We start from the raw sequence: 57671 nt of genomic DNA, 5'->3' as shown, positions 1-57671 counted from the left end.
ACTAGCGATTCCGGCTTCATGTAGGCGAGTTGCAGCCTACAATCCGAACTGAGAACGACTTTATCGGATTAGCTCCCTCTCGCGAGTTGGCAACCGTTTGTATCGTCCATTGTAGCACGTGTGTAGCCCAGGTCATAAGGGGCATGATGATTTGACGTCATCCCCACCTTCCTCCGGTTTGTCACCGGCAGTCACCTTAGAGTGCCCAACTAAATGATGGCAACTAAGATCAAGGGTTGCGCTCGTTGCGGGACTTAACCCAACATCTCACGACACGAGCTGACGACAACCATGCACCACCTGTCACCGTTGCCCCCGAAGGGGAAACCATATCTCTACAGTGGTCAACGGGATGTCAAGACCTGGTAAGGTTCTTCGCGTTGCTTCGAATTAAACCACATGCTCCACCGCTTGTGCGGGCCCCCGTCAATTCCTTTGAGTTTCAGTCTTGCGACCGTACTCCCCAGGCGGAGTGCTTAATGCGTTAGCTGCAGCACTAAGGGGCGGAAACCCCCTAACACTTAGCACTCATCGTTTACGGCGTGGACTACCAGGGTATCTAATCCTGTTTGCTCCCCACGCTTTCGCGCCTCAGTGTCAGTTACAGACCAGATAGTCGCCTTCGCCACTGGTGTTCCTCCAAATCTCTACGCATTTCACCGCTACACTTGGAATTCCACTATCCTCTTCTGCACTCAAGTCTCCCAGTTTCCAATGACCCTCCACGGTTGAGCCGTGGGCTTTCACATCAGACTTAAGAAACCACCTGCGCGCGCTTTACGCCCAATAATTCCGGACAACGCTTGCCACCTACGTATTACCGCGGCTGCTGGCACGTAGTTAGCCGTGGCTTTCTAATAAGGTACCGTCAAGGTACAGCCAGTTACTACTGTACTTGTTCTTCCCTTACAACAGAGTTTTACGAACCGAAATCCTTCTTCACTCACGCGGCGTTGCTCCATCAGGCTTTCGCCCATTGTGGAAGATTCCCTACTGCTGCCTCCCGTAGGAGTCTGGGCCGTGTCTCAGTCCCAGTGTGGCCGATCACCCTCTCAGGTCGGCTACGCATCGTCGCCTTGGTGAGCCGTTACCTCACCAACTAGCTAATGCGCCGCGGGCCCATCCTATAGCGACAGCCGAAACCGTCTTTCAATATTTCACCATGAGGTGAAACAGATTATTCGGTATTAGCCCCGGTTTCCCGGAGTTATCCCAAACTATAAGGTAGGTTGCCCACGTGTTACTCACCCGTCCGCCGCTAACGTCAAAGGAGCAAGCTCCTTCTCTGTTCGCTCGACTTGCATGTATTAGGCACGCCGCCAGCGTTCGTCCTGAGCCAGGATCAAACTCTCCATAAAAGAAATTTGATTAGCTCAAATTGTTTTGCTGGCATCATTTTGATGTCCAAAATTTTGTTTCGTTCACTAGTAAATCTAGCTACTTAAAACTTTATTGATTACGTTTTGCTTGTTCAGTTTTCAAGGTTCATGTTTTGCTTTGTTTTAGCGTGTCACCGTGGCGACTTGTATAATACTACACCCATATTTTTAAAAGGTCAACACTTTTTCAAAAAAAACTTTAAGTTTTTTCTCGACATTGCATTACTTCCTATATTAATAATCAAAATAAAACTTTGACTACAAATAATATTTTCACCCTTAACGTCTATGTTATACCACTAATTAAAATATAATTTTATCATATCTTTCTAGAAAAATTTAATAGATTTTTTGTAAGAAGGAAAAAATATATAACCAATCCTTCATTGTATAATTGAAATGAGCGGATGCTTTCAGTGCGAAAGCAAGACAGTAGCAACAAACCAAAGGAAGCAGCGACCACATTCAAAGCTTAACGCTTAATAGAAACAACGGCTGTACTTGATTTCATTGTAAAAAATGACGATGGACAAACTCAAAATTTTGAATTGGTCCATCGTTGTAAAATAAGTTTTACAATGGGAAAAAGAATGGAATAGCTATCATCATGACAATAAACATAACAATTTGTAATGGTATCCCTATTCTTACAAAGTCCATAAATTTATAGCCACCGGCAGTCATTACTAGGGCATTAGTTGGGGATGCAATTGGTGTTGCAAACGCCATACTTGCAGCTACTGCTACTGCAATCATAAATGTTGTAGGATTAACCTCCATTGCTATTGCAGCACTCATAGCAATCGGTGCAAACAATACAGCCGTCGCCGTATTACTAATAAATTGTCCAAATACAGCTGTTAAAATATAAACACCTATAAGCACACCATAGGGACCATAGTCACCAAGAACTTTAATAATCCCGTCCGATAATATAGCCATGCCTCCTGTCTTTTCTAAAGCTGTCGCCATAGGTAGCATGGCTGCCACTAGCACTATACTTTCAAAATTCATATTGCTATACGCATCTTCCATGTTACGTAAGCAACCCGTTAATATCATTAAAACGGCACCAATCATAACAGAAATAACAGCAGGGAAAATTTCGAATGCCATTAATATAATCATAAACAGCATAATAATACCCGCAATACCAGCTTTTCCTGTAGCTGCTGCTACACTTGCGTGTTCTTTTGGCTGACCGACAACCACAACATCTTGGGTCTCTCTTGCTAATAAAAGAATTTCATCCCAAGCTCCCTGCACTAAAATAGCATCTCCAAATTTCAACTTATGCGAAACCATGTCTTGGAGTTTATAACCACCTTTACGATTAATACCAATTATATTTAGGTTGTATTTTTCTCTAAACCCTAACGAGCTAACCGTTTCATTGATAAAGCTGGAATTTGGCGTGAGCAGTACCTCTGCAATACCGAGATGCTTGGAAATCAATTCATCAGCTTCCCCTTCCACTAATCCTTGCATTTCGAGGTGATAATCCTCAACAAAGTGACGAATATCCTCTTCTTCTCCTTGAACATACAGCTCGTCCTTTGCGTGAATTACACTTGTTGGACCAGCCATTTCTTGATACGTCATAGGTAGTAAGTTGATGCCTTCTTGTGACTTTCGGTGAATTTTCATCATACAGAGCGTGTACTTAGCTGGTAGCTTTAACTCTGCTAACGACGTTTCTATAATAGGAGAATCTTCAGGAACAGAGATTTTAAATAGTCGATTATTTAAATCATATTGCTTAATGATTTTCTTCGGTGAAAGCTTATAGCCCTCATTTGTTTGTGTACGATGTTGATCTTTTGGTAATAAAATATTGCGCACAAGCACTAGATAGGTAATTCCTGCAATCATACCCACTATACCAATTGGTGTTATCTCAAAAAATCCAAGCTTGCTATAGCCTCTATCCACCAATAGCTGACTGACAATTAAATTAGTTGGGGAGGCAATCAATGTCATAAGACCGGATAGACTAGCTACGTATGAGAGTGGCAATAAAAATTTAGAAGGGCTAATTTTCATACTAATTGCCATACTCACTACTATTGGCATCATTAATGCTACTGTACCAGTATTACTCATAAAGGCACCAACAGACCCTACAATGATGAGCAGTAATATAAATAATTTCAACTCACTATTGCCCGACCATTTAAGTAATAACTGCCCCGCCATTCCCGCAAGACCCGTACGTAAAATTCCTGCACCCACGACAAAAAGCCCTGCAATCATTAAAACTACAGAGTTCGAAAATCCAGCTAATGCCTCTGTGGGCGTTAGAATATCTGCAATAATAAATGCTAAAAGTGACACAATCGCTACAAGATCTGCTCGTATTTTATTGGTCACAAATGCAAAAATTGTTGCACCTAAAATAAGAAATGTTAACGTAAGCTGCACATTCATGAATTCCTTTCTAACATTAATTATTAAATTTATTGACAAAAAAGTCGTCACCTTTGCTATTTCTATTATAGCTTACGAAGGCTAAAAATAGTAAAAGTCACCATCTTTTCAAAATTAAAATAAGTGTGGCATGTAACCACACTTTTATTTTTGATATAAATGATGTTCTTTAATATAGTCATAACAAGCATTAGGCAAAAGATATCTCGGCTCTCCACCCATTGCAAATTCTTCACGAATATAGGTAGAGCTAATTTCCATGGCTAAGCCCTTATCAATAAGATGAAATCTCCCATCATCATTATTTCTTAAAATCGGGGATCGGCTAATGGTAGACAACATATCAATCCCATGCCTTGCCATAACAATGAATTTATTTTCAGCAACTAATGCGTCACCCTTTTTCCATAATCCTGCACCAATGTCTACTAACAAATCTGCACCCATAATAAAGTGGATTTCATCTTCTGGATTTTTTTCTCTAAAGTATTTCATTGTGTCATACGTGTAAATATTCCAGCCCTCTTGATCCATCTCATAGGAATCCGCCACAAAACGATCATCCTTAGCAATTGCTAAATGTAGCATATTCCACCGATGTATATCTTCTGTTTTTATGGTTTTATCTTTACGCTTATTTGAACAGGGTAAAAATATGACCTTATCTAATTTACAACGGTGTGCAACCGTGCTAGCAGTCCAAAGATGAACATTGGTAATAGGATCAAAGGATGAACCATAAACACCTATTCTCGCCATCATATCTTCCTCCCGTCATTTTCTATCTAGTATCCATCTTTTTTCGAAATTTTTTCTTTTATATCGTGAATGATGGCCCTCTTGTGATCCCAGCAAGCCTTACTTAAATCAACTGGATACTCTTCTGGGTTCATCGTTCGTTTGTACTCACACCATAACAATTTTAAATTTTCCTTTGCATATGCTTGTGTCTCTTGAATAGTGGGTTCCTCATATACTACTTTCCCATTTTCTACAATGTTTTTGTGCAACTCAATCGCTGTAAAATTCGTCACAAATTTGCTTATATACGTATGAACAGGGTGGAACATCTTTAACCGGTCTGTTTGCAGGACATTCTCCTCATCAAGGGCAATATAGTCACCTTCAGCATGACCATTCTCATTATTAACAATACGATAGACTCGTTTACGCCCTGGAGTCGTCACCTTTTCTGGATTCGCAGAGATTTTTATCGTATCGACCATTTCCCCATTTTCATTTTCAATAGAGACTAACTTGTAAACCCCACCTAGTGCCGCTTGATCATAGGCCGTAATTAGCTTTGTGCCGATTCCCCAAGCATCAATTTTCGCCCCTTGAGATTTTAAATGCATAATAGTATATTCGTCTAAATCATTGGATGCCATAATTTTTGTTTTCTTAAAGCCTGCATCATCTAGCATTTTCCTTGCCACTTTTGATAAATAGGCTAAATCACCACTGTCTAAACGGATACCAATAAAATTAATTTGATCGCCCAATTCCTTCGCTACTTTAATGGCATTTGGAACACCTGAACGTAACGTATCATAAGTATCCACTAAGAATACACAGTCTTTATGTGCAGCTGCATATTTTTTAAACGCCGTATACTCATCTCTGTAGGTTTGAATCATTGCATGCGCGTGCGTTCCCGAAACTGGAATACCAAATAACTTGCCTGCGCGTACATTACTTGTTGCAGAAAAGCCACCGATATAAGCAGCACGAGTTCCCCAAATAGCCGCATCAAATTCGTGAGCACGACGGGTACCAAACTCCATCACAACATCTTCACCCGTCACTTCTTTAATACGCGAAGCTTTTGTCGCGATTAGCGTTTGGTAATTAATAATATTCAGCAAAGGCGTTTCAATTAATTGTGCTTCAGCCAACGGTGCCTCGATTCGCAGAATAGGTTCATTGGCAAAAACCAGCTCCCCTTCTCTCATACCCCTTATAGTTCCTGTAAACTTTAGCTTCTGGAGATAGTGGAGAAATTCCTCTGGATATTTCCCTTCTTCTCGCAAATAATCTATATCACTTTGAGAAAACCCAAACTTGTTAATAAAATCCATTACTTTTTTTAAGCCAGCGAATATCGCATAACCATTACCAAATGGAAGTTTTCTAAAATATAGCTCAAAAACAGCCTTTCGTTGATGAACAGCGTCCTTCCAGTAAGTCTGAACCATATTAATTTGATATAAATCGGTGTGTAACATGAAACTATCATCTGCGTATTTCACTTCATTTCCCTCCATTTCTTAATATCAAATAACAGAGGCACCTAGTGTCTGCTCGAAATGACTTAAAGCCCACTCATGTCCTGCTTGATTAAAGGATGCGACAGCGTTTTTATGAATGACAAGATCAAATCCTTTATTATAAGCATCCATAGCTGTATGAAGAACACAGATATCTGTGCAAACTCCAATTAAATGAAGCTCTGTAATTCCCCTTTCACGTAATTTCAACTCCAAATCTGTCCCTGCGAATGCCGAGTAGCGAGTTTTATCTAGAAAATAAACATATTCTAGCTCTTTATTAGCTTCATACAATGGTTTTAAAGCACCATATAAATCCCGCCCTTTTGTATAACGAAGATTATGTGGAGGAAATAACTTTGTTTCAGGATGATAAAGATCTTCTTTTTCATGAACATCTATAGCGAAAACCGTAAACTCTTTATTTGATATAAATTCATTTGTTAAATTTACAATCGCTTGTTCAAGCTGTTGTCCTGGCTCTCCACAGGTTAGAGCTCCATCAGTCGCAACAAAATCAACTGTGTAATCAATATTAATTAATGCTCTCTTTTTCATCGTTTTATCACTCCATTTTTTAATTAGTAATACCTAAATTACAAATTACTATTTTTAAAATAATCAGGAAAGACGTATCTTTCCTAATGGTAAATCGATTCTACCACTTCAAAATCATTAAAGGTATACAGCTGCGAAGGCCTAAACGAATTACGCTTTGTTTTCTTCGGCTTTCCTTCCGCATCCACAACTTTTTCGATAAAAGGTAATTTAGGTGCTTTTGTAAAAAATACAGAATCATTAGCGATTCGTGGATCTTCTTCAACTGTCAGTAGTACCCTTTGTAACTCTGATAAGGTAAACTCTTGCGGTAAAAAATTTTTAGCAACTGTTGTTTGCACCATATCTCTTTTAATAAATTCGAGGGCATCTGCAATGATGTTACGATGATCAAAGGCTAGCTGAAGTGTAAATACATCTTCAATATCAAATAACTCTACATCATCAGCATCATCATTTGCTTGTCGCTGCTCCATATACACCTCAGGAACAATCGCATAAAAAGCATTTGAAATCATCCAACCACGAGGATCTCGATCAATATCATCGTAAACACCAAAGTGCTGAACATGTAACCCTTCTACATTCGTCTCTTCTTTTAATTCTCTTTTTGCTGCAATATACGCTGATTCTTTTTGATGAGCATCAACAAACCCACCTGGAAGCGCCCATTTTCCACCTTCAATATTGGCATTGCCATCAGCATCTTTAGTAGCACGCTTAATTAGCATAATTTTAAGTGTCATGTTTGGCGGCGCCTTTTCTTCCGTTTTCTCCGAAGTAATCGTAAAAATTGCGATATCTGCTGTGTATCCATCAGGCGTTTTATATTTTGAAGAATCGTAATGCGCTAGCATTTCTTCTTCCGTACGAAATTTTGACATCTGATAACCCCTTTATTCACTACAAGGTTTAAGTAATTTGTAATTAACGAATTACTATTTAATTGAATTATACTCCTTCACTTTAAAAAATGCAAGCTTTTATTCAGTCCGCCAAAGAGCCTATATGGTCAGATTTTTTCAATTTAGATAAAAAAGCATAAATAAAGCTTTGATGCCTTATTTATGCCCATTTACTTTATTGTTCTTTCAGCAAAATGCCATTTTGTACAACAACTTGCCCATTTTTAATCACTGTATTTGTATGGTTCATGCCATAGAAGTATTGTAACTGCTTATAATTAGCAACATCTAAAATAATAACATCAGCTTTTTTATCAACTTCAAGGGAACCTATTTGTTCGCCTCGATTCAATGCATATGCCGCATTAATTGTTGTTGCCGTTAGTACCTCCTCTAGTGTCATTCCCATATGCATGCAAGCTAAATTCATAATAAATGGTAGACTCATAGTCGGAGACGATCCTGGGTTAAAGTCCGTTGAAATGGCTACAGGTACCCCTTCATCAATCATTAGACGCCCTCTTGCAAACGGTGCACGTAAAAAGAAAGCAGTTCCTGGCAGCAAGACAGCAATTGTACCTGCTTCAGCCATTTTTTGAATACCTTCATCAGAAGCAACTAACAAATGCTCTGCCGAAATGGCTCCGACTTCCGCAGCAAGTTCAGCACCTTTATAAGGCTCAATTTCATCGGCATGTATTTTCGGTGTTAGTCCAAGGGCTTTGCCAGCCTCTAAAATACGCTTAGATTGATCTGGTGTAAAGACACCTTTTTCACAAAATACATCATTAAATTCAGCCAGTTCTTGCTCTGCAACTTTGGGTAGCATATCAAGAATAACCAATTCCACAAACTCATCCTCACGCCCTTTATAGTCGCGAGGCACTGCATGTGCACCCATAAAAGTACTAATAACATCCACATCATGCGTTGCTTGTAACTTTTTCGCTACTTCAAGTTGCTTCTTCTCAGTCTCCCAATCCAATCCATAGCCTGATTTGGCTTCAACGGTTGTGACTCCATGCTTTAAAAATGTATCTAAGTGCTGCCTTGTTTTTTCATACAGATCATCAAAGCTAGTATCTCGTGTAAGCTTTGTTGTGGCGTGGATGCCGCCACCCGCATTCATAATTTCCATATAGGTAGAACCATTGAGTCGCATATTAAACTCTTCTTCACGGGTTCCTCCATGTACGAGATGCGTATGACAGTCCACTAATCCTGGCATAACGACCTTACCTGAAGCATCAATTATTTTTGCTTTCTTTACTAGTTCAGGAAAATCTACCTCTAGCTGCTCAAAAGCACCTACAGCAACAATTCGATCTTCTTCAATAAGAATACTACCATTTTCCACTATAGCTATTTCTCGCATTTTCTCCTTTGTGCGAGGTCCTCGTACATTACTCATTAATGTAATCACTTCATTGGCATTTTTGATTAAGATGGTCACTTTACATCATCCTTTAGCATTGGTATATGCACACCTTTGTTTTTAGCTGTCTGAATAGCAATGTCATAGCCGGCATCTGCATGACGAGCTACACCCATACCAGGGTCCGAAATTAACACGCGAGCAATTTTATCCGCTGCTAGCTCCGATCCGTCCGCTACTAGCACTTGCCCGGCATGCTGTGAATAGCCCATACCTACGCCACCTCCATGGTGAACACTTACCCAGCTGGCGCCGCTTGCTGTATTAACTAGCGCATTTAAAATCGGCCAATCCGATACTGCATCTGAACCATCCAACATGCCTTCTGTTTCACGATTTGGGGATGCCACTGAACCTGAATCCAGATGATCACGACCAAAAACAATTGGAGCTGATAACTCACCATTCGCTACCATTTCATTTACTTTTAATGCAAAGCGATGACGGTCACCATAGCCTAACCAACAAATACGAGCTGGTAAACCTTGCCATTTAACCATTTTTTGAGCCATATTGATCCAATTAACAAGACCTTCATCTTCTGCGAACATCTCTTTTGCAAGTGCATCCGTTTTATAAATATCCTCAGGGTCCCCCGAAAGCGCAGCCCAGCGGAATGGCCCTTTTCCTTCACAGAACAGCGGGCGAATATAGGCTGGTACGAAGCCTGGGAAATCAAAGGCATTGGTTACACCCATTTCTTTAGCATAGGCGCGAATATTATTGCCATAATCAAATACTTCTGCACCCGCCTCTTGGAATTCTAGCATTGTACGAACATGCTCTGCCATAGTTTCCTTAGCTCTTCGTTCATATGTTTTTACATCTGATTTACGAAGTGCTAAAGCTTCCTCAAATGTCATGTTATTTGGTATATAGCCATTAATCGGGTCATGTGCAGAAGTTTGGTCTGTGACAAAGTCTGGAATGATCCCTCTATTCAACAGTTCACGATTAACGTCTGCACAATTTCCAACAAGGCCAATCGATGCTGGCTCTTTTTGGTCACGTAATTTGTTTACTAATGCAACCGCTTCATCAACAGTTTCTACAAGATAATCACAATAGCCTTCTTTTATTTTACGTTCAATGCGGGCACGCTCTACTTCTACAACTAGGATGACTGCGCCAGCCATTTTCCCCGCTAGAGGTTGTGCACCGCTCATTCCCCCCATACCACCTGTAAGGATAAATTTACCGCGTAAATCTGCAGAGCCAAATACTTTTTTCCCTGCTTCTACGAAGGATAAATAAGTGCCTTGTAAAATACCTTGTGCACCGATATAAATCCAACTACCGGCAGTCATTTGACCATACATCATTAAATCTCGATCTTCTAATTCATAGAAATGGTCCCAATTAGCCCACGCTGGTACAAGATTGGAATTGGCAATTAAAACACGGGGAGAATGTTCATGTGTACGAAATACAGCTACCGGCTTCCCTGATTGGATCAATAAAGTCTCATCATTCTCTAATTTCTTTAATGAAGCAATTATTTGCTCATAACTTTCCCAATTACGAGCTGCCTTTCCAATACCTCCGTAAACAATCAGCTCATCTGGATTCTCCGCTACCTCAGGATCAAGATTGTTCATTAGCATACGCATTGCTGCTTCCTGTGTCCACCCTTTACAAGTTAGTTGGTTTCCACGTGGTGCACGAATACTTGTTTTAAATACCATAAAAAAACCCTCCTTTAAAATGATAAAAACGTTAGTAGCATTCTATTAAACTGAATATTCAGATATATAAATGAATAATCACTTATAAAGCAGAGGCGACTTAAAAAACTAAGTCTTGCCTCAGCTCTTCCCACTTAAAATCGTTTAATCAACTTTACACATATTCCTTTACTAGAGCATCACTCGTTAATAAATATTCCGCCAACGCCTCTATTTCATCACCAATTGGCTGATCTGCTAATAGTGGTGGACAAAACTCACGAACTTTCTCTAAGTACTTTCGTGTGGTTGGTGATAATTGTTCTTCTGCTTTATCTAAATATATAGCCTGTGATGCACAAATCATTTCTATTGCTATAACTAGGGCAGCATTTCGGACCATTTGACGTACTTGACGAGCCGAAGTTGTCCCCATACTTACATGGTCTTCCTGATTCCCTGATGTAGGAATTGAATCTACACTGGAAGGATGCGCCAACACTTTGTTTTCTGAGACAATAGATGCTGCTGTATATTGAGCAATCATCAGACCGCACTCAATCCCAGGGTTTGTCGCTAAAAATGGTGGTAAGCCTTCATTTAATTGTGGATTCACCATTCGCTCTGTACGGCGCTCTGAAATATTAGCCCATTCACTTACCCCAATTTTTAAAAAGTCCATTGCTAAAGCAATGGGCTGACCATGAAAATGGCCACCTGATAGTACTTCACCGTTTTCTAAAACAATCGGATTATCGGTCGTGGCGTTCATTTCCGTTTGTACTCGGTTCTCCGCGTAAAAGAAAGACTGCCAGGAAGCACCATGCACTTGTGGAATACAGCGCAATGAATATGCATCCTGCATACGAATTTCTCCTTGCTTTGTCACTCGCTTACTTCCCTCAAGCCACTTACGAATACGACCACCAACAAGCTCTAACTCTGGATGTGGTCTTACCGCTAAAAGGGCTGGGTCAAACGCAGATGTGATACCCTTCAATGCTTCTAGTGTTAAACTAGCAGCCATATCTGCCGCAAGCCCAATTCGTTCAGCCTCATTAACCGTTAAGACACCGATACCTGTCATAGCCTGTGTACCGTTTACAAGTGCCAGCCCCTCTTTAGCTTGGAGTCGAACAGGTGATAATCCCGCTTGCTGTAACGCCTCACTACCACTCATCACTTCTCCATTAAACTCAGCCTTACCTTCTCCCACTAGGACTAAAGCTAAATGTGATAATGGCGCCAAATCTCCGCTTGCTCCAACTGAACCCTGTGACGGAACAATTGGGTGTACGCCTTTATTAATAAAATCTAATAATAGCTGTACAGTTTCCTCACGAATACCTGAAAATCCACGAGCTAAGGCATTTGCACGTAAAACCATCATGGCACGTACAACATCAGTTGGAAACGGCTGACCCACACCTGTTGCATCTGATCGTAATAAATTCAGTTGTAAAAGCTCTATATCTTCTTCCTCAATTTTTATATTACTTAGTTTGCCAAAACCTGTATTCACACCATAAATAGTTTGCCCCTCCGCTAAACGCTTTTCAATACGTTCCCTACTTAAACGAATACGTTCTATACTATCTTCAGCAAGTTCAACCGTTGCATGCCCTTTAACGATTTTCTCAATTTGTTGTCTTGTTAATGTATTGCCATCAAGCTCGATGATCGACTTCACATGACATCCCCCTATTCCCTTTAAGGCTTATGTAAAATTCATTTTAACGTAATCACTAAAGCATCCGCATTCAACTGCATTTAAGCGTTTTCATAGTAAATAAATTTTCCGCTGAATGAAGATCAATTACTCTATTTCCATTGTACTAACTACTTTTTTCAGAATATAGAGAATTTTAAAAGAGAAAACATGATTTTTTTCAGATTCCTATGTTATTTTTAATAATATAATCGTATTTTTTTATGAAACTAGAATATTTTAAGCGAGGTTAAATGTTATGAAGCTGTTATTAATCGACCGAGACCCCACTGAACTAGCAGGCATTAAGTGGTTTTTACATACCTATTTTCCAGGCGACGTTCTTATTGACATGTGCACTACTATTTCAGATGCATCTCAATACATCCGACAATTTAAACCGGATGCCATACTATTAAATATCGACCTGATCCCTAATAATGGCCTAACTTCTCTTTATGGAGATCTACAAAAATTTTCAGGTGCTATTTTAGCCGTAACAACAGAGCCCTTATTTAAAAACGCATTGAAAGCCATTGATTTACAGGTAGCTCATCTATTCATAAAGCCCATTGATTTAGAAGTATTAAAGCAAAAACTGACGGTTATTTCCGTGCGCTCACCACAAATCATAGATGATGCGCAGGAGACAGCAAATGAATCATTTTATAATCATTTATTTTTAGATACTAAATCAAACTCTATTGAAACTGGCATTCATTTTACAATAATTGAGCCTGAGCACGCCGAGACCTATAACAAGCTTTACAATTGGCTTCAACAAACACCTATATACTTTCATATGAAAACCTATCCTTTATCGAATAGAATTGTCTGCCTTTTTCAAACGCAAGACATAAAAGTGGTAGAGAAGGATGTACGTACTCTTATGAAGGAATGGCGTTTGTTTAGCAATAGTTCATTAAATATCGGGATATATGATGGACCTGCTACAAGCATTAAAAATATGTATACATTAACAAAGCGTGTACTTCACCAAAGTTTTTACGAAGGATTCGGTCACCTTTTTTACGCAAGTAAACAATTTGAAATACACCCCTTCGATCCATTACTAACACCAGAGGAACAGCAATTATTAATAAGTAGCCTGGAGGAAGGTAATCTCGAAGCCGTAAAAACATTTTTATATCGACTTTCTAATGAAGGCATCTATTATGAGCAGGATGATTTACGTATCCATCTAACAAGTGTCTTAGCACAAATTCGGCGCTTTATGTTGAAATATAAACTACACGAAAAAGCAGTCATTGAACAAAACTACCGTCAGCTATTTCATTTAATTATTGAGCATCCTATTTTTTATACGATTCTCAATGGCATTATTTCATTCACTCAGAGATTAATTGAACTTGCACGTGAAGCTCGCATGGAGAAAAGAGCCGATTATGTTGAGTTAGCTTTAGAAATTATTGATCAGCAATTTAAAGAGAGTTCCTTGTCTCTCCCCTTTGTCGCGCGTAAGCTTGGCATCAGCCCCAATTATTTAAGTACGATTTTTTCAAAAAAACAAGGCTTGCCATTTAAGCGCTATATACAGCAAGTTAGAATTCAAAACGCCCTTAAGATGCTACTAGAAACTGATTTTGCAATTAGTGAGATTGCTCATTTAAACGGTTTTGATGACCCGAATTATTTCATTAAAATATTTAAACAACAAATCGGTATGACCCCTCATCGATATCGAAAAAACTAATCAAGAATATTTTCAATTAGTTGTTTTCATTTTCAATCAAGGATTTTATTATGGGTGTTTAACTTTATACTTCTTTTCATTTACAGTACAAATACTGTTTAAATCTAGTTTATTAAACAACAAATTTTACACAAAAATTAAGCATATACAGCCTCTCCGATGCATATATTTATACTTTGTATCTCACTATAAAAATTCTTTAACAATAATTATTATAATGTACTAGCAATTCTATTTTATATTTGTTATAGTTATAGACGAAGAGTTCGACTTACATTATTTTCAGGAGGTAACTAATATGACAAACGCAAATGATCGTAGCCGTCGTTTTACAACAGCAGGTGGTGCTCCAGTAGTAAGTAACCATGACTCTATGTCAGCAGGTCCACGTGGCCCTCTTTTACTTCAAGATGTATGGCTAGTTGAAAAATTAGCCAACTTCAATCGTGAAGTAATCCCTGAACGTCGTATGCACGCCAAAGGTTCAGGTGCATTTGGTACTTTTACTGTAACGCACGATATAACTCAATATACAAAAGCTAAAATCTTCTCAGAGGTGGGCAAAAAAACTGAAATGTTCGCACGATTCTCCACAGTTGCTGGTGAGCGTGGTGCAGCAGATGCTGAGCGCGATATCCGTGGCTTTGCCCTTAAGTTCTATACAGAAGAAGGCAACTGGGATCTAGTAGGAAACAATACACCAGTATTTTTCTTCCGTGATCCACTACACTTTACAGATTTAAACCACGTGGTAAAACGTGATCCACGTACAAATATGAAAAACGCTAATTCTAACTGGGATTTCTGGACTCTATTACCAGAGGCACTTCACCAAGTAACGATTGTAATGTCTGACCGTGGTATTCCAACTGGTTACCGTAATATGCACGGATTTGGTTCCCACACTTATAGCTTTATCAATGCTGATAATGAGCGAGTTTGGGTTAAATTCCACTTCCGTACAGAACAAGGCATTAAAAATTTAACAGGTGCTGAAGCAACTGAGGTAATCGGTCAAGATCGTGAATCTTCACAACGTGATTTATATGAAGCCATTGAAAAAGGCGATTTCCCTAAATGGAAAATGTATATTCAGGTTATGACAGAGGAGCAAGCACGTGAGCTACCATACAACCCATTCGACTTAACAAAAGTATGGTATAAAAAAGACTTCCCATTAATTCCTGTAGGTGAGTTTGAGTTAAATAAAAACCCGGACAACTACTTTGCAGAAGTGGAACAAGCTGCATTTGCACCATCTAACATCGTTCCTGGTATTAGCTTCTCACCAGATAAAATGTTACAAGGTCGTATCTTTGCCTATGCGGATGCAGCACGCTACCGTTTAGGAGTAAACCACTATATGCTTCCTGTTAACGCACCAAAATGTCCATTCCGCACTTTCCACCGTGATGGTGCTATGCGTTTTGATGGCAACCTTGGTTCAACACTAGGCTATGAACCAAATAGCTATGGTGAATGGGAGCATAATTTAGACCATAAAGAGCCAGAGTTACGCATTGATGGTCATGCAGGAATTCATGATTTCCGTGAAGACGATAATAATTACTTCGAGCAGCCAGGTAAACTTTTCCGCCTAATGACTGCGGAAGAACAACAACGTCTATTTGAAAATACGGCTAATGATATGGCTTCTGTCGAGGAGTTCATCAAACGACGTCACATCCTACACTGCTATTTAGCTGATCCAGCATATGGTGACGGTGTTGCAAAAGCAATGGGTCTTTCATTAGAAGGTATGGATCTTACAAACCCATACGTAAAACAACCAACAAACGTTTAATATTCCATTTAATTATTGATATCCAAATCCAATTTTTACTCCATGTGAATTTAATCATCACATGGAGCTTTTTTGTCTTCGTCTAGCCTCCAACTGCTTACCTCAATTTGCAACATGGAAGCAACATAAAAAAGGCTTGTGTCTAGTAAATTAACACAAGCCTTTTATTATTATAGATAGATTTGACTACCTGCCTTTTTAAACTCCACTGACTTCTCCCTCATACCTTCATGGATGGCCTCAGTTGTATTTAAATCCTTTTCTTTAGCATAATTACGAATATCCTGTGAAATTCTCATGCTACAAAATTTAGGACCGCACATTGAGCAAAAATGTGCAGTTTTGGCCCCCTCTGCTGGCAATGTTTCATCGTGATATTCTACTGCACGTTCTGGATCAAGAGAAAGGTTAAATTGGTCGCGCCAGCGGAACTCAAAGCGCGCTTTTGACAGTGCATCATCGCGTTGTTGTGCACCTGGGTGCCCTTTTGCCAAATCTGCAGCATGTGCAGCAATCTTATAAGTAATAACCCCTACTCGAACATCCTCCCGATTAGGTAATCCTAGATGTTCCTTCGGTGTCACATAACAGAGCATAGCTGTACCAAACCAACCAATCATTGCCGCTCCAATAGCAGATGTAATATGGTCATAACCTGGAGCAATATCTGTTGTCAATGGGCCTAATGTGTAGAAGGGAGCTTCCTTACAAACCTCTAATTGCTTGTCCATATTTTCTTTAATCAAATGCATTGGAACGTGACCTGGCCCCTCCACCATTACTTGAACATCATGCTTCCATGCTATTTGGGTTAACTCACCTAATGTTTCAAGCTCCGCAAATTGCGCTTCATCGTTTGCATCCGCGATTGACCCTGGACGTAAGCCATCTCCTAATGAGAAGGCTACATCATAAGTTTTCATAATTTCACATATTTCCTCAAAATGAGTATAGAGGAAGTTTTCTTGATGATGGTATAAACACCATTGCGCCATAATGGAGCCTCCCCGAGACACAATGCCCGTTACCCGGTTTGCTGTAAGAGGAACATAACGTAAAAGAACACCCGCATGAATAGTGAAATAATCTACCCCTTGCTCTGCTTGTTCAATAAGCGTATCACGGTATACCTCCCACGTTAAATCTTCAGCTACACCATTTACCTTTTCTAATGCCTGATAGATTGGTACTGTTCCAACAGGTACTGCGGCATTTCGAATAATCCATTCTCTCGTTGTATGAATATGCTTGCCAGTTGATAGATCCATAATATTATCTGCACCCCAGCGTGTAGCCCATGTCATCTTTTCGACTTCCTCTGCAATCGAAGATGATACGGCTGAATTTCCAATGTTCGCATTAATTTTCACATGGAAGTTACGACCGATAATCATCGGCTCTGCCTCCGGATGATTAATATTGGAGGGCATAATAGCTCGACCTGCTGCAATCTCTGAACGCACGAAATCAGGGTCCATATTTTCTCGTATCGCTACAAACTCCATCTCAGGTGTAATAATTCCCTTTCTAGCATAATGCAACTGTGTTACATTTTTCCCCCTTTTTGCACGTAAAGGCATTCTCATCAATTCAGGAAAGACATTTTCTTGGATACGTGGATCATCTGCGCGACGGAAGCCATTATCCTCAGGTTTAATGGTACGCCCTTCATATTCCTCTACATCTCCTCGCTCTTGTATCCAAGTACTTCGTAAAGCCGGTAAGCCCTTTGTAATATCCACATGAAATGCAGGATCAGTATACGGGCCACTCGTATCATACACCCGAATAGGGGCATTTTCTTCATCTCCAAAGCTACCCGTCGTCGGACTTAATGTAATTTCACGCATTGGTACTAAAATATCTGGACGTGATCCTTCCACATAAACCTTTTTACTTCCTTCAAAGTTAGACATAATCATAATGTTCTTTTCACTAATCGCTGACATGAGCTACTTCTCTCCCTTAAATGTATTTTAAGTAAGGACCGAATCTAGCTCACCCCAAAAGGAAAATAAATAAAGGCCGAATCCAACATAATGATTGGATCCGGCCATGAATGTAAAGGGTCTATTGATTGCACGTAATAGGCAATAGCTTCTTAACTTTCCCACGCTGGTATGAGCCAGATCAGGTCCAAAGGGTCAAGAAACCTCTATGCGTTTCCCTCTCAGCCTGACTCATCAGACTCCCCTAGTTAATACTATTCAGTTTGATGCTAGTGTAGCAGATATTGCTAAGAGATGGAAGTTATCATTTAAATATTTTTGCCATTCTATTAAGTAAACAATACATCAGCGATATAAATCACAATCGTGACCGTTATACAACTCACAATGGTAGAAAATAAAACGGTTTGTGCAGCTGTTGCCGATTCTATATCATATTCTAATGCTAGACTTGAACTGTTGCGGGATGTGGGAAAAGCACTCGCTATAAATAATGATTGTGCTACGACCCCATTTAATCCCAGTGCAAAGATAATGACTAAAGCAATAGCTGGTCCGATAATTAATCGAGTCAAGCAGCTGATGAAGACTGTTTTATTAAACATAGTTTTAATTTCCATCTGAGACAATTGCGCGCCCAGCGTGATTAATGCAACGGCAATAAAACCATCCGCTACATGGTCTATTGGTATTTTAATAAACGGAGGAATACCAATATCAAAATAATTCATTGCCACACCAATTATTAAAGCGTGAATAATAGGCATTTTTATAAAATCCTTTAGAATCGTCATGCCTGATTTAGTAGACGAAATTAAATTATATAAACCATACGTATACGTAGTCATGTTTTGAAAGATAACGAGTATAACCTGGATGGCTACACCAATAGGTTGAGAGGCAAAAATCATTTGAGCTACCGGAATACCATAGTTTCCAGAGTTAATGAGTACTACACTATTTTTAAAAACAGCCGCCTCCGTTTTAGCTAGTCCAAGCCCTTTCGCTAAAAAGTGACTGAGTAGCATTTGACTACCAATAAAAAGTACAATAAACAACCCGACTTCCCCTAGCACAGACAGCTTTATACTCGTTTCATATAAATTTATAAACACAGCCGCTGGCATAAAGCAATATGTAATTAGCTGTGATAATGCTTTTAAGTTAAAGCGAAATTTCTTTTGTAGAATGGCCCCTAGTACAAGTAATACTAAAATAGGTGCAACAATTTGAAAAAAAATCATTCCAAGATACACCATATTGATGTCCCCCCTCCCTTTTAATAGTAGTGTCGATATTGCACTAGGTCAATGCCACTTACTTTCATAATTAAAACCGTTGATTTACACTATGGGCGGGGTCGCGCTTCGTTCTAATGGTTGCAAAAATTCAAAAGCTCAAATCAATGAACTCGAGCAATGTCCAGAATATAAGAATCATCAAAACTTATTTAACGTCATTTAGGATTGGTATGCCAAAATGCAGAACAATTGAACTTGTCTTAAAGGAGACTTGAAGATACTGTCAGCTTGGACGTGGTAAGCTTTTTATGCTTGAGCTGTACATGATCGAGCAACAAAGGTCCATTTGAAATAAGTAAAAAATGAAAAGGGAATCGAGCATCAACTTCTCGATTCCTTTTATCAACAGTCTGAGACTACTTAAAGGTTCTAAGCAGTTTTTTCTTTACGCAAGCTTAAATCGATTAACAACCTCTTGCAGTTCATTAGAGATATCATTCATGTTTTGCATAGACTCTGCCACTTTTTGCAATTCTGCTTGTTGATCCATTGCAGAGGCACTTACTTGCTCAGCAGAGGCAGCTGTTTCCTCTGATATAGCCGAAATACTTTGGATAGACATAATTGCTTGATTTTTATGCTCTAACATAGTAGATAACTGAGTCATTAGCTCACTAATAGAAGTTGCAATTGCACGTGACAAATCACTATTATCTTTAAAAGCCAATTGCGTGCTTTGTACGGACTCATTTTGCGATTGCATTAATTCTGCATTCGAGGCAATGACAGCAACTGTTTGCTGTGAATTTTCTAAAATGCTTTCTACCGTGCTTTTAATAACTTCTGTTTCATTTTTTGATTGCTCCGCCAACTTTCTTACTTCTTCCGCCACGATCGCAAAACCTTTTCCATGCTCACCAGCACGCGCAGCCTCAATACTTGCATTTAAAGCCAATAGATTAGTTTGCTCCGTAATGCTTTGAATAGAGGCAATAATTTGATTAATATTAGCAATATTAGAAGCTAGTAATTCCATTTGCTGTTGAATACGGCCATTCATCTCATTTGTCCCTATATTATGTTCATGTAAACTTTGAACCTCTTGCATGCCTTTTTCTGTTGTTACATTTGTTTTGAGCGATAACTCGTCCATTTCATTCGAAAGCGCAGTAATGGCATCTATTTGATCCGATAAATCCATCATGCGGTAATTCGTTTCTTCAGTATCCTCTGATTGCTTCGATGCTCCCTGTGCAATTTCATTTATGGCTACTGATACCTCTTGACTTGAAGACACGATTTCATTAAATGCCTCATGTACCTGGTTAGAAGACTGATTCAATAGAGTTGTAGAGTTTAACACGGCTTTAATAGCACTATTGGTTTTATCCAACATATTATTATAGGCCAATGCAACCGCACCAATTTCATCCTGTTTAATATATTTCTCCTCTACTTTTTGTGTTAAATCTCCTTCCGCTGCTGTTTCAATGGATGAGCGTAAATACTTGAGCGGCTTTAGTTGTTTGTAAATGAATAGTACACTTGCAGCAGTCATCAAAGCTACCATTATAATGGATGCAATAATTGTATAGACGAATACATGGTTATACGTCTCTAAAATTTTTGATTCAGCTAATACAATTTGAACGGTCCAAGTTTCGTCAATGTCCTCTAAAATCATGGGAGCAAATACATTATAGGCTTTATCCTTCAGTTCATTAGAATCTATGTACATACTTGTTAGTTCGCCATTTTCCATTGTCTTACGTATGCTTGTCCAAGCGGGGTCGTCCTGCATATTTTGCCCATCTAGCTCTTTACCAAAACTGTTAGCTGTCAATACACCGTTATTTGTAATAATGGCTGCATAGCCGCCTTCTGGTGCAACTGACTTTGTCAACTCATTTAAATAATCTATGGACACATCTGCTGTTAATACACCGAAAAACTTCCCGGAAGCATTAACTAATGGTACAGAAATTGTTGTCATTAGTACCGTTTGTCCGTTTACACTATAATCATAGGGCTCCGTTAAAACTGTCCGTCCCTCTTCTTTTGGCACCCAGTACCATTGAGAAACATTTTTATCATCTAAACCCTCAATAAGAGTGGTCGTTATTTCATTATCATTTTTGCTCAAGTATGGTCCAAAACGTTTTTGGGAATCTACCAATGTAGCCTCATTTGGGTTTACAATAAGGGAATTCTCCTCAAAGATAGCCCCTACCCCTAATAAATCATCATTACTAGCTAAATTATTTTCCATTATGTCTAAAATGCCTTTGGTAGATAGCGTCTTATTTTTCTCCATACTTTCAACGATTCGTTTCGTTGTTTGTAAAGTTGTATTGGCTTTTTTAAAGCGCTCGCTCATAATAGCCGCTGATGATTCAGCCGTTTGCAATGTTCCATACTCTGCATCTTCGACACTTTGCTTTTTTATAATAATCCCTGTTGTCACTGTATAGGATAAAAATAAAACTAGAAACAATCCTATGATTAGGGAAGATAGTTTCAATGCAATTCCTCTTGATTTCTTCATCACAAACACCCCCACTTTTATAAATAATCATAATAGATGAAAGGTCGTATCTCAATAAAATATTTAGCGAATAAAGTAGAAATTTACATAATTATAGATAAAAATACAGGCATATTAAGAGATTTGTTTATTATAATTAAAAGTACTTATGGCTCATTTGAGTTGAAATGATTAGTAAAACATACACTTAAAATATTAAATTATAGTAAATTATGGTATATTATCTAGTAGATAAAATGATTGGAGTGACTTGCATGACAAATAAAGCGCTATCAACATTAATAGCCACGGCGATTACAGCGACACTAGTATTACCTGTGTCAACTGCACAAGCCTCTTTTTCCCTAAATCAATCGAATTTATATGAAACACAGGTTCAGGTTGCAGCAACAAAAAAAATGGTAGGCAATGCCGTAACGATTAAAAACATCACAAACGATACGGTTATTACATCAAATGGTACATTTAGAATCCACAAAGATTTAAAGCCCCTTTTTGATCATTCAAATAAAACAGCATTAACAAACGCATTAGCCACCATTGTCGTAAAAAACAAGCAAATTATAGACGTGACATCATTAACATTAAACAAAGCTGGTACGAGCAAAAAATCAGTATACTTTGATGGTGGTCACAGTCATATTTCTGGTGACTTCACTGTGAACGCAGACTATGTAAATATACAAGACGTTACGGTTGATGGTCAGTTAATTATTACAAACAGAGTAAAAAAAGCTATAACACTTGATGACGTTTCCGTTAGCGATACGATTACATTAAAACCACTTATCATAAAGAAGAATGACTGGCTGTATGTTACGCTAAGGGATATGAAATCATCTACTATCAATTTGGCACGCACGAAGGTAAATATATCTTCTGACCAAGCACTTTCTAAAATCGATATAATTGGTAAAGTTCCCACTTTTGAGTTGAAGGCAAATGTGGAAAAACTGACGATCAATGTGGAGGAAAATTTCAACCTTTTCGGCGAAGGGAAAATTGAACAAATCATTGTTAAAGACGGCACAAAAGTAGCATTAAATTCAGGACATCAGGTGGGTAAAGTACAAGTAGACAATAAAAAGGTCTCTGTTATCCTACCAGCTATTGATAAAAAAGAACTAACTACGCTACTAGCATCCCCCCCTTACGTGCAGGTTTCTATAAATGGATACGATATTTTAACAACTGACAAATGGACAACACAGGTTGATCGGAATATTTTTGACTCTGCCGTGACAAGTGCCAGAGCGATAGCAAACAATAATAGCGCCTCACAAGAACAAGTAAAGAATGCTATTTCACAATACAGAAATGCGTTAGCAGTCTACCAAAATGCCCAAAAGAGTGGCTCAAAATATGGCTATGGGTACAACTATGGCGATAAAGCTACTCTTCAATCTTTAATTAATTCAATTCAATATGTAACGGTTTCTTGGGGCTCAGATGTTTACCATAATAATCCCTGGACAACGCAAGCTGAGAGGAACGCTATAGATTCCGCTGTTTCAGCTGCTCAAGCAGTTGTTAATAATTATTACGCCACTCAAGCAGATATTGCCAGTGCTATCAATAACTTAAACAATGCCATTTGGACCTATAAGAATGCTTATAAGTATAATAATTATTATTATTATGGTAATAAATACAACTTACAAACGCTCGTTAATCAAGCAAAAAGTATATATGTGACTGTTTCAGAGGATGGGGCTGATTTATCTTCAAATACCAATTGGACAACATATATGGAATGGTACATTTTCGATTCGGCAGTATCATACGCTGAAACGTTTTTATCTAATAATTATTTCTCTGACTACGAAGTCACATATGTCATTAATTATTTAAACAATGCTATTTCAACCTATAAAGGCCAGTATAAAAAAGGGAAAGATTAATTCATCATGAACGGGGATTTTCACTATAGGCGGGGGCTTGTCCTCCGTTCTAATCAACTTCTACATAGAGGGATAAACGTTGATGGCGATGCATTAAATCAATGCATAACATTTGACTAATAGCTATAAATTTTATCGCTTATTATCTATTAGTTGAAAATCCCTATTCAAGTAAAGCCCGTCTAAACAGGAAATGTTCCAGAATGATAAAGGCCATTGAGTGTTGACTTCAATGGCTTTTGTCTTCCATCTACTCCGCAAACTGCAAGAGTCCTTTTTCATAATGCTAATGCTATATCTTTAAACATTCATGTGCGTTAGTGTTTTGGTCTTCTTCCATCTTTTATACCAATTCTCAATTTCCTCACTTGGTTCCACAGCAAAATGCTCCTGAAGTGCTTTTTTTAACAGCAAGTATTGTTCCTCGACAGCCGCTACATTATTCAGTAAATCGTAAAGCTTCATCAAGGTGAAATAGTTTTCCTCTTCACCCGCAAACAGAGCTTGAACTGTTTCCTGTACCTTAATAGCAGCCGAGTAGTTTTCAATTTTTATATAAAATTCACTTAGCTGATGGGCATGGTGTAACCATAGTCGCCTTAAACGCTCTCTTTCGCTTTCTGCCCATAGATAATCACAATCTTCTAAGTAGTCGCCTGTATACATTTGGAATACTTGTTCATGCTCTTCTACGTTTGCCTGTTCTAGTGTAGGTAAAGACTTCAAGCTAGCCAACCATTGTTCTACATCAACAATGGTTTGCTCCAACAGGAGTTTATAACCTGAATTGAGCAATGGACTTGAAATCTGCACCCCATCCAGCCCGTAGTTTTTTAATGTTTGGCGTATTGTATAAACGGCAGTATAAAGTTGTTTCGATGCTTTATCTCTATCAGACTCTGGCCAAAATAGCTCTAAAATAGTATCACGATAAATGATTTCATCACGGTGATTGAGTAAGTAGGCAAATAACTCTTTCGCTTTAGATGTTCGCCATTTTAGAATTTGTGTATGGCCGTCTGGTGAAATAACCTGGAGACCACCAAATAGACTTATAATTGTAGAGTTCACCACCCTTTTTTTATGTTTATTATTGATCTGTTCAAGACGGTCTAATGTCTTTTCTAAACGTGTAATTTGTATGGGCTTTAATAAATAATCGACAGCATGTAAATTAAAGGCATCTAGCGCATATTGATCGAACCCAGTTGTAAAAACAATTTCTACATCTGGCAATAATTCCTGAATTTTTTCTCCCAATGCTAAGCCGTCCATATCCGGCATGACTATATCTAAAAATACAACACTTGGTTGTAGGTTCTGTATCTCTTCAATCACTTTTAGAGAATCGGTGTATTCTCCAACTATCTCTATTCCAGGAACATGACTTTCTTCAAGCAAGGTTTTCAATCTTTTTAATGATAAATATTCATCATCTACTAGCACAATTCTCATTATTACTCCTCCTTAAAAACTACCCCTTTACTTATTATCGTTTATTTTTTTAAAAAATTGAGAGATTGCATTACTTTTGAAGGATAAATAAACCAATTTATAGACATCTACTGTTATAGAATGAAAAAGAACGTATCTCCTAAAAAATTACTGTACTTTAACTATAGTGCTTCTATTTTTTGTTCCAAAAAATTGAAACAGACTGCTCTAATCGTTCATTTTGGAACTATCTCCATCAGATTATCCAGCAGGAATTTGCTCACCAAAAAGTCAATTCTTTGTTAATACCGCTTTAAATAGGTACTGAAGTTCTAAACCCTCACTAAAAAAACATAACCAATCTACCTATTCGACCAAAAAATGCATAAAAAGATCCTAGGCTATGATAAAATTGATATAACACCATTTATTGGATAGATTTCCGTTTACAAAAATATAATTAGGAGGCATCTCATGTATGAAAAATAAAAAAAAGTTAGCCCTGCTATCGTTAGTGGCGGTCCCTTCGCTCCTTTATAGTTCACCAGCACCAGCATCTGCTGCTAATGTGAGCGGACAACCGAGCATGGCATACATATACAGTACTTCTTACTATAATTCTAACGTGTCAAATGTTGTGCAATTGATTAACAATATTAACTACACAACCTCTACCTTCCAAGCAAATTTGGAGGCAGCACTTAAAGCCTACAATGCTCTAACAGAACTGGAAAAACAGTATGTAACAAACTACTCAACATTATCAGCACATCAACAGACAAGAATTTCTTACCGTAAGCTGGCGGCACAAATTGAGGAAAAGTTATATTCAGTAGAATCTACAGCTGTTAATTACTATCAAAATGTCATGGAAACAAGAGATTGGTATAATACCTTAAATGCAGCCCAAAAAACTTTTGTAAGTGCAGCCGCGCAAAAGATATTAACATCGTATATTGCGCCTAATACATCCGTTGATAAAGTAGTAAATAAAATTCAACTAATTAATTCATCTCGTCCAACTTTCCATAAAGATGTAGCCGATGCTCGAGCAGAGCTATATGCCTTACGTAGGTTTTCATATGTTTCTTTACCTACTGGCGTTGAGCAGCTTCTGCTTGACGCTGAACAGCTTGTATTGAAGGATAAGGCTGCTGCTAAGGCTGTAGAAAGTGCAATTACAGCTCTATCACCAAAAACATCTACTCCTCAAGATGTACAAGAAGTAAAAACAGCTTTTGAAGCTCTAACACCTGTACAGCAGCAACTCGTGCCAAATGTTTGGACCTTAGTTGATTTTGTCCAAGGGAAATATACACTCCCTTCAAAAGGTAACGTCCCTAAAATACCTGTACTATCCGATACGGTAGCTATACCAGGTAAGACAACAGCTATGACGAAAAGCAAGAATATTTATAAAACCAAAATAAATGTTTCTGACTCAGAGATTGATACGGAGCGCTTTATTTTAACAACAAAGGATAAAATAACAATTATCATTCCTCCACTTTATACATTAGTTAATGAAGATGAAGGTGTCATCGACATTCAAGTAACAAAAAGGGGAGATCGCATTACGCTTCAGGCTACACTAAATAAAAAGCAAGTTACATTCGATGCGAACATGGAGATTATTATTGAAGGTTTATCAGCAAACTCGTCAATCAACCACTTAAATGACTTTGGCAAGCAAGTACCAGCTAACTATATCGTTAGTGGAAACCGTCATATTATCCAAACAATGACACCTGGGACATTCCAAATTATTAGAAATTAAACATTTAAAAGCACTAAAGATACCCATTCCAAAGGTTTCTTTAGTGCTTTCTTAAAGCACCCCATTAACCTGTTGTCCATTTACGAGGCACCATTTATTTAATTTGCTGTATACTCCGTTAATACTTCTAAGGATACATCTATCGCCTCCTAAGTATTATTCTTATCATCTATTTTCTGTTGAATAATTTCTGGCGCACGCATTCCTAAATATTCATACATTGCTTCTTAGAAGCGACCCACAGGTGTTACACCAAATGCTAGGACGTCGCCAGTATAATACATCACAACTACTCACTTAGGATTAATGGGTATTTCAACGTCCCCTTTAATAGTGGATACAACCTTTGTTTGTGATTTAGATGCTGTAGAATGGTCCCCTTGTTAATATAATAAATAATATATTCTCAATAAAATCTTAAAATGTAACATAAAGAAGCACCTTCACTAGGAAAGATGCTTCTATAGTACGTTATTGAGACTATTAAATTAAATTATCGCTCACCTTTTTCTACTATCTTTTATTCGTTAGCCAGTTTGTCAATTCCTCAACCTGAGCCAAGACTGCTGTTGGGTCATAGTACCATGAACGTTCCTCAGGCCAAACATAAAGATGATTATTTTTTACAGCTGGCAGGCTGCCCCATATTGGATCTTTCTTAAAATCTTCAACAGTTCTATCATTTGAAGTCAAAATAATGTAGTCTCCTGCATAATCTGCCAGTACCTCTTCGGAAATCTCAGCCCACTGCTTTTGAATAATTTCTTCAGCTACATTGGCAGGTGGCTTTCGACCAAATGACTGATAAACTGGTTGTCCTCCACGACCAAAGTTATCACCATAAACATAAATAGATTTACCTGCATCTTCCATAATAGAAAAGCTTGCATCTTCTGGGATAATAGCATCTACCTGTGATTTAGCATCAGCAATCTTCTGATCATATTGGGAGAGCCAATCCTTTGCTTCTCGCTCTTTTCCAAGTAACTCACCGAAAAATGTAAGCTCCTCATGTGCATTTTTTAATTCCCCGTATGGGATAACTACAGTTGGAGCAATTTTACTTAAAGCATCATAATTTTCTCCATTACCAGTGATAATCAAATCAGGCTTAAGTCCTAAAATCCTCTCACTCGATGGTTTCCCATATACACCGATATCCTCTACACTTTTCAATGCTTCCTTTAAATAATAGTTTTCAAGAGCTAGGCCAGGAGCTCCCACTGGTTTGACGTCCAATACAAGTAAACTTGCAATATATTCTTCTGCTACAATACGCTGAGGATTAGTCGGAATAACAATCTCACCATTTGTCGTCTGAACCGTTTTTGTCTCCGCTTCATCTTGCTCCGTAGCTGGACTATCGGTCTTTTCCTTTTCTCCACAAGCCGTTAACAGAAGAAGTAATAGAAGAAACAGTGGCGTTATGAATTTTCTATTTTGTTTAAGCATTTTTTCCCTCCATATACATCAATTGATAATCATTCTCAATAATTGTAGAAGAATGCAAATTATCTGTCTATGCATGAAAGTGATGTATTGCCTTGTAATTTTATGATGTCAGTACTTCCATAAGTTTTTGCAATTGAGCTGTGGTAGATAAAGGATCATATCCATAAAATAATTCATACTGATTAATAAAATAGACCTGCTTCTTTTGCACAGCCACAAGTGACTGCCATTTTTCTGAGTGTAATGCTGTTAAAAGCCACTCTTTTCCGAAATCTTTTGTAGGAAGAGCCGTTACAAATATATAATCAGCTGGAAAATGAACGATTTCTTCAATATTAACTGTTAAATATCCTGTTTTTTCTATATTGTGTGTGACAATCTCATCTGGTCGACTAAACCCTAAATCTTCGTATAAGATATGACTCCCCCTTCCATGACTACTATTTATACAATAAGCTGCTTGACTACCTATTTCCCAAACAATAGCAGTCCCCCTTGCCCCAAGCTGTTGATCAAGAAGTTGATTGCACTGAGCTACCTGGGCATCATACTGCTGAAGCCAATTATTATACACCTCTCGTCTATCTACTAAATTGGCAATAAGCTCAAATTGCTCTCGCCAACTTAACTGTCTACATGGCAGCTCGAATACGGGGGCTAAAGACAGTAAAGTTTGTTTTTCTTTGCCGCTGCTGTAGTTAATAATGACATCTGGACGTGCTACTGCTATCTCTTGATAATTTGAAGTAATATCATACTCATAGCCCTTCAATTTCTGTGAGGAAGGAACAGACTTGATATCCTCTAAAAATGGGGAATACACTCCCAACACTGGCGTAATACCTAAGGCCAGTAAGCAGGCAGTATGATTGGCATTCAGTACAATAAGACGTTTTGATTTTTGATAATAAACTGTAGGCGATACACCGACAATTCCTTTAAATTTCCGGCTTAAATAGGTCCCCTCTCTGTAGCCTACTACTTGGGCTAGATCATCTAATTTTGGCATCCCTAGTAATAGTTTTTTCTGAGATTCCCTTATTCTTAATAATGTTAAATATTCGCTATACGTATATCCAGTGTACCTATGAAACGTACGAGAAAAATGTTCGGGACTTACCTGCGCTTTTTCAGCCATTTGCTCTCTTGTTAAGTCTTCATTGAAATTTAAATTCATATAATCAAGTACCCTATCAATCCACAAACCTTCTTGTTGTTTGTGAATACATAAATGGTTGTATAGTTCTTCTAACATTTCACTAAATAGTTTTTGTAAACGAAACGGATTACTTTCGACTGTAATCTTCGCTTCTCTTTCTATCTCTTTGACTAAATTCATGAGACGATATGAGCAATGTTCCATTAAGGTGGTGTCTTGTAATAAATTAATTATATTCGGGCCATATGCACGGTATATAATGACAACCCCTGTACATTCATTTGCTTTAAGTAGTTGAAAATCGTCTACATCATCCACAAACATAATAGAATTTGAGCTAAGCTGAAGCTGTCGACCTTGTAGCGTATAGATGGCATGACCCTCGTAAACTACGATGATTAATGGGTATGCCAAACGCCCTCTTTTATCGCATAATAGTTCTTCTAATTTCACAATTTGAATAGGTTGATAAAAAAATTGGCACAGTACCTCATTATCTTTGTACATTCTAGTTCTATCTCCTAAACTCCAAATTGATATTGATTATCATTTTCATTATAATGGAATAGAATATTAGAAATCAATTACATTGGAGGATTATAGCTTTGATAGATTTTTCAAAAAAGAATTCCATATTTACAGGTATTCTCATTTTTTCGATTCTCTTAACTGCATGTGGATATCAATCAGTTCCATCAGCAGATAAGGCTAACGTTGATCACTCAAATCGTGTATTAACAGATTCATTAGGTAATGAAGTAACAGTCTCCGAAAGTCCCCAGCGTATCATTGCACCCTACCTAGAAGATCACCTCGTTGCTTTAGGCATTAAGCCAGTAGCACAATGGTCAGTAAAAGGTGGGGCTTCTATTCAAGACTACCTTCAGGAATCATTAAAGGACGTTCCAACAATTGGGTTTGACCTTCCCTTCGAAGCAGTTACAAGCTTTAATCCAGATTTAATTGTCATCGGTTCATCAAAAATCGCAGAAGGGAGAAAATACGAGCAATATAGAAAAATTGCGCCTACATATGTAATGGGAGCAGAAGATAATAATTGGCGTAACAAGCTTCTGAAAGTGGGAGAAATTTTTAATCAAGTAGATAAAGCAAAGGAAGTCCTTACAGATTATGATCAATTTGCTAAAGAGGCAAAGGAGGATATTCACAATAAAGTGGGGAACCCTTCCGCCACTGTCATCTGGAATACTAACAATACAATTTATATGGTAAGCGATACAGCCTCGAGTGGTATTGTTCTATATGAGGATCTTGGGTTAAAAACTCCTAGCCTAGTGAAAGAAATATCCGCCTCTGCTGCTGGTGATTGGTCACAAGTATCTTTAGAAAAATTCGTACAAATAGATGCAGACTATCTCTTTGTTATTAACAATAATCGTGCAGGCAGTTCTACATTACTAAACGATCCTCTCCTAGCAAATATACCTGCCATAAAAAATGGCCACGTTTATGAATTTGACCAAAGCTCAAGCTGGTTATATTCCGGGGCCATTGCCAATCGCCAAATCATTGAAAATGTCTTAGATAGTATCGCTAAGTAAAAACCTTCAGTGGCATTGAACTGCACTTCAATCGTTAGGCACACTTTAACAATTGAGGGTGTAGTATTTCTATAGGGAAAAATGTTTTTTAAGAGCAGATACGCCAATCAAAAATGGGTGACAGATATTAAAGAGTTTAATTATTTGGTGAGAAATTTTGTTTATCACCAGTTTATTTAATAGAAATTACATATTCAATATGCTTCTCCTCCAACCTATTCTCTTGTATTAGAAATGTTGGAGATAGCTTTAAACACTCGCCTTCTGAAGACCATTGACTTTTATGCATTTAAAAATCCCGTAAAATTTTAAGTCACACTAATATTTCGTCGTGGTAGGTGAAGCGGAACGCTAATAAAAAATGTTAAATAATAACTAAAATTACAATTTTAATTAACAAAGAAAAATGTTAAAATAATATGAATAACAGTTAGGGGATGAGTAAAATGATGGACAATAAATATAAATTATTAGGACTTTTATGTATTATAATTCCTATATTATCTGCCATATACATTCTGTTAAATAGCAATATTTTAATACCAAAAGGTTATAATCTTGCAATTGATGGATATGTAATATCCAGAAATTTAATGGTTATTTTTTTACTATATTTACTTTCAAAATTAGGGTACTTTCTCTCCACAAAATTAAAACAAGACTAACTATATTAGCTAGTCTTGTTTTTTAATTAATTGTTACTTAGCAGTTATTAATTTAAACTCTCCATGTTGTGGAACCTTAACAGTATAGCTATTACTTTTTAGCACTTTACCAGTTACTAAATCATAATACTCTCTAGTACCCGTTTCCACTTTATAATATACTCTATATCCCATATAAACGGTTTTATTAGGGTCAGCATTCAATGTATACCCTATTGAGCTAGTAATAGATTTTGATGTTGATATCCCTAGTCCATCTATTGCTCCAGATACATCTGTTCCGAAAGTGACACTTTTGGTTGCTGTAATAGAACCGCCTCCTTTGCCTGTCGTTATATTATCAGAAGCTCTTTTGTAGTCCGACCATTCATTGTATGTTTTAACATTTACCTTTCGATATCGAAAATCATTAACAAAATAAGGTGTAACCTCTTCTGAATCAACTTCTACATTCTCTTCTGAATTAATTACCTCTTCTGAATCAACTACTACTTCTTCTGAGTTAACTACCTCTTCTAAATCAACTACTTCTTCTGCTGTTGCTGTTTTCGAATCCATTGTAAAAACAGCAGTAACTACAGATAATAAAATTAAAAATGGTAATATTATCCTTTTAAACATAAAATCATCCTCTTTGTAAATTATTGGTACATTTTTATGTTACCATATTTTTCCCAAATAAAGAAGTGCAATTTTGTTTCTTATCCAAGAAGCCTATGCCGTATACAAATTTACGTTATAACACATGAAAAAAGCAGTAACGATTAAGGTTCACCTCTTGTCATGACTGCCTTTTCACTAAAGCAAGTTATTGTATTTACAAATTTTTTTACATTGTCGGTTAGCTATTGAACTTTGAAAAATTATGTTTAAATGAAGTGTTCCATGTTCTATGCGTTTTTTATAAATCTTTTCAATATCTACATCAGTACTTCAAACAAATTGTCTATGTAACTATGCGCATAGATTTTTGAAGAAATATTCATCATGTTACTATTTTGCCCCCATTAAAATTTTGGTCTACGAAGTGTAAAACTTCCTTCCAGACAATGGTCCAATATTGTAAAATGTCTCGATGCATCAGCCTACGTCAATGCAATTTTTGGATAAACCTCAATGTACTATTTTTAGTTTGTCCATTGTTCTAAGATAAGGTTTAATTTATGCTAACGTATGATAATGATTATCAATTACGGAGGAAAAGATATGAGAAAATTAAATCGGCATATGCTCATTTGTAGCCTTTTACTACTGGTTGGAATCCTATTAACTGCTTGTGGTTCTAACATTCAAGAGACTAGTCAAAAAGAGACAGCAACAGCAGAACCAACAACACGTATTTATAAGGATTATTTAGGTCATGAGGTAGAAATCCCTGTAAATCCTGAGAGAGTGGTTTATCATGGCGAAGGATATGGGGATGTGCTCGCATTAAATATCAAAACAGTTGGTGCGGGTTTCTCCTGGATTACTGATTATGCTTGGGAAGATCGTGTAAAAGATGTGGAGGACGTTGGTTTTCCGATTAATGTAGAGCAAACATTGTCATTAAAGCCAGACCTTATTATTATTGGTACTTCTGATGATAAAACATATTCACAGCTATCTAAAATCGCTCCAACTATAGTGTTTGATACGTTTGCACCGTTGAATGAACGTTTAGCGGAACTGGGCGATATACTTAATAAAAAAGAAGAAGCAACTCAATGGATAGCTGATTATACAGAAAAAGCTGATAACATGTGGGAGTCACTTGTGGCTGATGGGACTGTTAAAGCCGATGAAACTGCATCTGTACTAACATACTATCCAGGGGATCGATTATTTGTAATGGCACGCGCTGGGCTTTCTCAAGTTTTATACGATTCAAATGTACTTAAGCCTGGTAATAAAATTCAAAAAATCCTTGATGATGGCACAGGCTTTGCTGAAATTTCCACAGAGCTTCTTCCTGAATATGCTGGCGATCGTATTTTCATCCTAACGCCAGTAGATGATGAAGCGAAACAGTCGACAAAAGAGATGATGGATAGCCCAATTTGGAAGAGCCTACCTGCTGTTAAAAATGGGCATGTATATATGATTGATATTCAGAAAAGTGATAGCGATGCCTCAACTAGAGAATGGCTATTAACAGAATTACCTACTATGTTAAAAAAATAGATTTAAAGAGACATTTCATCTTTGTTGAAATGTCTCTTTACTTTTTATACAATAAAGTTAATTGATAATCATTTTCATTTAGAAAGGGTGTGAATAAATGGAAGACAATCATTCTTTTAGACATAATTTATTATTTCATTTAGAAGATATTGACTGTATTTCACAGAGCTATCCTTTTATTTGCCCATCACACCATACAATGATACTTTTTACGGATGGCTGTGGGACATTAACGATAGATGACATTCCCTATTTGGTGACCAAAGGAAAGATTTTTCTTATACAACCTCATTCTATGATCGATTTATCGAATCTAACTAATGAATTCTGTTTCTATAAAATAACCTTTTCAGCTTTCCAGCTACAGCAGGAGCTCCCTTCTCCTTATCTAGGACCAATTTTTTCTGATGAAGTGGAGCATACCGTTTATCCGAATACACGATTTATCCGTCTTACAGAAGACATGTATCAATTAAAGACCAAATCAAATTATTTTAAACAGCAAGGAGCTTTATATGAACTATTAAATTTATTATTTGAACATCAGCTTCATAACAACGCCCCATTAACTATGACGAAGGCAGTCGAAGAAACAATCAACTATATACATAAATATTTTCAACGGCCTTTAACAGTTAAAATGTTAGCTGAACTTGCTCATATCGCCCAATGGCAATATAGTTCAATCTTTCAAACTTTAACAGGGAAGAAGCCATTAGATTATATTACAGACTTACGTCTTACAAACGCAAAAGAATTATTACTACAAACTAATGTGCCATTAAAGGAAATTGCTCAACGAGTCGGATTTGATGATGAGTATTATTTTAATCGCCGCTTCCGACAGGTGATCGGTATTCCGCCAAAACAGTTTGCACGACAATATAGGCAACGAACAGTGGTAAAAGATTGGACTGGACATGAAGTCACCATCCCATCCGCCCCCCACCGGATTATTTATCACGGAGAAACCTTTGGGGATATGCTAATCTTTGATGTTCAACCAATAGGCGGTGACAAGAGGTCTATTAGTAAATCCTTTTATAAAAACCATGTTCCTTATATTCAAGATGTGGCCTTTCCCATCAATCTTGAAAAATCTTCGAAGCTAAACCCAGATTTAATTATCTTTACAAATAATGATGAGCAGCAATATCAAGCACTATCATCAATTGCTCCCACTATTACCTTAAATTCTTGGGATTCTTTAGAGGAACGCATCCTTTTATTAGGACAATGGCTTAGCCAGCAACAACGTGCAGAATATTGGCTAACGCGCTATAAAGTCCAAGAAAAAACAATGTGGCAACAGCTACAAACAGTTGTAGCCCCGGGTGAAACTGCAACTGTTTTGACCTTTGATCATGGACAACGCCTTTATGTCATGGGCTGTACAGGTCTATCCCCTGCTCTTTTTCATCCCGATGGATTTACGCCACACGAGCAAGTTAAAAAATTGCTTCAAGCAGGCAAGGGCTATAAAGAAATACTAATAGATCACTTACCAAAGTATGTTGGTGATCGAATCTTCCTGCTCTTATCTGATAAGCCCGAATCGCAAATGGCCACGATGGAATTGATGAATAGTGATATTTGGAAGAATCTCAAGGCTGTACAGCACAACCACTTTTATTTAGTGGACGCAACAAAATGGAATTATAACGATGCCTTTACGAGAGAAAAGTTACTTGGCGCTTTACCTAGATTATTAATTACTGCAAAGTAACATAAATTCAAGGGGTGACACTTTATATGAAGACAGAAAATATGACAGATAAAAAGACCACTCAAATATCATTAAAGGATATACGAGATTATATTGCTAAAAATCATCATCAACCTCTCACAATTGAGCATCTCGCAATTATTTCTGGTCTAAGCTCTAGCTACTTTGGAGAGGCCTTTAAAAAGGCATTTGGACAAAGTGCCACAGATTATTTAACAGAGCTACGTATTGGACATGCCAAACAATTATTACGTGATACCGACCTATTACTACGTGAGATTGCTAGAGAAGTTGGCTACAGTGACGAATTTTATTTTAGTCGTAAATTTAAAAAGGAGGTTGGGGTTTCGCCTTCTGCTTTTAGTAAAATAGCCCGCCAGCGTATTTCTACCTTTTCTGTGTCCACTATTGGAAACTTATTAGCTCTTGACATTATTCCCGTTGCGGCCCCATTAAATGCTAAATGGAGTCCTTATTATTACAATCATTATCAAGACCAAATCCAAGTGCATGTGAATATATTTGATGCAGAATCAGAGGATAACTTTAGAAAATTAGCCTCAGCAAAGCCTGATATTCATATTTTTCAAGAGGAGCCCTCTCTTTCCATGCTTGATTGGCTTCAAACAGTTGGTATTAAAAGTGTATATATTGAGGCAAAGGATTGGCGAACACAACTAAGAGAAATAGCTGTTGCTGTCAAAAGGCAAAGCGTGTGCGAGCATTTCATTCAATCGTACGAACAAAAGGCATTAGAGGCAAAGCAAGAAATTAAACGAGTAACCAAGGAAGATAGCTTTGCCGTTCTACGTTTATGTGGCGACCAATTATTTTTATATTGCAATAAAGGAATTCAGGATGTCCTATTTACCGATTTGCAGCTCTTCCCTATTGATGCACAACAGCAAACATGTAACGAGCCAATTACGCTTGATCAGCTAGTGGACATAAACCCAGATCGTTTACTATTTATCGTTTGTCCAGATTCTCTGACTCGAAATTATTGGCTCACTTTACAATACCTTGATCGTTGGAAAGAGCTCCAAGCTGTAAAAAATGGACAGGTCTATGTTTTGCCATCAAATCCTTGGTTTGAATACTCTGCTATTGCGATAAATCGAATGCTAGATGAAATGTTGCTCATGTTAACCGGAAAAAATCCAAGCTCTTTTCCTGTCCCCGTCCATGGTATCGTATCCGATAGTGAATTATAATTCCATTTGAGAATGATTATCAATGAAAGGAGACATTGAACTACAATGACACACAATGGTCGTAATCAAACGATTATAAAATCTGTCTATATTCTGGCCACTTTCATGCTAGCTATTGGATTACTTTCTGCCTGCAATGCCCAATCAAGCAGTAACGAAAAAAAGGTAGATACTCAGGCAAACCCAGACAATATTAAGGAGCAAAGTGCTTATCCATTAACCATAAAAGATGAGGCTGGCAATGATGTAACATTACCTGCAAAACCCTCTAAAATATTCGCACCTGTTATGGAGGATTCCTTACTAGCTCTTGGTATTAAGCCTACTATGCAATGGTCGAATGGTGTTAAACCACAGCTCTATTTACAAGATCAGCTACAAGGTATACCAGAAATTAGCTTTGCCAGCGGTCCCCCATCTCCTGAAGCGATTATGGCGGACAAACCAGACTTAATTATTTTGCATAATTCCTTTTATGTTGAAAATGGCACCTATGAAAAATACGCAAAAATTGCACCTACCTATGTGTTTAAAAATGCAGCAACTGACATGGAAGCATCAATTAAAATGTTAGGGCAATTACTAGACGAGCCCCATAAAGCACAACACGCCATACAGAATTATCAGGAAAAGGTGGATGCAGCAAAATCAAAGCTGGCTTCCACAACGAAAGGGAAAAAAGTAGCGTTAATTCGCTTTAACGCAAAAGGGATGTTTTTCATGACGGATGAATATTTCAGTGGGTATGTATTAACACATGAATTAGGGTTTGAGCAAAGCAGCTACGTGAAGAATGGTGCGTTCGAAGTATCTTTGGAAATTCTACCCGAATTAGATGCTGATTATATTTTCCTGATCAATGATGGTAATCTTGGAGATTCATTTATAAATGAACTGAAGAACAGTCCTATCTGGCAAAGTACAAATGCCTTTAAAAACAATCAGGTATTTGAAACATCTGAGGATTATTGGCTAAATGGTGGTATTCATGCACAAGAAAAAGTGATAGATGATGTATTGGAGTTTTTAGCGCCATGACAGCAAAGAAACCCTATATAACAGAAACCAATTTTGAGTATGCCATGACGTCCTACAAGCAAGACTATCGAATATTAATTGCTAACCCAACAGACGCACCACCGGTAGATGGCTATGCCGTTATTTATGCATTAGATGGAGATGCCCTTTTCCCAACACTTGCAGAAGCAGTAAAATTACAAACGCGCAAGCCAAAAGGCTATGAGCCCATTCTTGTTATTGGGATTGGCTATCCCTCAAAGGAGCCTTTTGATATGGAACGACGCTGTAACGATTTTACTCTCCCTGTTAGTGAAGCAAAGCTGCCACCACGTCCAGATGGTACACCTTGGCCTCCAAACGGCAAAGCCAATGATTTTCTAGACTTTATTGAATATGAACTAATGCCTGCTGTCGAAAAGGAATGGTCCATTAACAAAAAGAAACAAGCCGTTGTTGGACATTCCTTAGGCGGTCTTTTCACTCTATATGCTTTATGTGAGAGACCCCATTTATTTAGTCATATTGTAGCTAGCAGTCCCTCTATTTGGTGGGCAGACAATGCGATATTAAAAGAAATGGACAGATTTTTTGGAGATTGGAACGGTCAGCATGCTATAAATCTTTTACTCACAATCGGTGCTAATGAGCTGCCCGATATGCTCGAAGGTGCTGACCTAGCGGCTGAACGAATGAAACCATTAAGAGTTAAAAATATTTATACTAATTATGTGAAGTTCGATGATGAGGACCATGTGAGCGTACTACCTTGCATGCTTAGTCGTCTGCCCCGCTTTTTAGATGGTTAGTTGAAAAGCCAAAGTGGATTTATTTCACTTTGGCTTTTTGTAACACACCTCTTCTTTCTTATTTTATCTATATATTTGGAAATCCCTTTAACAGCATGGTCTTTTTCATATTATCACAATTCCATTTATCCCCAACGAAGTGTATTTTATTGTTTTTTATAGCAGATAAAGAGTTCCACAATGGCTCTTGTTTTTAATTCCTCGATTTTATGTTATTTTTCTATCTTTTCCTACAACATCAAGCTACTTTTATATTCTCCATTCTTTGTATTCAAGTGCTTCCTATTGACTCAAGGCTGGCCGGAATATCGATGAATTTAGTATTTAGGCAAATAAAAAAACACTAGCTATTATAATTTATAGCTAGTGTTCTTATATTCTACTGTGTTCTAGGTTGAATTAATACATAGTTTGGAGCTGTTGGAGATGTAGATTCTTTCGCATAAACTATATTTCCGTATTTATCCTTCGTAAATAAATATATTTTTTGATCCTTCTGGAATATGTTTGTAGAATTTGGATCAGTGCTTGTTTGGATAGCAGTAAATGTTTTTTCAGAACTTGCATCTGATGGTTTTGTTATTTGCCCCTTACCATAAGATATTATTCCCCCACCAGGGATGTCTGTGTAATTATTGCTATCAGCTCTTTCTATAATATCTTTAATATTAGCGATTGTTAGATCACCTTGGTTCTTAGAAAGAACTGCATAATAGTAATGCTGATTCCATGTTATATCTGCATCTAAGTTTGCAATCACTCGAACCTGTTTAGAAATATTTAAGTCACCTGGGTACTGTATATCAGGTACTAATGTTGCTGAAGTAATTGTATTCACTTTTGCAGGATACTTGTATTCTGCTTTTAATTTACTGAATGTCCATTCGCCTTTATCCTTAGCTGTGGCATTGATTGTCATATCAAAGCTTTGTGTAACTTCGTTTGCAAATGTTAGTATCATTTTGCGTGGCTTCCATTCATCAATCTCGTCTACCTTGTCCTGCCACTTCCATGAAGCATAAGTAGGGGTAATTGCAGTGCCTGTTTCAGGATTCACTAATTGGAAGTCTGAAGCTTTTAATTCAACAGCCTCAGAAAAAGTTACTTCTAATGTTTTTCCATCGAGCTGTTTAACGATTGGATCTTCGACCTTCGGTGGTGTACCATCAGAAAAGAATTTATATGCCATAATCCCCGTATTATTTAGGCTTGGTGTCAAACTAATTGGTTTATTTTGCTTTTCATCATGAGTATAGATTGTTGACTCTGTACCAACTTGTACCATTGTTGAATTGTTATATCTATCTTTAACAGCAACATACAGCTCGTAATTCTCATGTGGTTCAAGAGGGGAAAGGTTAATTTCATTTGTATCCTTTCGCATAGCACTTGCTCTTCCTCTTTCGATAACCTCTTCAGCGCTTGCTGGTACTGGAACTGTGGTATCACCAGCTTTGCGAAGAATATAGTAATACGTACCAGCTTCATCTGACATAAATTTAAAGGTAGCTTTTTTATCACCTTCAGCTATTTTAATCGAAGTATTTTCAATCTTTGGTGCAGTTCTATCATCAATCACATGTTTAGTTTGTATATCTGAAACATTTCCTGAACGATCACGTAAGACCATATAAATGGAATAGCTCTTAAATGGATCTAATGGTGGGAATGTATTTGGTAAAGGAATTGTAACCTTCTGCTTTCCTAATTGTGCAGGTTTATTTCCTCCACTACCAACAATCGCAACATCCTGTGTTCCTACTTTAAATGTCGTCTCATTTAATTGGACAGCTTCAATTAAGCGTAAGCGATCATCACGCGTAAGGGTTAAATCTGACTCCATAATTAAATAATGATATGTCCCAGCTTTTGAAGCATTAAACTCTAAAAGTGTTTGATCCTTTGCATTATTAATAGCAGGCTCCCCTATAATTGTAAGCACTGGTAATTCAATATCATTATGAATATATTCAGCTGTGTTCCGCGGAACAGTATTTATAGGGATATTATTAATATTTTCAAATTCAATATCAGCTAAATCTTTAACATTCGGTGAAATAGTAACAACTAGGTTATCCCCATTTACAAAGCCTGTTAGCGATGGGATGGTGAAAATAAGTCTTTTCTGAGCTTTATTATAGACAACCTTTGTAGGATGTATCGGTAGCTGAGCACCCTGATTGACTATCCCTGTACCAGAAAGGTCATAGTTCTCTACTTTTTCAGCAGAAATAGGATCTAATTCCTCACTCACAGTTATATAAAATTCATTTTTAATCTCATCTAGTAAAACAAGTTGGCCACCAACAACATATGGAGGAACATTATCAAGCTCACTAGTTTTAAAATCCTTTACAACAGCAGGATCTACAGAGTAGTTTCCTGAATCATCCTTCATTACAACATACAACTGGTAATCTGTTTCAGCATCTAAGCCCGTTAAGATTTCTGTTATACCTAGCTCACCAGCTTTTGCCTTTCCTTTACCTGTTGGATTAGCGACGATGTCTGCCGTTGTCGGATCAGCAGCTGTTGTTTTCTTACGTACATAGTAGTAATAATCTCCAGGTTCACTTGCTGCAAACTTGAATTCAGCCCTTGTGCCTCCGTGTAATGGTGTAACTTGTAAAGATTTTACTACTGGTGGTGTTGCATCTTTCATTTGGAATGATTGTGACACGATATCGGATGCATTTTTCGAGCCATCTACAACCATGATGTAGATGACATATTCTTTTTTCTCACCTAGATTAGATACCTTAACAGAGTTTGTGCCTTTTACTGCGGCACCACTTCCGTAAGCTATATTCTCATTTGACAGATGATTGACCATTTCACGTTTATTTGGAGCTTCTGCTCCTTTTTCACGGACAATATAATAGTACGTACCAACTTCATCTGATGTGAAGTCTGCTTGAATCTCACTGCCATTTAGCACTTTGACATTTGTAATGCTAACGATAGGTTTTGTTTTATCATCAGGATTTTGATTCTCGTTTTCATCTTTATCGATTGGTTTGCCATCTGGATCAGTAATATTGCCTATATTATCTTTATCATCAAGGAAATCGTCGAAGATATTATTTGGCGACCCATCCTTAGGTAAGATGACTTTATCGATATACGTATAATCTCCAATATCAATCTTGCCGTATACATTATCAACAAATAATGTGCCAATTCGACCATAAATATATAATTCTAGGTCTGTGCGGCTATTGTAGTTAATCCAATCAATATTTCCTGAACCGTAAATTGTTAGCGGTGTTTCAGTATTGAGATTTAACGTGCCAATATAACCTTGAATTTCAAATTCGCGAACACTTCCGATAATATCTACACGTGGTAGTTTCATATTGGATTCGATTTTTGTACCTGTTTGTGAGACGACTAGTCTTGAAACGGTACTGTTATAAAACTCAAGATGTTTTTCAACATTTTTCATTTCCTGTTTTTCGTTAGACCAGTTGACAAAAGGCTTGTCTTTATCAGGATTTTGATTCGTCCAATTCTGAAGATCGTTTGTCGAATTATTAATGGATGAATCGTCGCCCTTAGAATTATCGGGATCTGACCAGTTGATAAATGAGATATTGTTACTTGCCACACGTCCAATTGATAAAGGCTGATTGTTTATAGCACCTAAATGTAATGGTGGACGAACTGTTTCATTGACAAACATAGTCCCAGTCATCTTTAGATTATTAAATTCAATATAATTACCATTCACCTCAATGGTAGCTCCTAATGAGCCATGGTCCCCATCAAAATCAAGGAAATCCTTGCTTGTACCACTAGCATTTATAGTTAATTTAGAAATGGATAGAATCTTCTTACTAGAAAGATTCCCTTCAATATAAGCACCCTTTAAGACTGGTGCATTATAGTCGTTAAAAATATGTGACAAATTTTCTGAAACTGTATAAGCTTTCCCATTTATATAAACGGCATCATCATCAACACTTGTGATTTTATAAGATGTTTCATTATTTTTTTTCTCTTGTGAACGGACAACAAAAGAAGCAAACTGTCCGCGATTTACAGGATCAAACGGTGAAAATGTTACAGGCGTTGTGCCTTCCGTAATATTCAAATCAATTAGTGTTTGAATATAGATTGCATTGCTTGATTTGCTATCTACATCTTTAAAAATATTGTTGTAACTAGGAGAAACCTCCAGATGGAATGCTAACACTAATACTTTCGCTAATTCGCCGCGAGTCATTACCTCATTAGGCATAAATGTGCCGTTTGAATAACCAGACATAATGCCTGCATTTTGTAGTGCAGCCACTGACTTATAAAATTCGCTCCCTTTCGGCACGTCTTTATAATAAGGATCTTGGACATTTCTAGTATCCAATTTTAAGGCTGTAGCCAGCATTTTTGCTGCTTGTCCACGAGTTACATTGACATCTGGTCGGAAGGTATTATCGGCAAACCCATTAATTACGCCCTGAGAATAGAGCTTTAATATATCGTTATAATGAACCGAGTATTGGTCGATGTCTGTAAAGGGAGAAGTAGCCGCTGCCGCTTTTTGTGGTGAAGGCACTACAACCGCAATCCCACTTGAAGCAAATACTGTTGCAATCAATGCTTTATTTACTTTTTGGATTTTAGATTTATCCATTCCACTCTTCCTTTCACTTATGTATTTTGATACGTACAAATATCATTTTCATCATACCCTTTATATCGACCAAGAACAGTTGAATCTTCATAGATAAATCTAAAATAGTCAAGTAAATTTATTGATACACATAGTAGTTCCATACAAGTCTTACTGAAAAAATTTCCTATGGCATTTTCCAACAACAAAAAAGCCAAGGAGCATCGGTGCTCACTTGACTTTCACGATATATAGGCATACATCTAGTCGTACTTGTGGTGTCATAAGGGAAAGGGGGATAACCTTACGTCTGGTCAAGTCGATCGAGAGATGTGACCCGAATTACATATCATCTGAACAGGATTTATAGTCATTTGACGAATGACTTACAAATAGCTTGCCCAAATGTTGTTTGCATTAAACAATTACCCCAAAATCAAAAATATAAGCTTATTTTAATTAATTTTTACTTTATTTTTTTACAGCAACCTTAACTTGATTACGTCCAGCTTGTTTCGCTTCATACAAGGCTCCATCCGCCGCTTCAATCAATGTCTCGGGCGTAGCTGCCATTTCAGGATATAAAGCTATACCTGCGGATAATGTTACTGGTCTACCACAAGGGCTATCCGTCTCAGCTAAATTTCCCCGTAATTGTTCCGCTACTTGCTCAGCCTCTATTACTGTTGTGTTTGGCAGAAGCATCACAAATTCCTCACCACCATAACGACAGCATACATCCCCTTCTCGCGCTACAGATTGCATATGTTTTGCTAAAAACTGCAGGACCTTATCGCCAACAGCATGACCGTATGTGTCGTTCACGCTTTTAAAGTGATCTAAATCTAGCAAAATGATGGCATGTGGTACCCTATTCTCAAACCACTCCGCCAGCATAGCATCCATCGTTCGTCGATTGGTAACACCCGTTAATGGATCTACAGTTGATTGATCCTTGAAAAATGTAACCTGTCCATGTAAAAACGATAGACTACGAATTAAGACATACTTTAACGAATGGGCTTCAAAGTACCAACCACTGACAGATTTTAAACCTTCTACATTTTTCTTATCGAGACTTTCTTCTGTTAACATCGCTAATTGTTGTAAAGGATTAGCAATACGAGCCGCTGCCCAAAGTACAATGACAACTGAAACGATCATAAGCGGTACAGATTTAATAATAACTTCCTGCACTCTATCGAAGGAAGGAGCCAGTGCTACTTCTAAAGGCTTCTGCGCGACAACTCCCCAACCTGTGGAGGACACTGAACTAAAACCAGCAAGCATTTTCACTCCTTTTGTGTTGTCAACGATTTGAACCCCACTCTTACCAGACATCACAGCCTGAACGACTTTATTTTTTGTGACAACATCATTGATACGGCTTGGGTCCTGATGATAGATAACGCGTCCATCTGAATCTACAACATATACATAGGAGCCATCCTTACTATAATGTTCTCCTAATAACGTTTTAAAGGCATTTGGTTCTTTTAGATAAATCGTTCCTGCTACCATCCCTAAATACTCGTTAGATGCTGAAAATATAGGATGGGAAATAAAAATAATAAGACGCCCTGTCATCGCTTCGTACGGCTTAGAAACAAGTGGTATTTTTTTAGCTAATGCCTCTTGAGCGCCAAGAGATGTTAAAACCTCACCTTTAATTTCAATGGAGGGAGGTGATACGGATAAGACAAGTCCTTCAGCATTTGTTATGACGACTGAATTAAACATTTCATTTTGTAATCTGAGACGGTCTGTTTCCCTATTTAAAATTTGCTCATCACCTAAATTTTCGCTCACTTGATTGGCACTATAGCTTAAAATTTGAAAGGCTTCATGAAGATAGGCATCTGCGGTTGAAGCCAATTTTTGCGCATACACATGATTTGTTTCAAGTGTATTTTCCTTTATGGAGTCAACATTCATTCTGTACCCGCCCCAAACACTACCTATGATTGTAAAGAAGAATGCAGCCATAGCTACTCCCATAATTAAATGCTTTAATTTTAATTGATGTGATTTCATTACTTCCCACCTAAATGTGTTAGTATGTTTATAATTTTTAACAATTAGTGCCTATAATAAGCAACAGCTCATCTTGAGAAAAGGAAATTCCTGAAGAAACACCTTCCCTTAAACACTAGAACATATCTCTAGGATTGTATCAATAATGAGAGGTGAATAATATGGATATACAGTAAACTTTCTCTCTCTAACAAGTCCATCCCCCTTTGCTAAATTTTCTGATATTTGACAACGATTATCTGACAGTTGATTAGTCATCTAAAATCGGAATTTTTTTACTTTTATTGTTATTCTGACATATAAAAGTAGAACTGTTTATTCTATAATAAAAATAACATAGGCAAGGGAAGTTCCATTCTGTTATAATACTGATTAAAATTAAATATTCTGTATTATTACAGTTTGTGCATAACTGGGATTATGAGAAAAGCGCTACTCAACCATCTTGCATGGTCGTGTAGCCTACACAAAAAGGGGTTGGAAGATTTGGGTATTTTAAAGGGGTTAAAAATTCTCGATTTTTCTGCATTACTACCAGGACCAATGGCGACAATGATTTTTGCTGATTTAGGAGCTGATGTCATACATGTTGAATCTTCAAAAAGGGTTGATTTAACAAGAATCATGCCTCCTTACGATGATGATCATGAAGCATACATCCATCAGCATTTAAATCGCTCTAAAAAATCGCTCACGCTCAATTTGAAATCATCGGAAGCTATTGAAATTGTGAAATCTCTTGTACAAGAATATGACGTAATTATTGAAGGTTTCCGACCAGGGGTGATGCAACGACTTGGGATCGGCTACGAAGCGCTTAAAGAAATAAATCCACGGGTAATTTATTGTGCGATTACAGGCTATGGACAAACAGGACCATATAGCAATCGACCTGGACATGATAATAATTACCTTTCATTAGCAGGTGTCCTTGATTATTCACGCCATAAAGATAAAAGGCCTGTCTCTATGGGAATACAGCTAGCTGATATTGCAGGTGGAACGATGCATGCTGCAATTGGGGTATTGGCCGCTGCCCTTCATCGTGAGAAAACAGGTGTGGGTCAATTCATTGATATTAGCATGACAGATGCTGTATTTTCACTAAATGCTATGTATGGTTCTGCCTTTATTGGAGGTGGACGTGTACCACAGCCAGAACAGGAAATTTTAAACGGTGGCAGTTACTATGATTTTTATAAAACCAAGGATGGTCGCTTCTTCTCAGTCGGTAGTCTAGAGCCTCAATTTCGGAAATTGCTTTGTGAAGCACTCGATATTCCTGAATTGATTGATAATACTTTCAATGATTCCTACTACACACAAATTCGCTTTAAAGAGGCTGTTCATGATGCATTTTTATCGAAAACGTATGAGGAGTGGCTAGAAGTATTTAATGAAGATTTTGAAGGTTGTGTGGAGCCTGTTCTCACATTCCCGGAAGCCTGCGAGCATCCGCAGCTAAAGGCAAGAGAAATGATTGTTTCCATTCCTAAAGGGGATGGCACATTACAACAACAAATTGCTTCTCCTCTTAAATTTGATGGCTCTGAACCAGAATATAAGCATGTTGGTGCTAAGCTAGGTGAGCATAATGAGGAAATTCTAAGTTCATTAGGCTATGGTACTGAACAAATCAAGGCTTTGAAAGATAAAGGCGTTTTGGAATAAAAAAAGTGTCTAATACCGTCGATAAAGGACGTATTAGACACTTTTTTTATACATAGGCACTAATAAATACGCGTAGATTTTCAAAATGATCATCAATTAATAAATATTTTTTATAGATTTCCATTAATTTCTCAAAAAGCTCAAACTGCTCCGTTACAAATAAAACCCTTAAAATATTTAACATATGCCAGGATGCACTCTGTGCCACGATATAGTAAGGTACTTCCGGTTGACGATAATTCTGTCGCCACTCTTCTACCGACAAACCAATATGCTGTAATGAGTTGTTAACCTGTAGCGCAATATCCTGTTGAACGTATGCCTCAATTGCAATTAGTTGTTCACTGCTATAATTCTTTTGTACTAAAGAGGTATTTATCTTTTTGTTAGACGCTAGTACATGCTCCTTTAAAAGTAGTAAGCCATCCTCATAGCGTGTCGCTTTTACATAATGATCAAGTAAAATCGCATATAAGTTTTCTAAATAATTTAATTGATAATTTTTTATAATTGCTGGTGGTGTAGGTTTACGATTTGGCAAAAGGTCTTTATATTCCAATAGAATTTCAATAGCGTAATTATTTAAGCGCTCATCCTCTAATAAATATTCACCATAATATATAACTTTTTCACTTTGCTGTTCTCTATTTGCTATATGAAATAAAATATAGGCAATTAACACTTTTTCCTTCTCGGTTAAAGCATACATGGAGTAGCGCCATTCCGCTTCAAATGAAGTAATAAAGTCTTTGACGCGTTTATAATCACCCTCCGATAAGCAATAATGTGTAACAATTTGGTAAAGTCGTAGCTGTTTCTTAGCCAAACAGCTAGATTTATTTTTATCCACATGAGTTATACACTTATCCAGTATCAATTTATAGTTATTCACAAAGTTATCCACATGTTCACAGCTCATTTTCATAGAATGCTCGAAATGTCCCATAATTTCATAAAGAAATGTGAACTGTTCTAAAGGTCTGTGGATAAAAAGTGAATAAACTTTTTTTGTGAACAGCCAATGCCAAAATGGTGTATGTTCCTTATACATCATATGCACTAAATACTCATCTTGAAATTTATATAACATAATTGTCTGTAGCTCATTCACTGGCATTTCCATCTGCATTCTTTTCCCAAAAACCAACCAAATTAACCGTTCCAAATCTATTGTATGTTGAGCAAAAAGCTGTTCAAAAAAAGTTTCTTTTCCTTTTTGTGTGTAAAAAAAGGCATTGAGCCGATCATTCACAAATTTTGCATCTAACCCGTACTTGTCAAAATACATTTGCATTTCTGTTGATGCACGGCCCCAGTATTTACGTGCTGTGGAAAAGGCAATATTCATAGCCATTTCTTCGTTTACTAAAAATAGTTTAGGTGAGAGCGAAGTACCAAGTATTTTTGGATCTTCTTGCAGATCTACCTCTGCCTCTAGCCATGTTGCAAGTAAATTTTCAGCACCCTCTACATTACTTTGTTTATATGTCATGAATAATTGCTCATCACAGTCCAACAGCATACAATTGGAGCCTCCCATCAAGTTCGACCAACAAAGATCTTCCCCTATCTTTAAAATACATGTTTTTAACACTCTTTCTTCAATATAACAAATCTTAACTAACATATGCTAAAAAAATAGTGGTATGCCACATGCAAATAAATAAATCCATCTATGAAGTGAGTACTTCATAGATGGAATCTTAATCACCAGAATTGTGGATATTTTCGTGTTTCTCTTAAATTATTAATTAACAAACCAAAGAAAACAATAATGACTGCTCCAATTAATACAGGCAGGATTAAGTAACTCCAGCTATAGCCTCCTAGAATAATAATGATAGGATTGGCACCTGCAGGAGGATGGATAATGCCTAAGAGGGCCATGAAAAATATGGTTAAACCAACGCCAAGGCTGATGGACAATATATTCGAACCTAATGTTGAATACAGCGTTAGCCCAATACATGCAGAAACCAAATGTCCACCGATAATATTTCGAGGCTGAGACAATGGCGCATTCCAAACGACAAATACTAGAACGCAGCTCCCCCCAAGAGATGCCATTAACCAAGGGGCATCTGTATAATTTGTTAACAAAAGCAATACAAAAATACAGATTAGGCCTCCTACCGCTCCTGTAAAGGCATCAGCAAAATTTGTTCGAGAAGGTGCATGTCCGCCTCCCTTCATCTTTAAAAGAAAGGGCTTAACGATATTCTTTTTTTCAATTTTATTTCCTATTCGCACTAATTCTGACATTCAGCACCGACTTTACTATTTCTCTATTTTAATACTTACACCTTGGTGGACATTAAACTTTTATCATTATATCAACCCATCATAAGATTTCAATTCTAACTTCAAATTTCCGACAAATACTCACTTTTTCTACTCACAACTCATACAAAAAAAGCAAACCCTTGAAAGTTTGCCTTCATACAAATTGATTCTTTAATCGTATTGTTTTTTCACCGTTTTAAAAATTCGAACCTTTTTCAGTATCGTTTTAGGTACTTGGAAAGTTGCTGTGACTACTCCTGGATGACGACCAATTTCTATAGAGCCTGTGATGGTTGCTCTATTCAATACTTCTGATTCAGGTAATTCAAATAGCTTGGATGCACGGCGAATAGCATTATCAGTTGCCTCATTTAACGTTTTGCCAGTACCAACTATTGATACGGGTAAAGCCTCTTCTATCTGTTTTACACCGAATTCCTCTGCTAGCTCGCGTGCACGACGTTTTTCTTCCTTTGTAAATGGCTTTGCTGTATATGGTAAATCTTCCTCATTTGGTAGTAACACAGGGCCTTCCAATGCTACTTTCTTCAAGACATGAACTTGAAGCTGTACAATCCCTGCTACATCAGTTGTATGTCCTGCAATTTCACCATCTCCCTGCATAGCATGCATATCTCCAATGTATATGCCGCCACCAGGAACTTTTACAGGGCAAATAATCGTTGCACCTTCACGAACTCTGCTAATATCCATATGTCCATCGGTACGATGTAAATCCAATTCATCCTGTGTGAAGGCATACTCATGTGGTGCCCCAATTAAGAATGAACCGAAATCACCTGCATTATGAGAATCGGGCATTGCCTTTGAAGGGGTTGTACCAAGCTGACCTAAAAATGGACGCATTCTAGCCATGACACCTACTATGTCACTTGGTGCCAATGCTACAACAGGATTTTGAATAGAGTTTTCGGGCGTTCTCATGTAATTTTTGGCATCAAGAGCAATACGACGGGCACCCTCTCGTCCAACCGTTACACCTATATGTCCTTTATGATCAAACGCCATTGTGTAGCCATTAGTCATGTTGAATGGTGCCGTATCTGTATCACATGTCGAACAGCGAATTGCTTGAGGTCCTATACCTTTAACAACAGTGCTTGGATGGAGCTTGCCACAACCTGGACATTTTACGGAAACAAACGGATCACCAATAAAGCGATCTGTGATGGGCTCATCGTGACCAGAGGAAGTGGCCATTGAAGTAACCTGAATAGACTTAATTTTTATGACAATCGCGTCACCCACCTCAGCCCCCTCCACAAAAACGGGCTTCGTTACTTCATGTCCACCACGTATAGTTGGTGTTAGCATGGGTCCCCAGCATCCAGGTGTAGTATTGGCAATGATTGTTCCACCATCTTTAACTGGTCCAAGCATTTCTTGTGAAGGATCTAAAATACCATCTATGAACTCATTTACGAACAATGTCTCAGCGGCTTGCGGTTGCTGTATAAAGTCACTTTCTAGTCCCTCTTTGTCAAGCACATGCAATTCGTTTGTCATTTTTCGTCACGCTCCTAGTTTGTCTTTTTATGTATGAAGTTATATGTAAAAAAACGCTCTCCACATTTGCAGAGAGCTATTTTTTTCTTCTTTCAGTAGCAGGCAAAACTACTTTGAACCGTTAATTATTCATATATAAATCAAAAATATGTGAGAAATCTTCTTTTTTGTACTGATCTTTATGATCAATCATCCAAGTATTTGCAAAGCGGGTAATTGCCTCAAATGATGCGGACGGAGAAATATTATCATTGCCAATTCGTCCAAGTGATGAAGAAGCAATATGTAAGCTTTTTTCTGCTACTTCTAACTTATAGGCATTGTTCTTTTGTTCGTAGCTAATCGCATGTAGCGCTTTATATAAATCTTTAATGTCATCAATAAAGCGTTTATGAATGTCGATGGAAAGTGGAGAATTACCGATTGTAAACTTAATTTCGACATCAAGGTCAATTGTTCCTGCTGTTTCGAGAAAAACATCTGTAATGGCGAACATAGAATAATCATAGCGACGTAGTAATCGTTTCTTACTCATAGCGCTTTCGCCATCTACATGGAGAATAGCACGATTTGTAAAGCAGTATTCATCTGCCTTTGTTTTAATTAAAAAGTAAATTTTTTCATCTATTTCATGTAGTATAAAATCATCAGCATCAGTTTTATCATAGTCTTCTCTTTGAACGACTACTCCAATATCAGATAATCCTAATGCATCGGCAGCTATTTTTTTAAACATTGCCATTCCTCCTCATTTGTCTATACTCTTTTTACGTTTAGTAGCTGTAAAGGTTTCACTTCTCCATCTTCAATTTTTAAATGTAAGTATACAAGGGCTTTTATTAGTAATACTTCATTTCCTCTTTCCAGTACATTTCATTTATAATGATTTTCATAACATATAAGGATTCTTTCGAAAAGAAAGTATTCATCATAAGAAAGGGTGTGTGAATAATGCAAGAGCCAACCATATTAGTAGTGGATGATGAGGCAGATTTAGCTAATCTTCTAAAGGTAAGCCTACAAAAAGAAGGCTATAAACAAATTTATACAGCCGGCTCCATTCACGATGCTTGGACAAGCTTTCAGCAAACAAGTCCAGATATTGTGCTTCTAGATGTCATGCTTCCTGATGGGGAAGGCTATGATTTATGTAGACGCATTCGCGAAATATCGCATGTACCTGTGCTTTTTATGTCTGCTAAAAATGAAGAAATTGATAAAATTTTAGGGCTTGCCATCGGAGGCGACGATTATATTACAAAACCATTTAGTCCTAAGGAAGTTGCCTATCGTGTGAAGGCACAGTTACGTAGAGTTGGTTATCAAACACACGAAACAACTTCAGGCATGGCAGAAAAAACAATACAAGTTGGACCCTTCCAGCTAAACGCTGACGAAACAGAAGTCCACAAGGATGGGATTTTATTGGAGTTAACAGCTAAGGAAATTGGTTTAATGGCATGTTTTATGCACAATCCTCATCGCATTTTAAGTAAAGAAACCCTTTTTGAGCGTGTTTGGGGAGAAGATTTTTTCGGTTCTGATAATACTGTCATGGTGCATATTCGACGTTTGCGAGAAAAAATTGAGCAGGATGCCTCTAAACCTATTTTTATCACCACTGTAAAAGGTCTTGGGTATAAGTTTGTCATACCAAAAGAGGCGCAAGAATGAAGTGGAAATTGACTGCTCGCTTTCTCTTTTCTGTTCTATCCATTGTGATCATCGTTATTTTCGTCAATACGGCCATTCTCATTGGTCTCCTGTCGTATAAACTTAATAATGATTCTGATAGAGCGACTGAATCGAAAGAAGAGGACTTCGTACGGAATTTTCAGCAGTACATTGAAATAGAAAATGGCGAAACCTCCATAAGTGCAGAAGGACTAGAACAGTTGCATATGCGAAATGCTTGGATTCAATTACTTGATGTGAATGGTCAAGTCATTGATTCTCATTTTGCCCCAGAGGAAGCACCTTCCCATTACGCACCCGTTGATTTGATACAAGTGTACAAATATAAAGAATTTGATGCTGATACGACGGTTTATGTAGGAGTCAAGGATGAGATTAGTTATCTAGTTGGTGTAAAAGGGAGTGAAGTTGAGAGATTAGTCATGCATATTTCTGGCACCTCTTTTTTACAGTTTGTTGGTAAATTCGGGTTATTCATTGTTATTGCTGATTTAATAGTCGCTGCATTGGTCGGCTGGCTATTTGGTCGTACGCTAACGACGCCTCTCTATGCCTTGATCGAACGCATTCGTCATTTAAAAAATCATGAGCATCAGCCAGTTAAAACGCCTGGTGGTGTATATAAAACTGTTTTTGAAAATTTAAATGAAGTATCCAGGGAACTCGCTGCACATGAGCAGGAACGCAAGCGTCTTGAACTGATGCGCGAGGAATGGATTAGCAATGTCTCTCATGATATGAAAACACCGCTTGCCTCTATTCGGGGATATGCAGAGCTTTTAGATGACGAGACACTCACCTCTCAAGAAAAGGCCGAGTATGCACAAATTATCGAGAAACAGTCATTGCATATGCAAAATCTGCTTGATGACTTAAATTTAACGATGCGCTTAAGACATCAGCAGCTCCCACTCACTTTAAAAGAAGTGAACATGGTGCCATTTATTCGGGAAATTGTAATTGATACATTAAATACACCACAGTTTGAACTTGCCAATATAGACTTTGAAGCAATCTCAGAGAACCATCACCAGCTCATTGACGAACATTTTATGCGCAGAGCGATCATAAACTTTTTACACAACGCCCTGCTTCATAATACTCCTGATGTATCTGTCCATGTGTCTGTCGATAAAGATTCCATTACGATAGCAGATAATGGAAAGGGTATCTCCTCAGAGGATTTAGAGCATATTTTTGAGCGCTATTACCGCGGCACCAATACCGACAATACGGCTGGTACTGGCTTAGGGACCGCCATTGCTAGAGATATTATTGAGGCCCATGGAGGTTTTGTTACTATAACCTCTGAAAAAGGAAAGGGTACAATCGTTTCCATTAATTTAAAAAAGGAGCAGCACTAGTTTGACTAGTGGATGCTCCTTTTAGCTATTTCATTTGATCTTGCGCTTTATTAGGTACCTCGTGGAATTTCACCTCATCATAGGAAGTGACTTCCGTCTCTTTTTTAACATAAAGCTTTAAATAAGCATCATGGCGTAAATTTTTATGAGCTGAGAACTTTAATGTCTTTTCTTTGCCATTTTTATTGTAGGCAGGAAGCTCATACCAATACATTTTAAAAATTTCACCGTTACTTGCCTTATACTCCTCTACCTCACCATCAGCCGTGATATGGACATAGTAAGTGTCTTTATTTAAACGGTTAAAGTCTACAGTCATCAATACAACTAACCCTGCTACGAATAAGATAAGCAATGCACCTATTCCAAAAAATACTTTTTTCATATTAATTCCCCTGTCTTACAATTTTGTAGAACGAACGTACAGTAAAAATATAATAGATGAAATAAATAGCTGAATATGCAATCATCCATAATATTACTGGCTTCGTAATATTCATACCAAATAACTGTGAAAATGCTAGTAACGCAAATGCACTATGCACAATACCTACGATAAGTGGTGCACTAAAGATAACAGCTACTTGTCCTGCTACAGTCTTTAAAATTTGCTTACTGTTGACACCAATTTTATTTAAAATCGCATATTTCGCCTGATCTTCCTCAGCTTCCGTTAAAATTTTGAAATAAATTATACTACCGGTTGCCGCTAGAAAAACTAGTCCAAGGAAGCTACCCACAAACAGTAATGCTCCTACAGTTGCTATACTATCCTCATAGCTTTGAGGAACACTAGAGAAGGATTCTTGTTGTTCTGTCGACAATTGCTTGATAATGTCTTGTGAAACGACCTGTTGTTTCAAATCATTGTCTAATCCAATAGCCTGCATCTTTATCTCTTCTGCATTAGTCGCAGCAAACTCTTGATCATTCACGACAAGTACCGTTCCCGCAGGAATAAAGTTTAGAACGCTCTCTGTGTACATTTTTTCTACATGGAAATAATCACCATTCTTTAACTTAAAGTTTTCCCCAGTAAAATCATGCGAAAATCTTTCATCATATGCGGCATCCAGCAACACCGTCGATCCATCAGCAATATGCAAGTTTTGATCCTTACCTTGTAATTTTGCTAAACGATTATAATCAGATTCCTTAAGTAATGTATATTCGAAAAATGAAAATTCATTATCGACACGTAAGTTTTTCACAGACAGTGATTCATTATAGATAACGTCTTTCTGTGAAAAATCAACGGGATCGCCTTTCCACATAAATGTATTTGGCAGCATCTGACGTACAGTTGCTTCTGCATTATAATACATACCGAAAACGCCACCGCCTGCTGTAATTGTCGTGGCACTTAAAATGGCAATAATCGACAATGATTTAGCATTTGCGCGAATACGATACAATAACTGAGAAACCCCAATTAAATTTAAACCTTTCCAAGACCAAGATGTGGCTCTTTTTAAAGCTGTTAACACAAAAACACTTACACTATGGAATAAAAGATATGTCCCCACGATCGTTACGCCAATGACCATTAGTGGCGTACCTAAAACCGTGAAGAATCGCCAAATTTCACTCGTAAACATATCAGACGCAGCTGTATAATATCCAAATGCGATGAGTGCAGTTCCTAAAACCGCAGCTACTAAAGAGGCACGGGGAATTTGTTCACCCTGTTTTTCTGCATGAAATAAGTCAATCAATTTGAATTGATAAATAACACGATAGCCTTGTAACGACGTGAATAAAAACAATACTGTAAAAATGACTGTTGTATTCACCAGTGCCTCTATCGAAAATGTCAGGTTTCCAACAATTTCATACCCCATGAGTCGGACTAATATCATTAACAAACCTTGTGACATAAAGAATCCTAAAACGATCCCCAATACTAGAGAGACTAACCCAATGACTAGATTCTCAAAGAAGAGCAAGAGGCCGATCTTTTGCTTTCGCACGCCTAATAGTGAATAGAGTGCTACTTCCTTTTTTCGTTTCTTCATAAAAAATGAATTCGAATATGCCATAAAGATGACAATGAAGAACAATAAGACTACAGACGATGCACTCATCAACCCTTTAATTTGCTGAGAGGATTGTTTTAAGGCTGAAAGATCATCATTATATTTCAATGTCACAAATGTAAAATAAATGACGATACTAAATACCATCGAGGCAATATATAAAAAATAGTTGGACAAATTACGCTGAATATTTTTACGCGCTAAACTAAATAACGTCATTTACTCCACCCCCGATGCTTGACAGCACCTGTAAGATCTCTTGGAAAAATTGTTTCCTTGTTAGAGTCCCACGATGAATTTCCTTGGATAACTGCCCATCCTGAATAAATAATATTCGCTGACAGAAACTCGCTGCAAAAGCATCATGGGTAACCATCATAATGGTAGCTGCCTGAGATTGATTTAAGTCACTTAAGCTTTCCAGCAAATCAGTTGCTGATTTTGAATCAAGTGCACCCGTAGGCTCATCAGCAAAGATTAATTTTGGCTCTGTTACTAACGCGCGTGACGAAGCTGTACGTTGTTTTTGTCCACCCGATATTTGATAAGGATATTTATCTAGTAAATCACTAATGCCGAACAATGAAGCAATACGGTCGACTCTAGCGCTAATAGCCTTTGTTGGCATCTTTGCAATAGCCAGTGGCAAAACTATATTTTCTCGTACTGTCAAAGAATCAAGTAAGTTATAGTCTTGGAATATAAATCCTAAGTTATCACGACGAAAATCCGCTAATTCAGCATCTTTCATACGTGCTAAGTTCGTATCACCGATAATTATTTCACCAGTCGTTGGTGTATCGATTGTAGCTAACACATTGAGAAGCGTAGATTTCCCAGCCCCTGAAGGACCCATTACGCCCACAAATTCACCTTTTTTTACTTCAAATGATATATTAGATAACGCTGTAAAAGTATTAGCGCCCTTGCCGTATGTTTTCTCAACGTTTTGTACCCTTAATAATGGCGTCATATACGCTCCTCCTCTTCTTTCTGACTTTAGTATACGCCCTCAAACTTACAGCAAAATTGTCGTAAGCTTACAGCAACCTTAAATCATCTATTCTCAATCAATGAACGTGTTTTTACTGCTTTAATTAATAAAAAAAGATTCATACACAGTCTGTGCATGAATCCTTCTAACTATTATGCTAAAACTTTTTTAATATCATCTTCAAAACTACTTGGTTTATCTGCCGATGCGTAGCGTCCAACAACCTCGCCATCTCGATTCACTAAGAATTTGGTGAAATTCCATTTAATGCTTTTGCTTAAAAACCCTTTAGAATGAGAAGTGAGATAATCAAAAATCGGATGCGCTTCCTTACCATTCACCTTAACGATTTTATGCATCGGGAAGGTTACCCCATATTCCAGCCGACATTGTGAAGCAGCTTCTTCAGCAGTGGCCAGCTCTTGCTTGAATTGATTGGACGGGAAACCTAGTACAACAAGACCTTCATCCTGATATTTTTCAAAGAGACCTTCTAATTCTTCGAATTGTGGTGTAAAGCCACATTTTGAAGCAGTATTGACAATTAACATTGGCTTCCCTTTATATCGCTCTAGGCTATAGTCAGTACCATCTTCTAAAGTCACGTTAATATCATAAATACTCATTGCTCTATACCTCCTATTTATAAACGTCCATTCATTCTCGCTACCTGCTGTAAAGGATCCCACACACCGTTAAATGGTGGTGCATAAGCTAAATCTAAGTCTAGCAAATCAGGTAATGTCATTTTACTATACAATGCCGTTGCAAACACATCAATACGCTTATCAACACCAGCTGGCCCAACAATTTGTGCACCCAATAGCAACTGATCTCGTTTACGTACAACTACCTTAATATACATACGTTGTGCACCTGGATAATAGCCCGCAATATGGCGAGCTGATAATTTAAAGGCCTCGTAATCAAAGCCAAGCTCTTTTGCATGGCGTTCATTTATGCCAGTTGTAGCAATTGTT

The 57671-nt window shown here is 37.6% G+C and carries 39 protein-coding genes, 1 rRNA gene and 1 riboswitch (2 of these 41 only partly in view); of the genes, 13 read left to right on the top strand and 27 right to left on the bottom strand.

The features are described from left to right. The 9 genes from ACE1MS_RS01075 to hutH all read right to left on the bottom strand — a co-directional run. Window positions 1-1358, bottom strand: a 16S ribosomal RNA gene (locus ACE1MS_RS01075) (it extends 194 nt beyond the left edge of the window). A gap of 594 nt (window positions 1359-1952) precedes the next feature. After that, entirely contained in the window at window positions 1953-3806 is a 1854-nt protein-coding gene (locus ACE1MS_RS01070) for an SLC13 family permease (RefSeq protein ID WP_200991312.1), read from the bottom strand. A gap of 144 nt (window positions 3807-3950) precedes the next feature. Further along, window positions 3951-4565 carry a nicotinate-nucleotide adenylyltransferase gene (nadD, locus tag ACE1MS_RS01065; RefSeq protein WP_031418133.1) on the bottom strand — a complete coding sequence of 205 codons (615 nt, stop codon included), beginning with the start codon at window positions 4563-4565 and terminating at the stop codon, window positions 3951-3953. Window positions 4566-4591: 26 nt separating this feature from the next. After that, on the bottom strand, window positions 4592-6070 hold the full coding sequence (locus ACE1MS_RS01060) for a nicotinate phosphoribosyltransferase (protein ID WP_289450002.1): 1479 nt from the start codon (window positions 6068-6070) through the stop codon (window positions 4592-4594). A gap of 9 nt (window positions 6071-6079) precedes the next feature. Then, window positions 6080-6631 (bottom strand): cysteine hydrolase family protein, encoded by a 552-nt coding sequence (locus ACE1MS_RS01055; protein WP_012292492.1) that lies wholly within the window; start codon window positions 6629-6631, stop codon window positions 6080-6082. An 83-nt stretch (window positions 6632-6714) separates the two neighbouring features. Beyond that, on the bottom strand, window positions 6715-7515 hold the full coding sequence (locus ACE1MS_RS01050) for an NUDIX domain-containing protein (RefSeq protein ID WP_031418130.1): 801 nt from the start codon (window positions 7513-7515) through the stop codon (window positions 6715-6717). 196 nt (window positions 7516-7711) lie between these two features. Then, complete coding sequence (gene hutI / locus ACE1MS_RS01045) at window positions 7712-8947, bottom strand: imidazolonepropionase (RefSeq protein WP_206700862.1); 1236 nt, start codon at window positions 8945-8947, stop codon at window positions 7712-7714. Window positions 8948-8985: 38 nt separating this feature from the next. Further along, the gene (gene hutU / locus ACE1MS_RS01040; RefSeq protein WP_012292489.1) at window positions 8986-10656 is read right to left on the bottom strand and encodes a urocanate hydratase; all 1671 of its coding nucleotides are present in this window, start codon (window positions 10654-10656) and stop codon (window positions 8986-8988) included. A 154-nt stretch (window positions 10657-10810) separates the two neighbouring features. Next, window positions 10811-12325: a histidine ammonia-lyase gene (hutH, locus tag ACE1MS_RS01035; RefSeq protein WP_031418128.1), complete on the bottom strand. Its 1515-nt coding sequence runs from the start codon at window positions 12323-12325 to the stop codon at window positions 10811-10813. A gap of 277 nt (window positions 12326-12602) precedes the next feature. Here hutH and ACE1MS_RS01030 point away from each other — a divergent pair, with 277 nt between their 5' ends. Together ACE1MS_RS01030 and ACE1MS_RS01025 are read left to right on the top strand one after the other, a co-directional pair. Further along, a complete protein-coding gene (locus ACE1MS_RS01030; protein WP_012292487.1) occupies window positions 12603-14057 on the top strand; it encodes a response regulator transcription factor in 1455 nt (484 codons plus the stop codon). A gap of 298 nt (window positions 14058-14355) precedes the next feature. Beyond that, on the top strand, window positions 14356-15861 hold the full coding sequence (locus ACE1MS_RS01025) for a catalase (RefSeq protein ID WP_012292486.1): 1506 nt from the start codon (window positions 14356-14358) through the stop codon (window positions 15859-15861). Window positions 15862-16031: 170 nt separating this feature from the next. Here ACE1MS_RS01025 and thiC read toward each other — a convergent pair whose 3' ends face one another. The 3 genes from thiC to ACE1MS_RS01010 all read right to left on the bottom strand — a co-directional run bounded on the left by thiC (window position 16032) and on the right by ACE1MS_RS01010 (window position 21596). Beyond that, complete coding sequence (gene thiC, locus ACE1MS_RS01020) at window positions 16032-17810, bottom strand: phosphomethylpyrimidine synthase ThiC (RefSeq protein WP_012292485.1); 1779 nt, start codon at window positions 17808-17810, stop codon at window positions 16032-16034. 141 nt (window positions 17811-17951) lie between these two features. Beyond that, window positions 17952-18066, bottom strand: a riboswitch (TPP riboswitch). A 73-nt stretch (window positions 18067-18139) separates the two neighbouring features. After that, a complete protein-coding gene (locus ACE1MS_RS01015) occupies window positions 18140-19069 on the bottom strand; it encodes an AEC family transporter (protein WP_036166581.1) in 930 nt (309 codons plus the stop codon). A gap of 427 nt (window positions 19070-19496) precedes the next feature. After that, window positions 19497-21596, bottom strand: a complete 2100-nt coding sequence (locus ACE1MS_RS01010) for a methyl-accepting chemotaxis protein (RefSeq protein WP_447402647.1) — start codon at window positions 21594-21596, stop codon at window positions 19497-19499. 254 nt (window positions 21597-21850) lie between these two features. On the opposite strand from ACE1MS_RS01010, the gene ACE1MS_RS01005 reads away from it, so the two are divergent. Next, window positions 21851-23497 carry an S-layer protein gene (locus ACE1MS_RS01005; protein WP_447402646.1) on the top strand — a complete coding sequence of 549 codons (1647 nt, stop codon included), beginning with the start codon at window positions 21851-21853 and terminating at the stop codon, window positions 23495-23497. 300 nt (window positions 23498-23797) lie between these two features. On the opposite strand, the gene ACE1MS_RS01000 is transcribed toward ACE1MS_RS01005, so the two are convergent. Further along, complete coding sequence (locus ACE1MS_RS01000; protein WP_031418123.1) at window positions 23798-24952, bottom strand: response regulator; 1155 nt, start codon at window positions 24950-24952, stop codon at window positions 23798-23800. Between the two features lie 457 nt (window positions 24953-25409). Here ACE1MS_RS01000 and ACE1MS_RS00995 point away from each other — a divergent pair, with 457 nt between their 5' ends. Next, on the top strand, window positions 25410-26708 hold the full coding sequence (locus ACE1MS_RS00995; protein ID WP_036166572.1) for a hypothetical protein: 1299 nt from the start codon (window positions 25410-25412) through the stop codon (window positions 26706-26708). A gap of 513 nt (window positions 26709-27221) precedes the next feature. Here the strand turns inward: ACE1MS_RS00995 and ACE1MS_RS00990 are convergent. Beyond that, window positions 27222-28160 (bottom strand): ABC transporter substrate-binding protein, encoded by a 939-nt coding sequence (locus ACE1MS_RS00990; RefSeq protein ID WP_012292478.1) that lies wholly within the window; start codon window positions 28158-28160, stop codon window positions 27222-27224. 100 nt (window positions 28161-28260) lie between these two features. Continuing rightward, entirely contained in the window at window positions 28261-29826 is a 1566-nt protein-coding gene (locus tag ACE1MS_RS00985; RefSeq protein WP_447402645.1) for an ABC transporter substrate-binding protein, read from the bottom strand. Window positions 29827-29924: 98 nt separating this feature from the next. Between ACE1MS_RS00985 and ACE1MS_RS00980 the strand changes: the two genes are divergently transcribed. Beyond that, window positions 29925-30881, top strand: a complete 957-nt coding sequence (locus ACE1MS_RS00980) for an ABC transporter substrate-binding protein (RefSeq protein WP_198696057.1) — start codon at window positions 29925-29927, stop codon at window positions 30879-30881. A 698-nt stretch (window positions 30882-31579) separates the two neighbouring features. On the opposite strand, the gene ACE1MS_RS00975 is transcribed toward ACE1MS_RS00980, so the two are convergent. Further along, a complete protein-coding gene (locus ACE1MS_RS00975) occupies window positions 31580-32167 on the bottom strand; it encodes a hypothetical protein (protein ID WP_012292475.1) in 588 nt (195 codons plus the stop codon). Between the two features lie 585 nt (window positions 32168-32752). Here ACE1MS_RS00975 and ACE1MS_RS00970 point away from each other — a divergent pair. The 5 genes from ACE1MS_RS00970 (at window position 32753) to ACE1MS_RS00950 (ending at window position 38475) form a co-directional block, all read left to right on the top strand. Continuing rightward, window positions 32753-33709, top strand: coding sequence for an ABC transporter substrate-binding protein (locus tag ACE1MS_RS00970; RefSeq protein ID WP_036166569.1), 957 nt, complete (start codon window positions 32753-32755; stop codon window positions 33707-33709). 97 nt (window positions 33710-33806) lie between these two features. After that, window positions 33807-35435, top strand: a complete 1629-nt coding sequence (locus ACE1MS_RS00965; protein ID WP_447402644.1) for an AraC family transcriptional regulator — start codon at window positions 33807-33809, stop codon at window positions 35433-35435. 26 nt (window positions 35436-35461) lie between these two features. Continuing rightward, window positions 35462-36649: a helix-turn-helix domain-containing protein gene (locus ACE1MS_RS00960; RefSeq protein ID WP_099806268.1), complete on the top strand. Its 1188-nt coding sequence runs from the start codon at window positions 35462-35464 to the stop codon at window positions 36647-36649. Window positions 36650-36694: 45 nt separating this feature from the next. Further along, window positions 36695-37687: an ABC transporter substrate-binding protein gene (locus ACE1MS_RS00955; RefSeq protein WP_447402643.1), complete on the top strand. Its 993-nt coding sequence runs from the start codon at window positions 36695-36697 to the stop codon at window positions 37685-37687. Then, on the top strand, window positions 37684-38475 hold the full coding sequence (locus ACE1MS_RS00950) for an alpha/beta hydrolase (RefSeq protein WP_099806270.1): 792 nt from the start codon (window positions 37684-37686) through the stop codon (window positions 38473-38475). Before ACE1MS_RS00955 ends, ACE1MS_RS00950 begins: the two co-directional genes overlap by 4 nt. 379 nt (window positions 38476-38854) lie before the next feature. On the opposite strand, the gene ACE1MS_RS00945 is transcribed toward ACE1MS_RS00950, so the two are convergent. Both ACE1MS_RS00945 and ACE1MS_RS00940 read right to left on the bottom strand, forming a co-directional pair. Continuing rightward, complete coding sequence (locus ACE1MS_RS00945; RefSeq protein WP_447402642.1) at window positions 38855-43108, bottom strand: S-layer homology domain-containing protein; 4254 nt, start codon at window positions 43106-43108, stop codon at window positions 38855-38857. A gap of 450 nt (window positions 43109-43558) precedes the next feature. Further along, window positions 43559-45121, bottom strand: coding sequence for a sensor domain-containing diguanylate cyclase (locus ACE1MS_RS00940; RefSeq protein WP_031418108.1), 1563 nt, complete (start codon window positions 45119-45121; stop codon window positions 43559-43561). 486 nt (window positions 45122-45607) lie between these two features. Here ACE1MS_RS00940 and ACE1MS_RS00935 point away from each other — a divergent pair, with 486 nt between their 5' ends. Beyond that, a complete protein-coding gene (locus ACE1MS_RS00935) occupies window positions 45608-46792 on the top strand; it encodes a CaiB/BaiF CoA transferase family protein (RefSeq protein ID WP_197148725.1) in 1185 nt (394 codons plus the stop codon). A gap of 46 nt (window positions 46793-46838) precedes the next feature. Here ACE1MS_RS00935 and ACE1MS_RS00930 read toward each other — a convergent pair whose 3' ends face one another. The 4 genes from ACE1MS_RS00930 to ACE1MS_RS00915 all read right to left on the bottom strand — a co-directional run bounded on the left by ACE1MS_RS00930 (window position 46839) and on the right by ACE1MS_RS00915 (window position 51338). After that, on the bottom strand, window positions 46839-48284 hold the full coding sequence (locus tag ACE1MS_RS00930; RefSeq protein ID WP_447402641.1) for a hypothetical protein: 1446 nt from the start codon (window positions 48282-48284) through the stop codon (window positions 46839-46841). Window positions 48285-48499: 215 nt separating this feature from the next. Further along, window positions 48500-49054 carry an HPP family protein gene (locus tag ACE1MS_RS00925; RefSeq protein WP_012292463.1) on the bottom strand — a complete coding sequence of 185 codons (555 nt, stop codon included), beginning with the start codon at window positions 49052-49054 and terminating at the stop codon, window positions 48500-48502. A gap of 192 nt (window positions 49055-49246) precedes the next feature. Next, window positions 49247-50602 carry an acetamidase/formamidase family protein gene (locus tag ACE1MS_RS00920; RefSeq protein WP_012292462.1) on the bottom strand — a complete coding sequence of 452 codons (1356 nt, stop codon included), beginning with the start codon at window positions 50600-50602 and terminating at the stop codon, window positions 49247-49249. Between the two features lie 121 nt (window positions 50603-50723). Next, on the bottom strand, window positions 50724-51338 hold the full coding sequence (locus ACE1MS_RS00915; protein ID WP_031418105.1) for a PH domain-containing protein: 615 nt from the start codon (window positions 51336-51338) through the stop codon (window positions 50724-50726). Between the two features lie 215 nt (window positions 51339-51553). On the opposite strand from ACE1MS_RS00915, the gene ACE1MS_RS00910 reads away from it, so the two are divergent. Both ACE1MS_RS00910 and ACE1MS_RS00905 read left to right on the top strand, forming a co-directional pair. Next, window positions 51554-52276: a response regulator transcription factor gene (locus ACE1MS_RS00910; protein ID WP_012292460.1), complete on the top strand. Its 723-nt coding sequence runs from the start codon at window positions 51554-51556 to the stop codon at window positions 52274-52276. Further along, window positions 52273-53661, top strand: coding sequence for a sensor histidine kinase (locus ACE1MS_RS00905; protein WP_031418102.1), 1389 nt, complete (start codon window positions 52273-52275; stop codon window positions 53659-53661). Before ACE1MS_RS00910 ends, ACE1MS_RS00905 begins: the two co-directional genes overlap by 4 nt. Before the next feature lie 25 nt (window positions 53662-53686). On the opposite strand, the gene ACE1MS_RS00900 is transcribed toward ACE1MS_RS00905, so the two are convergent. From ACE1MS_RS00900 to ACE1MS_RS00880, 5 genes are all read right to left on the bottom strand, one after another. Then, entirely contained in the window at window positions 53687-54046 is a 360-nt protein-coding gene (locus ACE1MS_RS00900) for a YxeA family protein (protein ID WP_012292458.1), read from the bottom strand. A gap of 1 nt (window position 54047) precedes the next feature. Beyond that, window positions 54048-55916: an FtsX-like permease family protein gene (locus ACE1MS_RS00895; protein WP_447402640.1), complete on the bottom strand. Its 1869-nt coding sequence runs from the start codon at window positions 55914-55916 to the stop codon at window positions 54048-54050. Then, on the bottom strand, window positions 55903-56670 hold the full coding sequence (locus ACE1MS_RS00890) for an ABC transporter ATP-binding protein (protein WP_031418101.1): 768 nt from the start codon (window positions 56668-56670) through the stop codon (window positions 55903-55905). The genes ACE1MS_RS00895 and ACE1MS_RS00890 overlap by 14 nt, the downstream gene beginning before the upstream one ends. Window positions 56671-56843: 173 nt before the next feature. Next, window positions 56844-57317 carry a glutathione peroxidase gene (locus tag ACE1MS_RS00885; RefSeq protein ID WP_198695995.1) on the bottom strand — a complete coding sequence of 158 codons (474 nt, stop codon included), beginning with the start codon at window positions 57315-57317 and terminating at the stop codon, window positions 56844-56846. Window positions 57318-57334: 17 nt separating this feature from the next. Beyond that, on the bottom strand, window positions 57335-57671 hold the final stretch of the coding sequence (locus ACE1MS_RS00880) for an FAD-dependent oxidoreductase (protein WP_012292454.1). The gene runs 998 nt beyond the window's last position; 337 of the gene's 1335 nt are visible here — the last part of the coding sequence; its start codon lies off the right edge, out of view — the gene reads right to left on this strand; the stop codon is at window positions 57335-57337.

Source organism: Lysinibacillus sp. fkY74-1, from assembly GCF_053165895.1.
Note: the sequence above shows the minus strand (reverse complement) of the source record. Positions and strands in the feature narration are given on the sequence as shown.

What these genes read in the sequence shown, in the direction of transcription:
- ACE1MS_RS01070 (WP_200991312.1), bottom strand. Translation starts at nt 3,806, where the DNA reads ATGAATGTGCAGCTTACGTTAACATTTCTTATTTTAGGTGCAACAATT.
- nadD (WP_031418133.1), bottom strand. Translation starts at nt 4,565, where the DNA reads ATGGCGAGAATAGGTGTTTATGGTTCATCCTTTGATCCTATTACCAAT.
- ACE1MS_RS01060 (WP_289450002.1), bottom strand. Translation starts at nt 6,070, where the DNA reads ATGGAGGGAAATGAAGTGAAATACGCAGATGATAGTTTCATGTTACAC.
- ACE1MS_RS01055 (WP_012292492.1), bottom strand. Translation starts at nt 6,631, where the DNA reads ATGAAAAAGAGAGCATTAATTAATATTGATTACACAGTTGATTTTGTT.
- ACE1MS_RS01050 (WP_031418130.1), bottom strand. Translation starts at nt 7,515, where the DNA reads ATGTCAAAATTTCGTACGGAAGAAGAAATGCTAGCGCATTACGATTCT.
- hutI (WP_206700862.1), bottom strand. Translation starts at nt 8,947, where the DNA reads ATGAGTAATGTACGAGGACCTCGCACAAAGGAGAAAATGCGAGAAATA.
- hutU (WP_012292489.1), bottom strand. Translation starts at nt 10,656, where the DNA reads ATGGTATTTAAAACAAGTATTCGTGCACCACGTGGAAACCAACTAACT.
- ACE1MS_RS01030 (WP_012292487.1), top strand. Translation starts at nt 12,603, where the DNA reads ATGAAGCTGTTATTAATCGACCGAGACCCCACTGAACTAGCAGGCATT.
- ACE1MS_RS01025 (WP_012292486.1), top strand. Translation starts at nt 14,356, where the DNA reads ATGACAAACGCAAATGATCGTAGCCGTCGTTTTACAACAGCAGGTGGT.
- thiC (WP_012292485.1), bottom strand. Translation starts at nt 17,810, where the DNA reads ATGTCAGCGATTAGTGAAAAGAACATTATGATTATGTCTAACTTTGAA.
- ACE1MS_RS01015 (WP_036166581.1), bottom strand. Translation starts at nt 19,069, where the DNA reads ATGGTGTATCTTGGAATGATTTTTTTTCAAATTGTTGCACCTATTTTA.
- ACE1MS_RS01010 (WP_447402647.1), bottom strand. Translation starts at nt 21,596, where the DNA reads ATGAAGAAATCAAGAGGAATTGCATTGAAACTATCTTCCCTAATCATA.
- ACE1MS_RS01005 (WP_447402646.1), top strand. Translation starts at nt 21,851, where the DNA reads ATGACAAATAAAGCGCTATCAACATTAATAGCCACGGCGATTACAGCG.
- ACE1MS_RS01000 (WP_031418123.1), bottom strand. Translation starts at nt 24,952, where the DNA reads ATGAGAATTGTGCTAGTAGATGATGAATATTTATCATTAAAAAGATTG.
- ACE1MS_RS00995 (WP_036166572.1), top strand. Translation starts at nt 25,410, where the DNA reads ATGAAAAATAAAAAAAAGTTAGCCCTGCTATCGTTAGTGGCGGTCCCT.
- ACE1MS_RS00990 (WP_012292478.1), bottom strand. Translation starts at nt 28,160, where the DNA reads ATGCTTAAACAAAATAGAAAATTCATAACGCCACTGTTTCTTCTATTA.
- ACE1MS_RS00985 (WP_447402645.1), bottom strand. Translation starts at nt 29,826, where the DNA reads ATGTACAAAGATAATGAGGTACTGTGCCAATTTTTTTATCAACCTATT.
- ACE1MS_RS00975 (WP_012292475.1), bottom strand. Translation starts at nt 32,167, where the DNA reads ATGTTTAAAAGGATAATATTACCATTTTTAATTTTATTATCTGTAGTT.
- ACE1MS_RS00970 (WP_036166569.1), top strand. Translation starts at nt 32,753, where the DNA reads ATGAGAAAATTAAATCGGCATATGCTCATTTGTAGCCTTTTACTACTG.
- ACE1MS_RS00965 (WP_447402644.1), top strand. Translation starts at nt 33,807, where the DNA reads ATGGAAGACAATCATTCTTTTAGACATAATTTATTATTTCATTTAGAA.
- ACE1MS_RS00960 (WP_099806268.1), top strand. Translation starts at nt 35,462, where the DNA reads ATGAAGACAGAAAATATGACAGATAAAAAGACCACTCAAATATCATTA.
- ACE1MS_RS00955 (WP_447402643.1), top strand. Translation starts at nt 36,695, where the DNA reads ATGACACACAATGGTCGTAATCAAACGATTATAAAATCTGTCTATATT.
- ACE1MS_RS00950 (WP_099806270.1), top strand. Translation starts at nt 37,684, where the DNA reads ATGACAGCAAAGAAACCCTATATAACAGAAACCAATTTTGAGTATGCC.
- ACE1MS_RS00945 (WP_447402642.1), bottom strand. Translation starts at nt 43,108, where the DNA reads ATGGATAAATCTAAAATCCAAAAAGTAAATAAAGCATTGATTGCAACA.
- ACE1MS_RS00940 (WP_031418108.1), bottom strand. Translation starts at nt 45,121, where the DNA reads ATGAAATCACATCAATTAAAATTAAAGCATTTAATTATGGGAGTAGCT.
- ACE1MS_RS00930 (WP_447402641.1), bottom strand. Translation starts at nt 48,284, where the DNA reads ATGACATATAAACAAAGTAATGTAGAGGGTGCTGAAAATTTACTTGCA.
- ACE1MS_RS00925 (WP_012292463.1), bottom strand. Translation starts at nt 49,054, where the DNA reads ATGTCAGAATTAGTGCGAATAGGAAATAAAATTGAAAAAAAGAATATC.
- ACE1MS_RS00920 (WP_012292462.1), bottom strand. Translation starts at nt 50,602, where the DNA reads ATGACAAACGAATTGCATGTGCTTGACAAAGAGGGACTAGAAAGTGAC.
- ACE1MS_RS00915 (WP_031418105.1), bottom strand. Translation starts at nt 51,338, where the DNA reads ATGTTTAAAAAAATAGCTGCCGATGCATTAGGATTATCTGATATTGGA.
- ACE1MS_RS00910 (WP_012292460.1), top strand. Translation starts at nt 51,554, where the DNA reads ATGCAAGAGCCAACCATATTAGTAGTGGATGATGAGGCAGATTTAGCT.
- ACE1MS_RS00905 (WP_031418102.1), top strand. Translation starts at nt 52,273, where the DNA reads ATGAAGTGGAAATTGACTGCTCGCTTTCTCTTTTCTGTTCTATCCATT.
- ACE1MS_RS00900 (WP_012292458.1), bottom strand. Translation starts at nt 54,046, where the DNA reads ATGAAAAAAGTATTTTTTGGAATAGGTGCATTGCTTATCTTATTCGTA.
- ACE1MS_RS00895 (WP_447402640.1), bottom strand. Translation starts at nt 55,916, where the DNA reads ATGACGTTATTTAGTTTAGCGCGTAAAAATATTCAGCGTAATTTGTCC.
- ACE1MS_RS00890 (WP_031418101.1), bottom strand. Translation starts at nt 56,670, where the DNA reads ATGACGCCATTATTAAGGGTACAAAACGTTGAGAAAACATACGGCAAG.
- ACE1MS_RS00885 (WP_198695995.1), bottom strand. Translation starts at nt 57,317, where the DNA reads ATGAGTATTTATGATATTAACGTGACTTTAGAAGATGGTACTGACTAT.